We start from the raw sequence: 45,381 nt of genomic DNA, 5'->3' as shown, positions 1-45,381 counted from the left end.
GGCCTGCGCGGAGGAGATCCCGAACGCGGCACCGCCGAGGACGAGGGCGCCGGTCGTGGCGAGGGTGATGGAGGTCTTGAGGCTCTTACGCATCGTGATCAGTCCTTTGCTGTTGTCGCGCTCGGCGCGGCTGCTGTGTGCGCGCCGAACACACCCTTGGCGGGGTGGAGAACCAGCGATGTGCGGCTGGTGAGCGCTCCGGGCGTTTCCCGGTCGTTGCAGGTGATTCGGCGTCGTCCGCCAGTCGGATTGGAACGATTTCTCCGGGCCTGCCACCCCTAGGCTCGGGTCATGCGGGGAACGACGATCCGACCGACCACGGAGGACGACTGGGAGTCCGTTCGGGCGCTGCGGCTGGAGATGCTCCGGGACACCCCGAAGGCGTACGGGGAGCGGCTCGCCGACGCGGAGCGGCTGCAGGAGCGTGACTGGCGTCGACGCGGCCGCCGTGAGCACGACGTCGGCGGGACGACCCTCGCCGCGATCGGTGCCGACGGCCGGTGGCTCGGGACGATGGGGGTGTTCGTGCCCGGCCCCCGGGTCGGGCCGCTCCTTGTCGGCGTCTACGTCGCTCCGTCGCACCGGGGCCGTTCCGCCGGTGTCGCCGATGCGTTGCTCGACGAGATCGAGGTGTGGGCGGCGGCGCACGGATCGGCCCTTCGGCTGCACGTGCACGAGGGGAACACCCGCGCGCAGGCTTTCTACGCCCGACGTGGCTACGAGCCGACAGGTGCGAGCGAGGCGTACGTCCTCGATCCGAGCGAACTCGAGCTCGAGATGATCCGGCAGCTGCGGGGATCGCTGTGAGCGGCGGGACGGCCGAAGCTGCCGGGGCTGCCGGGCCCGTCGTGCGGTGGCTGCTGTCCGACGTGGGCGGCGTCCTCGAGCTCGTCGATGACGCCGCCTGGCCCGGACGCTTCCGGGCGCGGTGGGCCGAGCGTCTCGGGATGACGACGGACGACTTCTCCGCACGCCTCGTCGCAGCGGACCTGCCCGACGCCTCCCGTCAGACCGGCGTCGTCGACCGGTACTGGGGCGCGATCGGGACAGCGCTCGACCTCGGGGCCGACCAGCTCGCCGTCATGCGGGCCGACTTCTGGGATGCGTACTGCGGAACGCTGAACCAGCCGTTGTACGACTTCTTCGCCGGACTCCGCGGAACGATCGGCCTCGCGATCCTGTCGAACTCGGGCGATGGTGCTCGCGAGGAAGAGGAGCGGCGCTTCCGGTTCTCGGCGGTGTTCGACCCGATCTGCTACTCCCACGAGATCGGTGTGAACAAGCCCGACGCCGAGGCGTTCCGGATCACGCTCGAGCGCTTGGGGGCGGACCCGGACGAGGTGTTCTTCGTGGACGACGTGCCAGAGAACATCGAGGCCGCACGTGCGCTCGGCATCGGGGCGCACCTGCACGTCGACACCGACGAGACGATCCGGGTGCTCGATGCGGTCGTGCGGGGGAGCGGCCGGCAGTGACCGTCGGCATCGTGTTCTTCGACGTCGACGGCACCCTCGTCAGCCCCGGTTCCAGCAGCAGCTTCCTTGCCGCCCGGCTCGGGCACCAGGGCACGCTCGACGACGCAGAAGCCCGCTACGCCGACGGCGATCTCACCAACCAGCAGGTCAGTGAAGTCGACGCACTCGGGTGGCGTGACACATCCGTCGCGACGGTCGACCGGTGGCTCGACGACCTGCCGGTGTTGCCCGGAACCGAGACCGTCGTCGCGTGGTGCCGTGCCCACGACGTCGAACCCGTGCTCGCGTCGCTCGCGTGGCAACCCGTGACCCGTTCCCTCGCGCGGCGGTTCGGGTTCGTCCCGAACGGCGGGCCCCGAGTCGGCGAGCACGACGGCGTCCACGACGGCACCGTCGCCGAGCACTTCGACGAGTTCGACAAGCGGGACCGGGCGCTCGCGCTCGCTCGCGACCTCGGTGTGTCGATCGAACACTGCTGCGCCATCGGCGACAGCCGCTCGGACATCCCGCTCTTCCAGGCGCTCCCCAGTGCGTTGGCGCTCAACGCGGGTCCGGCGGCACGTGCGGCCGCGAGTGACGCGATCGACGCGGACGACCTCTCGCGCATCATTCCCTGGCTCGACCGCTGGCTCCGGGAACTCGCCTGATCGATCGGCTCTGAGACGGATGCGGCATGATCGGTCCGTGCCTGATGTGAACCCGACCGCCGCGTACCGTGCCGCCCGCGATCAGCTCCTCGCCGCGGAGTCTCCCGAAGCGGCACGCGCCGGGTTCCGCTGGCCGGACGTCGGTGACACGTTCAACTGGGCGACCGACTGGTTCGACGTCATCGCGACCGACAACAGCCGCACCGCGCTCTGGATCGTCGAGGAGGACGGCCGTGAGCAGCGGTTCAGCTACGCCGAGATGGCCGCACGGTCCGATCGGCTCGCCGCGCGCCTGCACGGCTTCGGCGTGCAGCAGGGCGACCACGTCCTCGTCATGCTCGGCAACCAGCTCGAGCTCTGGGAGACCATGCTCGCCGTGATCAAGCTCGGTGCGGTCATCCTGCCGACGTCGACCATGCTCGACACGGCCGACCTGCAGGACCGCGTCGACCGGGGCTCAGTGGCGCACGTCGTCACGAACCGGAGCGAGACGCACAAGTACGACGACGTCCGCGGGTCCTTCACACGCATCGTCATCGGCGGTCCCGCTGACGGGTGGACGGAGTACCCGAGCGACCTGGGTGAGCCCGCTCCCAGTGATGAGGTCCGCCCCCACGTCGTCACCCGCACGACCGACCCGTGCCTGGTCTACTTCACGTCCGGCACGACGTCGAAGCCGAAGATGGTCGTGCACACCCAGACGTCGTACCCGGTCGGTCACCTCAGCACGATGTACTGGCTCGGCGTCCGGCCCGGTGACGTGCACCTGACGATCAGCTCGCCCGGGTGGGGCAAGCACGCCTGGAGCTGCTTCTTCGCGCCGTGGATCGCGGAGGCCACCGTGTTCATCCACAACACTGCGCGCTTCGACCCCGCCGCACTCCTCGCGCAGCTCGAGCAGGCCGAGGTCAACACGTTCTGCGCGCCGCCGACCGCGTGGCGGATGATGCTGCAGTCCGACCTCGGCGTGAAGCCGCGCGCGCTCCGTGAGCTCATCTCGGCCGGCGAGCCGCTCAACCCCGAGGTCATCGGCCGGGTCGAGGCAGCGTGGGGGCTCACCATCCGCGACGGCTACGGGCAGACCGAGACCACGGCGATCATCGGCAATGCTCCGGGCGCCGCCGTGACGCCCGGCGCGATGGGCAAGCCGCTCCCCGGCGTGACCGTGACGCTGCTCGACCCCGTCACCGGCGAACCGGGCGACGAGGGCGAGGTCTGCCTCGACCTCACCGAGCGGCCCGTCAACCTGATGGCCGAGTACCTCGGCGACCCCGACCGCACCGCCTCGTCGATGCGCGACGGCTTCTTCCACACCGGCGACATCGCCGTCCGCGACGCCGACGGCGAGCTGACCTTCATCGGCCGCACCGACGACGTCTTCAAGTCCTCGGACTACAAGGTGTCGCCGTTCGAGGTGGAGAGCGCCCTGCTGCAGCACCCGGCCGTGGCCGAGAGCGCGGTCGTCCCGGCACCCGACGATGCCCGTCTCAACGTCGTCAAGGCGTACGTCGCGTTGGCCACCGGATGGGAGGCGTCGGCCGACACCGCCAGGCAGGTCCTGGAGTACGCACGCACGGCTCTCCCCGCGTATGCGCGCGTCCGCCGCGTCGAGTTCGCGGAGCTCCCGAAGACCATCTCGGGCAAGATCCGCCGCGTGGAGCTGCGGGAGCGCGAGGAGCAGTCGGTGACCAACGGCACGCGCGCCGAGGGCGAGTGGCGCGACGACGAGTTCCCCGGCCTCCGAGCACCCCGCCCGCAGGCGAGCTGACCCGCACGGGCACCGAGGGCTCGGCACGTGGAACTGATCAAGGACGTCTCGCGCGGCGACTGGTTGCTGGCCCGGGCCGGCGCGTTCGCCTCGTTCGGCGGCGTCGCGGGCACCGGGTTCGAGGCGTACGCCCGGATCCTGCACCCGCTCCGAGCGGATCGCGAAGACCGGACGACCGTGGACGAGCACGACGAGCACCCGGTCCTCGAATCGGCCGAGTGGCGCTGGGCCGACGTCGCCGAGCGCACCCGTCGGACGATCGACCCGCTCGTGTCGTGGCAGACGCTCAGCGGTCGGGACGACGAGTCGGACCTGCCCTTCGACGACGGCTGGGTCGTCCATCCACCCGAAACGGGCTGGTACGAGCCGAAGCAACTCGCCGCGCTGACCGGGCTCCTCGCCGGGGCGACGTCGACGCCGGACGACCTGGTCGGGGCGGTCTGGGACGGATGGGGCGACTTGAACGCGTCGACGTTGGGCTTCGGGTGGCAGGGGAGCGGCGAGCCGACGGCGGCCGAGCGCGTGGAGATGCAGGCGCACATGGCCCGGGCCCAGGCGCAGCACCGGCGGGAGCAGGCTGCGCTCCGAGAGTCGCTCGCGGGTCCGCGCTTCCTGTGGCCGGCCCGCGAGTGCTTCCTGCTCTCCATGTCCCTGCCGCAGCTCAGCGACCCGTCCTGGACGGACGACGCCCGCGTGGGCACGTACGTCGATGTCGGGCACACCCCGCAGATGCTCTGGCCCGAGGGGCACGAGTGGGTGCTCGCCACCGAGATCGACTGGGACTCGACGATCGTCGCAGGCTCACGGTCACTCGTCGACGCGGTCCTCGCCGACGCCCGGTTCGAGGCGTACGAGGTCGACGCGGACGCCTCCCCGGGCTGATCAAACCGGCAGGGCCACCTCGGTGGTCACGCGCCGGACACTCCGGGTGGACGCGGCGACCACGGTGGCGACGACGATGACGACGGCGCAACCGACCAGGGTCGCGGGCGTGCCGACCGCGTGCGCCAGCGGTCCCACCAGGGCCTCGCCGAGCGGGACGGCGACGAACGACCCGACCATGTCGTACGAGTAGACCCGCGACAGCACGGCCCGGGGCACGTTCGACTGCAGCGCGTGGTCCCAGGCGATCGCGAACAGCTCGATGGCAACCCCGCCCAGGGCGAACGCGACGAGCAGGGTCGGCAGGGCCGGTGCGCCGGCGAGCGCCAGGACGGGGAGCGCGGTCACGGCCATCAAGGCGACGCCGATGCCGAGGGCGTGCCGTGGCCGCCACCGCAGCGCGATCAGTGCTCCGAATGCCAGGCCGACGGTCTGCGCCGCGACGACGAGTCCCCAACCCGCCCTGCCGAACGAACCGTCCGCGACCACCGGACCCAGCACGGTCGTGGCACCGACGAAGGCTGCGTTGAGCACCGCGAACTGGGCGACCACCGTCCAGACCCAGCGCCGTCCCGAGAACTCGACCCATCCCTCCCGGATGTCCGCGATCACCGACGGGCGGTCGGCCGGCGCGACGGACGTGCGACGTGGCAGTCGGATCCGTGCGTACAGGGCTGCAGCGACGGCGAAGCCGGCCGCGTCCACCGCCAATCCCCACCCGGCGCCGACGAGCGCCACGATGCCGGCGCCGGCGGAGGCCCCGACGATCGTGCCGGCGTTGATGCTCAACCGGATCACGGCGTTCGCCGGACGGAGCAGTGCCTCGGGCACGGTCTCGGGGACCATGGCAGCGGTCGTCGGCAGGCTGACCGCGGCGACCGCACCGTTCAGGATGCTCAGAACGACGAGGAGCGGGACGGTCGCGGTGCCCGTCAGGACGAGCGCGGCGACGGCGCCCTGCGTCAGTGCGGCACCGAGCGACGTGCCGACGAGCACGACGTCACGGGGGAGACGGTCGGCGATGACCCCGCCGAACAGCAGGACGGCGACGTTCGCGACCGAGCGTGCGGCCACGACGAGGCCGAGGTCGACGGGCGAGCCGGTGAGGTCGAGGACGGCGAACGCCAACGCGATCGGGGCGACGGCGTTGCCGAGGATGCTCACCGTGCGGGCGGCGAGCAGCCAACGGAACGGCGCGTGCCGGAGGACGCCCGTGGTCGGCGTGCTCACGGTCGCCGCATCGGGAACATCGAGACGGTCATCGACACCGGAACGGTGCCCGGGGTGCGGGGGCGCTGCGCTGCGGCGTGGAGCAGGGCGGAGGCCTGGCCGACGTGATGCACCACGCGACGCCACGTCTCGGGGCCGACCCACAGTTCGGCGTCGGTGGAGACGCCGGGCCCCGTAGTCCGCTGTCGCACGCGTCGCCGGAGCTCCTCGACCTGCGCCTCGACGTAGACGAGCTGGTCCTCGACCGGGACGTCCTCGGCGCCGCTGTCGGATCGGGCGTCGGGGTCGAACGCCTGCGACGACGACTCGTGCCGGTACCGCTTCGCCTCGCCGCCCCGGAGCCGGACGACCTCGACGACGGCGACCAGCCCGGCCCGTTCGAGGACGCGCAGGTGGTAGCTCGCGGTCGCCTGCGAGAGCCCGAGTTCCCGTGCGGCCTCGGCCGCGCTCATCGCGGAGCTCGTCACCAGCGACAGCAGGCGGAGCCGTATCGGGTGGGCGGTCGCCCGGAGGGACTGGAGGCTGGACATGCGCCCATCCTTCGTCCCCACACCCGGCACCGTCAAATGGCCCTTTGGGGGTTGTTCGGACCGATCTGCGCGCCGGCCTTTCGCCTCCAGCGACACCTCACGGCCGGCAGCAAGCGTGAACTGTCGCCCCGCGCGAAAACCCGCGCGACGCCGGCCCCGCGGCCCACCCGCGCGAAAACCCGCGCCCCCCGCGCCGCCCCCGCGTCACCCTGTGGGAGCACACATCTCCCCCCAGCGGCGGACGCGGCGCCGACGGCCCCTCCCGTAGCGTCGAGGCCGTGATCGAAGTCAGCCATCTCACCAAACAGTACGGTCCGAAGACCGCCGTGGACGACGTCTCCTTCGTCGTGCGTCCCGGCAGTGTGACCGGCTTCCTCGGGCCCAACGGCGCCGGGAAGTCCACCACGATGCGCATGATCATGGGGCTCGACCGGCCCACGTCGGGCACAGCCACCGTGAACGGCCAGCCCTACACGAGCTTCCGCGACCCGCTCCGGCAGGTCGGCGCCCTGCTCGAGGCGAAGGCCGTGCACTCGGGGCGCAGCGCCTACAACCACCTGCTCTCGCTCGCGGCGACCCACGGCATCCCGAAGTCCCGCGTGCACGAGGTCATCGACATGACCGGCCTCGACTCCGTCGCGAAGAAGCGCGTCGGCGGGTTCTCGCTCGGCATGGGGCAGCGTCTGGGAATCGCTGCCGCACTGCTCGGCGACCCGAAGACCCTGATCCTCGACGAGCCCGTCAACGGCCTCGACCCCGACGGTGTCGTGTGGGTGCGTCAGCTCGCTCGCCGCATGGCCGCCGACGGCCGCACGGTGTTCCTCTCCAGCCACCTGATGAGCGAGATGGCGCAGACCGCCGACCGCGTGGTCGTGCTCGGCCGAGGCAAGGTCCTGGCCGACGCCCCGATCGCCGAGTTCGTCGCCGGTGGCGGCGCCGCTGCCGGCACCGATGCCGCCGTCAGCCGCGTCATCGTCCGCACGCCGGACCCGAACGGCCTGTTCACCGCCATCGGCCCGAACGCCGCGGTCACCCAGCGCGAGGACGGCTCGTTCCTCGTCGTCGGGCCCGACGCACCGACGGTCGGCAACATCGCCGCACAGGCCGGCGTCCCCCTGCACGAACTCACCCCGACCGGCGCGAGCCTGGAGGAGGCCTACATGGCCCTCACCCGCGACGACGTCGAGTACCGATCGGAGGGCACCCGATGAGCGCCACCACCTCGCCCACCACGCCGTCGACCCGGATGTCCGGCTCGACCCGCCTGTCGTTCCCGCACCTGGTGCGGAGCGAGTGGATCAAGCTGCGCAGCATCCGGTCCACGTTCTGGTGCTACGCGATCCTGGTCGTCCTCACGATCGGCATGGCCGCGCTGATCGGGGCGAACACGAACAGCGGCGGCCAGGAGCTGCCGACGGACGTCGCCAACGGCACCTTCGTGAACGCCAACGCCGTGGGTGTCCTGCTCTCGTCGCTCGTCGTCGGCGTGCTCGGCGTCCTCATCATCACCGGTGAGTACGGCACGGGCCAGGTCCGCTCGACCTTCACCGCAGACCCGCGGCGCACCGGCGTGATCCTGGCGAAGGCCACCGTCCTCGCCATCGCGACCTTCGTCGTCAGCGCCGTCGCCACCTGGATCGGCGTCCTCATCTCGCTCCCGCTGCTGGCCGGCAACGGTGTCGAGCCGGAGCTCGGGGACCCGTCGGTGTTCCTGCCGATCCTCGGTTCGTCGGTCTTCCTGACCCTGCTGGCGCTCCTCGCGTACGGCATCGGTCTGCTCGTCCGGTCGAGCGCCGGCGGCATCGCGATCACGCTCGGCCTCCTGCTGGTCGTTCCGGGGGTGCTCGCACTCATGAGCGGACTGATGAAGGTCGACTGGCCGATGGACATCGCGGCGTTCCTGCCCGACTCGGCCGGCGGCCAGCTCTACGCCTACTCGTACGACGGCGCGAGCACGGTCGACAACAGCGGGGTCGTGCTGAACGGCTGGGGCGGCTTCGGCGTCCTCGCCGCCGAGGTGCTCGTCGTGGGTGGCCTCGCCCTGACGCTCGCGCGCCGTCGCGACGTCTGACGCGACCACCCCACGGCCGGGAGGCGCGGTGCCAGCCGGCACCGCGCCTCCCGTCGTTCCGCGGTGCGGGTCCATCGCGTCACTAGGCTCACAGCGTGCGCTCCGTCCCCGCCCTGCTCCTGCCCGCGATCGCGAGTGTGCTCCTGTTGGCCGGCTGCGCCGGTCCGCCGCCCGTCGACGAGGCGGCGCTGTCCGCCTGGGAGAAGCGGCAGCGAGCAGTCGAGTCGAACACTGAGCTCGGCGCCCTGTTCGCCGCGGTGTCGCCCGGTGACGACGACAGTGACGCACCGGGCACGGGCGTCACCATCACGTTCCCGCACCCGGAGTCGGTCGACCACCTCGAGTTCTCGTGCTTCGGGGACGGGCACATGAGTGGCTCCTTCACCATCGGGTCGGCGGGCGCCTCGCAGACCCAACCGACAGAGCCGATGGCTTGCCGGGAAGGTTCACAGCGGATCGACCTTCCAGCGGAGCTGCGTCGCCGGGCGGACAGCGTTTCCTTCAACGGGTTCGACAGCGACCGCGACAGCGCCTGGTACGTCCGGATCATCGCCACCGAGCCCGTCGAGGACTGACCGACCGAGCGCTCAGGACCGCCGGACGTCGTACCGGTGCAGGGTGACGCCGTTGTCGTAGCGCTGCTGCTCGAATAGGTCGAGCTGCACGAGCGGGCGGTGCCCCGAGCGCGGCGGATCGAACAACGGGCGGCCGGCGCCGAGCACCGACGGGTGCGTGAAGAGCATGACCTCGTCGAGCAGCCCGGCATCGAGCAGCTGACTGGCGATGCTCGGTCCGCCCACGCCGATGTCGCCGTCGCCGGAGGCACGGATCGCGGCCAGCTCGGCGATTGCGTCGCCGTCGCCACCGATGACCCGGGTGTCGTGGTCGGCGACCGTCCGGGTGCGGGACACCAGGATCTTCGGCTGCGCGGTCCAGATCTCGCCGTACTCGCGCAGGTACTGCGGCATCGACTCGTCGTGCCGGGCATCCGGCCAGAACGGGTCCATCATGTCGCGCACCACCCGGCCCTCGACGGACAGGGTCATCGCGGCGGCGCGGGCGTTGAACTCGCGGTGCAGTGGCTCGTCGATCCGGATCCAGTCGGGTCCGTCCAGGCCGTCGTGCTCGCCGGGGGCCCGTTCGACGAACCCGTCGACGGAGACGTTGATCCAGTAGACGAACCTCGCGGGCATGGCATGACTCCTTCGTCGAGCCGAGCGTACGCTCGCGCACGTCGCCAGGCGACACCCGCAGTCCCTCAAGCAGCACCTTCCTCAACGACGAGAGCAGGTCCGGCATGCGCCGATCGTCCACCGCACTCCTCGCCGTCGTGACGTTCCTCGGCGTCGCGACCACGGGCCTCCAGGCCGCACCAGCGGACGCGTCCGCGGTGCCGGGCGGGACCACCCGGGCGACCACCTCCACGACCGCAGCGTCGAGTGCGGCCAGCCGGCACGGCCGCGCGGCGCCCAGCCACCAGAACCCGGTCGCGCTCAGCCTGCCGGACGGGCAGACGGCGGCGAGCTGCGCGGACCCGACCGTGATCCACGGAGCCGGACGCGACCGCAACTGGTACCTGTACTGCACCACCGACGCGCTCACCGCGACGGAGCAGAACCCGGACGGGTCCCTCGTGCAGCACGCGGTGCCCACGTACCGGTCGACCGACCTGACCCACTGGACGTACGTGAACGACGCGTTCCCGACGAAGCCCGCCTGGGTGGGTGACGCGAACGGGATCTGGGCGCCGGACGTCGTGTACCGCGCCGGAGACCGCGGCCGGGCCGGCACCTGGTACCTGTACTACGCGGCATCGGACACCCCGTCGGCGACGGGCCCGAGCGGCGGCGGCTCCGCGGTCGGGGTGGCGACGAGCTCGAGCCCGACGGGGCCGTGGAAGGACTCCGGCGGACCGGTCGTGGCACCGCAGACCGCACCGAACGGCGACGGAGCACGGTGGGCGTTCGACCCCGAGGTCATCACGGCCAAGGGCACGACCTACCTGTACTTCGGCAGCTACTTCGGCGGCGTGAACGTCCGACGCCTCAGCGCCGACGGACTGCGCTCCGACCCGTCGACCGAACGGCAGATCGCGATCGACAACCGCTACGAGGGCGCGTACCTGATGCGGCACGGCGGTTGGTGGTACTTCATGGGCTCCGCCACGAACTGCTGCAGCGGTGCTCTCACCGGCTACGGCGTCTTCGTCGCCCGGTCGCGCAGCCCGCTCGGACCGTTCACGGACCGCGACGGCGTGGCGATCACGAGCACCCGGGTCGGTGGCACGCCCCTGCTCGCGCAGAACGGCAATCGTTGGGTCGGGACCGGCCACAACACCGTGGTCACCGACTTCGCCGGGCAGGACTGGATCATCTACCACGCGGCCGATCGCAACGACCCGTACTACTCGGGGCAGCCGACCTACACGAAGCGGCCGGCGCTGATCGACCCGCTCGACTGGCAGGGCGGCTGGCCGGTCGTCCGCGGTGGTGCCGGGCCGTCCGACACGGTGCAGCCAGGGCCGGTCGCGCAGCCGGGGCAACGGCCGACGTACCGGGCGTCCACCGCTCCCGTCGATGTGCCGGGGCGGACGATCCGGGCACTGTCGACCTCGTTCGACGGTGCCGCGCTGCCGGGGGCGGAGCCCGGAGCGCTGCCCAGAGCGCTGCCTGCCCAGCTCGCCTGGACGCGTGAGCCCGACCCGTCCACCTGGACCGTCGCCGACGGCACGTTCCGCTGGCAGACGCAGGACGCCGACATCCACCCGCCGGCGACGCCGCTCGCATCGGTGTTGTCCGAACCGGCACCCCGTGGGGACTACGTGCTCCAGACCACGGTCGGGGTGGACACCCCGGCGACCGGCGACGGCCTGAACTACGTGCAGGGCGGCCTGATCGTCTGGGGTGACGACGGCAACTACGTCCGCCTCACCTCGAACTCGATCTTCAACACGCGCCAGACGGAGTTCGGCAAGCAGGTGTCCGGGCAACCGGCCGGGGCGCCGAGCTACGGCAACATGGTCGTCGGTCCGGTCGGGGACACCACCACGCTCCGGATCGTCCACCGCGAGGTCCGGGGTGAGGACCGGTACACGGCCTACACGAGCCTGGACGGGCGGCACTTCGTCCGGGGCGGGACCTGGACGGCGGACCTCGGCAGCGCACCCCGCGTCGGGCTCATCTCACTCGGGGGCCCCGGCTTCACCAGCACCTTCGAGGACCTCCGCGTGAGCACGGCCGCGACGCGTCGCTGACGGGGCGGTCGGGTGGCGCCGGGATCGCAAGACACCGGTGTTCGCACGTTGAACCGCAGTCTGCGCGTGTTCGACCCGCGAACACCGGTGTCTTGCAGGCCGGCCGGCCCCCGTTCAGCCGGAGAACGACGTCGGCGAACGAGATACCCGTCGGGATGCGAAGATGCATCGTTGGTGCCGGAGCCGAGAACGAGGGTTGGATGATCCCGACGGAAGACCACGACGCGAGCGCGCCGCTGCTCGACGGTCGGTACCGCGTGGAGCAAGCGATCGGCCAGGGCGGCATGTCCGTCGTCTACCGGGGTGTGGACGAGAGCCTGCACCGCCCGGTCGCGATCAAGCTCTTCCACGCGGGCATCGTCGACATCGCCCGCCAAGAGGCCGAACTCGGCGTGCTGGCGTCGCTCGAGCACCACAACCTCGTCAGCCTGCTCGACGCCGGAGTCGTCACCGGGCAGGACGGCACGCAGCAGCGCTACATCGTGATGTCGCTCGTCGTCGGACAGGACCTCGAGGAGCGCCTGGCCGTCGGCCCGCTCGCCTCGCGGCACATCGCCGAGATCGGCTACGACATGGCCGAGGCGCTCGACTACATCCACGCCCACGGCGTCGTGCACCGCGACATCAAGCCGTCGAACATCCTGCTCGTCGACTACGGCAACGGTTCCGACCGGGCCCGGGCGCGCCTGACCGACTTCGGCATCGCGCTCGCCGCCGGTGTCGAGCGCCTGACCGCCGACGGCGTCACCACCGGCACCGCGGCCTACCTCAGCCCCGAGCAGGCGCGCGGCGGCGAGGTCGGCCCGCCGAGCGACGTCTACTCGCTCGGCCTCGTGCTGCTGCAGTGCTTCACCCGCCGCCGGGAGTTCCCGGGCTCGCTCGTCGAGTCCGCCGTCGCCCGGCTGTCGCGCGACCCCGTGGTCCCCGAGCCCCTGCCCGAGCACTGGAAGCACCTGCTCCGTGCCATGACCGCGCAGGACCCCGCGGCCCGTCCGCTCGGCGCCGAGCTGGTCACGATGCTCCGCGACGTCGTGATCGCCGAGACCGCCACGGCCGACCACGTGGTCGAGCCGACTGACGAGACGGCCCCGGTACCGACGCGCCCCGAGACGGACCGCCCGGCAACCCTCGACACCCTGCCCGACGAGTCGCTGCAGCGCACCACGGCGATGGCGGCCCGGCTCTTCGACGCACCGATCGCCCTGGTCGAGGTCCTCGACGAGGACCGCGAGTGGTCCCAGTCGTACATCGCCGAGGGCGTCGACGAGGCAGCCCGCAGCATCAGCTTCCGCAACGGCTTCGCCCCGGTCCCCGTCCCCGTCGTGATCCCGGACGGCTCCGCACACCCCGAGATGCGGAACAGCCCCCTGGTCACCGGTCCGCTCGGCATCCGCTTCTACGTCAGCGTTCCGCTCGTCAAGCACGACGGCGCACCGATCGGCACCCTCGCCGTGCTCGACACCCGCCCGCGGCAGGCCACCGAGGACGACCTCGCGAACCTCCGCGACCTGGCGGCGCTCGCCGTCTCGCAGCTCGAGATCCGCCAGGAGTCCCTCCGCACGACCAGCGACTCGCTGCCGGTCCCACGGGTGGTCGGCGACCACACCGCCTGACGGGAGGCCCGGTGCCAGCCCGCACCGCGCCTCCCGACCGTGTGATGGTCGCGCCCACCGCCGCGCCGACGCCGTCCGCCGAGCGGTCACGCCCCGTCGGCTGACGCGCTCCCGCGCGACGGCCTGTGACCGCACGGCCACCTGCCAGCGGTGTGTCGTGACCACTCGCGGATCCGATGCCCGGCTGACCGACTCCCGCCGAGCGGGCGGAATGCCCGGGTGCCTCCGCGAGCCGACTCGGGTGTTCCGCCCGTTCGTGGTGGTGGGGGTTCGCTCGCGTCGGCTGGCGCTGCCGAGCGGGCGGAATGCCGGGGTGGTTCCGCGCGGCCACCGGGGTGTTCCGCCCGTTCGCGGTGGTGGGGGTTCGCGCGGGGCGGGTGACGCTGCCGAGCGGGCGGAATGCCGGGGTGCCTCCGCGCATGAACCCGGGTGTTTCGCCCGCTCGTGGGGGCGCGCTCAGCCGAGGCGGGTTGCGGCGAGGCCGCCGTCCACGTCGATGGTGGCGCCGTGCACGAAGGTCGCCTCGTCGGAGGCCAGCCAGCGCACGGCGAACGCGACGTCGACCGGCCGGACGGGTGCGCCGGCCGGGGTGCCCGCCGTCATCTGCGCGAGGACGTCGTGCGAGTCCGCGTTGCCCGGCGTCGCGGTGGCCCCGGGCGACACGGTCGACACCCGGACGCCGTGCGGTCCGAACTCGGCGGCCCACGCCCGGGTCAGCTGCTCGACGGCCGCCTTCGTCGCCGGGTACAGCGCCGTGAAGGGGACGCCGACGCGGGACATCCACGAGCCGATGTTCACGACGACGCCCGAACCGCGTTCGACCATCGCAGGCGCCAGCGCTCCGACCAGCACGTGGGGTGCGCGGACGTTCGTGGCCCAGAGGGCTTCGGCGTCGTCGTCGGCGAGCAGTGCGGTGGGGCCGACCGGGTAGACGCCGGCGTTGTTGACGAGGACGTCGACCCGGCCGCCGAGGGCCTCGGTGGCGCGGGCGGCGAGGTCGCGGACGGCATCGGGGTGGGTGTTCAGGTCGCCGATCACGGCCACGGCGGTTCCTCCGGACGCGGTGATGGCGTCCACCACTGCCTGCGTGCGCTCCGGGTCGCGGCCCGCGACCGCGACGGTGGCGCCGGAGGCGGCGAGGACACGGGCGACGGCTTCACCGATGCCGCTCGAGGCGCCGGTCACCAGCGCGGTCCGGCCGGCCAGTCGGTCGTCGGTGGTCAGGGAGTCGAGGAGTGCTTCGTTGGTCTGCATGCTCCGATGCTCGGTCCCGCGTGCCTCGTGGAGATTGCCCAGGACTCCGGAGTGCTTGCCGGATCCCGCACGGGCACCCCTCGCGTCGGATGCCTCGACAGAATGGGCACATGGACGACGTCACCTCGGACCGGCTGGACCGTGCGCTGCAGAGCGTCCTCGCCCACCTCGACGACACGGAGCGCGCCGGACGACTCGGCCTCCGCCTGGCCCAGGTGGACCGTCCGACCGACCTCGGGTACCAGCGCTACACGCCGTCGGTGTCGCTGGTGCTCGCGGGGCAGAAGCGGTCCATCGTCGGGGACGACGACCAACTCTGGGGCCGCGAGCGCTTCATCATCACGCCCGTCGACCTGCCCGTGATCGCCGGGGTGGTCGAGGTCGAACCACCCGCGGGGTTCGTCGCGGTCGTCTGGCAGCTCGACCCTGCGGTGGTCGCCGAGGTCGCGACGGCGATGTCCCGCCCCCACCAGGACGAGGCGCCGCCGGCACGACTCGGCAGCTGGACCCCAGCCCTGGCGGACGCGTTCGCCCGGCTCGTCGGACTGCTCGATGCTCCGGAGGACATGGCGGTCCTCGCCCCGCTCGTCACCCGCGAGGTCGTGCTCCGGCTGCTGCAGACCGACCAGGCACCGCGCATCCTGGCCGCGATCGGCAACCGCGACGGCGACGTCGTCGCAGCGGCCACCGCCCTGCTCACCGACCGGTTGGCGGACCCGTGGTCGGTGGCCGGCCTGGCCGCGGCGGTCCGGACGAGCGAGTCGACACTGTTCGCGCGCTTCCGGCAGGTCACCGGGATGAGCCCGGTGCAGTACCTGCGGCGGTTGCGGCTCGGAGAGGCCCGGCGGCGGATGATCGTGCTCGGTGACACCGCCGCACAGGCTGCGGTCGCGGTGGGGTACCGGAGCGCCTCGCACTTCTCGCGCGACTACCGCGCGCTGCACGGTCGGCCACCGGCTGCCGATGCCGGTCGGGCCCGCGAGCTGCTCGCGCGGGGCGAGGTCGCGATCGCCTGACCTGCCAGCGTGATCGTCAGACCGCCCCGCGCGGTCAGTCGGACGGATGACGCGGGCGAGTCCGGGCAGGCCCTACTGTCATCGATGCGGGCGACGACCGTCGCCGCGGAGAGGACCGCTCGTGTTGACGAACGTGTCGGGAGCACACGCCGTGGTGCTCCTCGTGCTGCTGGCGCTCGAGGCCGTGGCGCTGGTGCAGGTCTGGCGCGACCGTCGCCGGACGCAGGTGGTCAAGGTGCTGTGGACGGTGATCATCCTCGCGCTGCCCGTGATCGGCGTGCTGGGGTGGGCCGTGAACTGGCTGCTCGGCAAGGCTGCGGACGCGCTCCAGCGCCGGAACGCCTGACGCGCGTCAGTCCTCGGTGAGGGCCGCCGCGTAGGCCCGTACGGACCGGTGGTACCGGGGGAGCGTCGGCTCGACGGCTTCGATCGCGACGCGCAGGGCCTCGGCGGAGCGTCCCGCGCTGTGCAGGGCGAGCGCGAGGAACACCTTGGGTGCCGCTCCGGTGGCGGAGTGCTCCGGCGCGTCGCGGAGCATCGCGATGGCCTCGTCGATCCGACCGAGGTTGCGGAGCGTCGAGGCGTGCTGGACGACCATCCTGGCGGCGCGATCTGGGTCGACGGCGTCCAGGCCAGCCGTGGTCGCGGCGGCGTACTGCACGTCGGCCTCGGCCTCGTGGCCGCCCGAGTCGAAGGCGCCGCCGAGCTCGAACGCGCCGAGTGCGGGATGCGGAGCGTCGGCGGCGAGGTCGCGCATCCACTCGATCCGCTGCTGATCGTCGATCGTCTCGTCGTCCCACAGCGCCGCGACGCGTGACTCCCAGTCCCCGGTGCTCATCCGGCGAGCGTACCGCCGTCGGTGATCGTCGCGCGGAACGAGCGGACCAGCGGTGCGCCGGGCTGCACGACGGCGGGGGAGTCCCACGCCAGGGCCGAGCCGATCGCGGGGTACTCCTCGGCGCGGACGAACCAGGGATCGTGGTGGTCGAGGGCCTCGATGCGGATGGTCGCCGGACCGCCGTCGAACACCGCCGACCAGGCGATCCAGGGTGCGACCGAGCCGTGCACGGCGGCCTCGCCCTCGGCATCGGCGGTCCGGATGACCGCTCCCGTGCACTCGGGGAACCGCCAGAAGAAGCCGCCGTAGCCCGCTCCGGTCCGGCCGTTGCTGCCGGGGCCGCCGAGGTGCACGGGGGAGTCACCGGGGGCCCGGAACGACGACGACCAGGACAGTTCCCACCCGGCTCCGACCGAGCGCCAGCGCAGGGTGCGGTCCTCGTGCAGGACCACCGCGCGGTCCGGACCCCGCCAGACCAGCTCCTCCGTCGACCCGAGTCCGTGCTGCGCGGCGTGCACGACCTCGACCGACCCGTGGTCGTCGCGCCAGACGTAGCCGGGGCCGTGGACGTAGGTCCGTCCGCCCCAGCAGTTCACGCCGTCGACGTCGGGGATCGCGACGCCGACCCCGCAGTGCCAGTCGTGGTCGCCGGGGTGGTGCGCGCTGACGACGGTGCCACCGAGGGTCCGGACCAGGTGCAGGTACGGCCGAGGGGACGACGTGGCGATCGTGCCGGCCCCGTCGCGTTCGACGGCGACCGTGACGTCGTCCACGCGGAGCTCCTGCAGCGTCTCGTCGCGGGCCGTGTGCGCCCACGGTGCCCCGACTTCCGAGAACAGCGCGCGGGCGTCGGCGGTGCGCTCGATCGTGGCCTCGACGCCGCTCACCACGGGGCGCCGGGTCGGCCCCTCGCCCTCCCACGTCACCCAGGGGTGGTCGAGCTGCACGGGTTCGGTCGTGCGGACCGCCTCGAGCACCTCGACGAACGCTCCCGTCGAGACGAGCGGCACGAGCAGTTCGTCGCCGCGCAACCGGTGCGCCAGCAGGTTCTCGAGCAGGTCGGTGCGCTCCAGGTGCGTGGTCGCGCCGTCGATCGTGACGTCGTCCGTCGTGTAGTGCAGCACGCCGTCCCCCGTCGCGCCCCGCACCCGCACGGTCGGCGGGACCTCGGTCGTGGCGCAGAGCGTGAGCGCGGCAGCGGCTTCGAGGCCGGCGGTCGTGGTCACCCGGACGGCCGAGGTGTCGTCGCCCTCGATGGCGTTCGCGCGGTACAACTCGACCTCGACCCGCGCGACGTCGGCGGTCCGGCGGCACCCGACGAGCGCCAGGGCCGTCGCCACGGCGTGGGCGAGCGGGTTGGTGACGACGCCGTCGAGCACGTCCACGCCGCCGACCCGACGGCGCCCCGCCCAGGGGGAGCGGTCCCAGTACGCCCGGTCGCGGGTCCACGTGCCGACGGCGGCCGCAGACCGGACGGCACCGACGAGCGCCCCGTCACGGAACGCCGGCAGCGCGGCGGAACCGAGGCTCTGGAACCCCACCTGCACGACCCTGCCGGTCCGACGTTCGGCCTCGAGCAGCACGTCGAGGGCGTCGCGCGTGGTGACCGGGGGCTTCTCGAGCAGCACGTCGGCGCCGGCGTCGAGCGCATCGAGGGTGAGCGGCAGGTGCGCCGCGATCGGAGCCGCCACGACGACGACGTCCACCGGTCCGAGCCTGCGCGCCGCTGCCACGTCGGCCACAACGGGCACACCGGCGTCGGCGGTCGTGCCGAGCGCGGGGTCGACGACGGCGGTCACCGTGCAGACCCCTGCTGCCACGAGCCGGTCGATGTTCGCGCGGTGGTGCAGGCCGTAGCCGCGGGCTCCGACGAGCACCACGCCCGGCAGCGTCACCGGCCCGTCCCGATCACGATCCGTGTCGAGCCAGGGGCTCGCCCGGTGACGTGGACGTGCTCACCCTGCGGACGGTCGGTCCCGCCGAGGAACGCGTAGTCCTGTCCCGGGGCGTAGCGCGCCGGCTGGCCCGGACCGGCGCCGTTGCCCGGGCCGAACGTCACGACGTCGGCCCCGACGCGGTAGCTGCCGGTCCCCTCGGCCAGGACCCGCTCCCCGGTGACGGCGTCGGTCTCGACGCCCGTGAGGGTCCCCCCGGCGCGGAACGTCAGCTGCAGGGACCACGGCACCTCGGCCCCCTCGGTCACGACGTCGACGACGACGGCGTCCGGGGTCACCGCGACGTCGACGGTCGTGCTGAGGACCACCGTGTCGACGGACCGGGCGCCGAACGACATGGCGGCGGAGAACCGGCCTTCGTCGGCGAGCGGGTAGCAGCCGTCCGGCTGGCGAGCACTCGCGGGCAGTGGCTGGTGGTAGCCGGCGGACACGGTCTCGGTCAGCCGGAACCGTCCGTCGCCCAGGGACTCGAGTGCGGTCGGTCGGAACGGTCCGAGGCCGAAGAACTCCCGCGAGAGCCGCACGTCGGACAGCACGACCGACCCGACGACGACCCGCAGGAACGTCGGGCTGTTCGCCAGCCCCGACCGCACGTGGCCCTGTGCCGGGACGTCGGAACCGGCGAAGAGCACGACACTGCGGTCGGGCTCGCGGACGTGCACGAGCCGTGCGTCGGCGAAGCTGTGCACGGCCGGCGCCAGGGCGACGGGTTCCGGCAGCGGACGCTCGAGCAGTGGATCGGTCATCGACCGCGCGGCGACGGCGGCGGGCTGCCAGGTCTCGGCCACGGCGGCGCGGGCGGCGACCGCGGCCAGGTCGCCCCGGCCGTCGAGCACCGCGAAGTGCCAGAGCAGCGGCGCGAACGTCCCGATCCCGAAGGGCTGTGACTGGTCCTGCCGTCGGGACTGCACGGTCTCGACGGTGTCGTCCGGCAGCAGGAGCGCGAGCGTGGCGTCGAGCGAGCGGCGCACCGGGTCGAGCAGGGCGGGTCGGTCGAGCACGGCGGCGAGCACCAGGAACGACGGCCCGGACACGGCGGACGCGTAGTTCGGGCTCCGCTCCGACCACAGACCGTCGGCGTCGATGTCCGGCCCTTCGGCCAGCCACGCGTCGATGCGGTCCAGCAGTGCCGCCGCCGGGTGGAGTCGGTGCACCCGGGCGAGGGCGGCTGCGATCTCCCACCGGTGGTTCGGGGTGTGCACCCCACCGGTGAGCAGTGCGGGGGTCGCCCGGTGCACGATCGCGTCGAGGTCGTCGGCCAGCGCGGCCGCTGCCGGCACCGTCGCCCGGTGCGGTGCGAGCAGTTCGAGGGCGTCGCAGACGTCGTTGACGGTGAACGCGGAGTCCGGCGGGGAGAGCACGTTGTCGCCGCCGACGAACGTGCCGCCGGGCGACTGCCGGGTCGCGAGGTGCCGGACCCAGCCGTGCGCGGTGGCGAGGTCGTCGTCTGCGGGGTGAGCCGGGCCTCCAGGCCGTTGCCGGACCCACGCGCCGACCAACGCGAGCGCACGCGCCATCAGTTCCCGGTGCTGCAGCGTGGCCGGGTCGTCGTCGGCCAGCCGCAGGCGGGCGACCTCGGCGTCGGCAGCCGTGCCGGCCAGGTCGAGGAACCCCATCAGTCCTTCAGACCCGCGTTGAGGTCGGCGCCGTTCACGTACTTCTGGAACACCAGGTAGAGCAGCACGAGCGGGATGATCGAGATGACGGAGGCACCGAGCAGGACCGTCCAGTTCACGTTCTCGGCACCGACGATGCTCTGCAGGGCGATCTGGATCGTGAACTGCTTCGGGTCGTTGAGCACCAGGAGCGGCCAGATGTAGTCGTTCCACCGCCACTGGAACGAGAAGATCGCGAGCGTCAGCATGATCGGGCGGGAGATCGGCAGCATGATCCGCCAGAAGATCCCGAACTCGCTCGCACCGTCGATCCGGGCCGCTTCGACCAGGTCGTCCGGCACGGTGATGAAGAACTGCCGGAACATGAAGATGCCGGTGGCCGTGATCACCGACGGCACGATGATGCCGGCCAGCGAGTCGTACATGCCGAGGTCGCGGATGACGATGAACGTCGGAGCGAGGATCACCTCGGTGGGGAGCATCGTCGTGGCGAGGATGCAGACGAAGAACACCTTCAGCCACCGGTTGTCGTACTTCGCCAGCGCGTACCCGGTGGCCGCACTCGCCAGGACCGTCAGCACCGTGGTGACCAGGGCGACGATCACGGTGTTGCCGAAGTACTGGGCGAAGTCGTAGCTGGACCACGCCTCGGCGAAGCCCTCGACCGACCAGTTCTTCGGCAGCAGGGTGAGCGGGTACGAGAACAGCTCGCCGCCCGGCTTGAACGCGCTGAGCACGAACCACAGCACCGGGAACCCGAACGCGATGATGAACACCCAGAGCAGGGCCGTGGCGGCGATGGCCTGGGGACGCGGCGTGGTGTCCACCGCCTTCGAGCGGCCGGCCCGTCCGGCCCGACGGCCGCTTCCGGTCTTGTCGGTCTCGGTGGGGAGCGTGGCGGTCATCGACGTGACTCCGTCCGGCGGTTCACGGCCAGCTGGATCAGCGCGATGGCCATGAGGATGAGCATGAGGACCATCGACGCCGCGCTCGCGTAGCCGATGTGGGCGTTCTGGAACCCGTTCGTGTAGATGTACTGCACCAGCAGGTTGTTGTCGGTGCCGGGGCCGCCGCCGTTGAGCGCCTGCACGGTGGCGAACTCCTTGAACGCACTGAGTGACGACAGCAGGATCACGATGAACGACGTCGGCGCGATGCTCGGCAGGGTGATGTAGCGGAACTGGTGCCAGGCGCCGGCGCCGTCGAGCGACGCGGCCTCGTAGTACGACTGCGGGACGTTCCGGATCGCAGCGACGAACAGCAGCATGTTGAACGCCGCCCCTGCCCATGCGGTGGCGAAGACGACGACCAGCAGCGACAGGTCGGCGTTCGACTGCCACGGGACGGCCTTGCCGCCCAGGGACTCGATGACGAAGTTGGCCAACCCGAAGTTCTCGCCGAACATCCACCGCCAGATCACACCGGTGACGATGGGGGAGATGAGCCACGGGACGAAGAACACGATGCGGGCGACGCTCCGGCCCTTCGCCGCGGGGCTCGTGAGCATGAGCGCCATCGAGAGCGACAGGACGAAGCCGAGCGGCACGGCGACGATCGCGTACAGGAAGGTGCGACCGAGGGCGGCGTAGAAGGTGTCGTCGGCGAACAGTTCGAAGTAGTTCGCCAGGCCGACGAACTTCGGGTCGACGACGCCGTTGTAGTCGGTGAACGAGTAGCCGAGGCCGATCACGGCGGGCCACACGAAGAACACCACGAACAGGACGGCGTTCACGCTGACGAACAGGATCGGGGCGAGGACGGGCTTGCTGACGCCGGAGCGGCGGCGCTTCGTCGTCTTCGCGGCTCCGGGCCGGCGGGGCGGCACCGGGATGGGGACGGCGGTCTGCACGTCACCGGCTGCGGTGGGGATGCTCACGATGATCCTCTTCGTTCGTCGCTTGCGGGGGGAGCGGACAGGGCGCGGGGCGCGGGGCGCGGGGCGCGGGACGCGGGGCGCGGGACGCGGGGCTCGGGCCGGGCGCGTCCACGCCCGGCCCCGTTCCGTCACCCCACGTGCTCCTCGTAGTACTTCGTGATCGTGTCGAGCGTCTCCTTGGCCGACTGCTGCCCGTTGATGAGCTTGCCGACCTCGGCCGTGGTCGGGTCGGTGCCGATCTCCTTGCCCTCGACCGCCCACTCCGACGCTGCCTTGGCGTACGAGCTCGAGATCGGGTCGGCCGCCTCGATCTCCTTCTGGTACAGCGCGAAGGAGTCCTTGGCTGCCTGCGACTTGAACGGGTAGGTGATGTCCAGTCCGGACTCGACCGGCAGGAACCCGTTGGTGGTCACGAGCTTCGCGTAGTTCGTCGGGTCGTACATGTAGTCGATGAACTTCTTCGCGGCGGCGCCGCGGGTATCGGAGTTCTCGAACCCGACGATGTTGCCGCCGTAGTTGATCTCGGTGGCGTGGGTCGGGTCGGCCGGGGTGGCGGCGCTGGCCCAGTCGAAGTCGGTGATGTTCGACGCGAAGTCCGACGACTGCCAGACACCGGAGAAGTACGCCACGACCTGGCCGCTCTTGAACAGGGCGTTCGGGTCCTGGCCGCTCGTCCACACCGACTTCGGCATGACCGAGTCGTCGTTCATGTCGGCGAAGTCCTGCAGGGCGTCGACGGTCTTCGCGTCGGTGGGGAAGGAACCGTCCTTCTCCTGCTGCATGAAGTCGGTGCCCTTGGTGAACATGTAGGCCCGCAGGCGCGACGGCGACGAGTCGAACACCAGGTCGTACTTGGCGCCGGTGTCGGCCTTCACCTTGTCGGCGGCGTCGAGGAACTCGCTCCACGTCCACGCCTTCGCGGGGTCGGTCGGGTACGCGACGCCGGCCTTGTCGAACAGCGACTTGTTCACGAACAGTCCGGCCGCGGTGACATCGGACGGGATCGAGGTGACCTTGCCGTCCTCATCCTTCGCGATGAGGTCCTGGTCGATCCCGTTCGCTTTGTCACTGACGATCGAGGCGAGGTCGACGGTCTTGCCGCTCCAGATCGGGTCGATGCCCGCGGCCCGCACCACGTCGGGCAGCGAGTTCGCCTGCGCCGACTCGCGCAGCTTGGTCTGCAGGCCGTCGTACGGCAGGTTCACGATCTTCACCGCGACGCCGGTCTGCTTCTCGTAGGCGGTCGCGAGGTCCTGGTAGCCCTTCTCCTGCGCGGACGAGGTGGAGAGCCAGAAGGTCAGCTCGTCCACCTTGCCGCCGTCCCCGGACCCGCCGGAGGCGCAGCCGCTCAGGAGCGCGAGCGCGGCGATCCCGCCGGCGAGTGCGAGCATTCTCTTGGATGACTTCATCGTCACTGCTTTCGTTCGGGACCACGTGCATCTGCCGTGGGCGAGCGTTCGGGGTGTCTCGGCCGAGGACCCCAGGTCTACACGACCCCCGCTGTTCTGGCAAGCGCTTTCCTGAGCGTTGTTCTGACAACGTGACCTGCGGTCTCGACGGCGAGACCAGCCGCTCGGAACCCCGCCCTGGCCGGCGGGAAATCGCTATCCTCGCCACAGGCCGCGCACGGCGCGGACCCTGACTGGAGGCACGACATGCCCGAGCGAGGCACCGTCACCCTGGCCGACGTGGCCGAGCGGGCAGGGGTGTCGCTCGCGACCGCCTCGCGGGCGCTCAACGGCAGCACCCGCAAGGTCCGGCAGGAGTCGGTGGACCGGGTGCGCGCCGCCGCCCGGGCCCTGCGCTACACCGCCAACGTGCAGGCGCAGGCCGTCGCTCGGGGGTCGACCACGACCCTGGCGCTCGTCGTCGGCGACATCGCCGACCCGTACTTCGCCGCGATCGCCGCCGGTGCCATCCGCGCCGCCGACGACGCCGGGCTCGTCGTCACGATCACCTCCACCGGCGGCGACCCGTCGCGCGAAGTGGCGGTGCTCGACGTGGTCGCCGGACTCCGCCCGCGAGCCGTCGTGCTGGCGGTCAGCCGTCGGCTCGGGATCGGCTCCGGACCCGCGACGGGCTCCGGACCCTCCGAGGTCGCGGCGGCGGTCGGTGGCCTCGTCGCCGCGGGGGCGGGAGTGTCGGCGCTCGTGTCCGACCTGGACGGCGCCGCAGCGGGCGTCCCGGGCGTGCACGGCGTCGTGATCCGCAACCTCGGCGGGGCCGCGGCGCTCGCCGGGGCACTGGTCGATCAGGGGCACGACTCGTTCGCCGTGCTCGCCGGCGACCCGGACCTCGTCACCGCCCACGCCCGGGTCGAGGGGTTCGTCGCCGGCCTCGCGGCCCACGGTCTGCGCGTGCCCGACGACGACGTGGTGCCCTCCGAGTTCACGCGCGACGGGGGGTACCGGGCGATGGTGTCGCTGCTGGATCGTGCCGCCGAAGGTGGGGCCGCGGTGCCCCGGTGCGTCTTCGCGGTCACCGACCTGATGGCCGTCGGGGCGGTCGCGGCGATCCGCGAGCGCGGGCTCGTGCCCGGGGTGGACGTCGGCGTGGCTGGGTTCGACGACGTGCGGATGCTCGCCGACGTCGTGCCGGCGCTCAGCACGGTGCGGCTGCCGCTCGAGGAGATCGGCGAGCGGGCCGTCCGCCGCGCACTCGGGCTCGAGGCCGACGGTGCCGTCGACGGCGAGGTCGTCCTGCGCGCGAGCACCGCCCGCTGACCTCGTCACCGCGCACCCGACGCGCGCCGTGGTGTACGGTTCCGGCAAGCGCTTTCCACGACGACGGAGAGCGGGCCACAGCGAGCAAGGGAGCACGCGTTGACCACCACGCGCACCATCGGCATCATCATGAACGGCGTCACCGGGCGCATGGGCTACCGGCAGCACCTGGTTCGGTCGATCCTGGCGATCCGCGACGACGACGGCGGCCTGCTGCTGCCCGACGGCACGCGCGTGCAGCTCGAACCGATGCTCGTCGGTCGGAACGCAACCACGCTCCAGGAGATCGCGACCCGCCACGGCCTGCAGCACTGGACCACCGACCTCGACGCCGCCCTGGCGGATCCCCGCTGGCAGGTCTTCGCCGACTTCGCCGTGACGAGTGCCCGTGCCGACGCGCTGCGCCGCGCGATCGCCGCAGGCAAGGCCGTCTACACCGAGAAGCCGACGGCCGAGACCTCCGCCGAGGCCCTCGAACTCGCCCGGCTCGCGGCCGAGGCCGGCGTCCCGAACGGCGTCGTGCACGACAAGCTCTACCTGCCCGGGCTGCGGAAGCTCCGTCGCCTGCTCGACTCCGGGTTCTTCGGCCGGGTGCTGAGCGTCCGCGGCGAGTTCGGGTACTGGGTGTTCGAGGGGGACTGGCAGTCGGCGCAGCGCCCGAGCTGGAACTACCGCCGGCAGGACGGTGGCGGCATCGTCGTCGACATGTTTCCGCACTGGAACTACGTGCTCGAGCAGCTGTTCGGCCGCGTCGAGTCCGTCTACGCCCGCGCCGTCACGCACATCGAGCAGCGCACCGACGAGCAGGGCGTGCCCTACCCGGCGACCGCCGACGACGCCGCGTACGGCGTGTTCGACCTGGCCGGCGGCGTCACGGCGCAGATCAACTCGAGCTGGGCCGTCCGGGTGGACCGCGACGAGCTCGTCGAGTTCCAGGTCGACGGCACCGACGGCAGCGCGGTGGTGGGGTTGTTCGGCTGCCGGATCCAGCCCCGCACGGCGACGCCGAAGCCCGTCTGGAACCCCGATCTGCGCGACGATGCCGACTACCGCAGCCAGTGGCTCGAGGTCCCCGCCAACGAGGTCTACGGCAACGGGTTCCGCGCCCAGTGGGAGGACTTCCTGCAGGACCTCGTCGCCGGGCGCCCGCACCCCTACGACCTGCTGTCCGGTGCCCGCGGCGTGGCGCTGGCGGAAGCCGGTCTGCGTTCCAGCGCCGAGGGCCGGCGTGTGGACCTGCCGGAGCTGACCCTGCCCGCCGGGGCCGAGCCGCGCCTCCCGGTCGAGACGCCGGAGGTCGCCCAGCGCACCGAGACCGTCGGGGCGTCCGCATGACGGACCTGACCCTGCTGGCGCCCGACGGCACCACGAGCCGGACGCCGCTGGGCGCACCGGCCGTCGACGCCACTGCCGTGCCCGCGGCACCGCTCACCGAGCGCATCGTCTACGCGGCCGCCCACGTCGTCCCACGGGTCGCGGCCGACAACACCCCTGGTGCTCCGGCCGACCTCGACTGGGACGCCACCCTGGCGTTCCGGCACCACCTGTGGTCGTGGGGGCTGGGTGTGGCGGACGCGATGGACACCGCGCAGCGGAACATGGGACTGGACCCGGCGGCGACCCGCGAGCTCGTGACGCGCTCCGCCCGCGAGGCGCAGTCGGTCGGCGGCCGCATCGTCGTCGGCGTGAACACCGACGACCTGCCCGACGAACCCGTCACCGAGCAGCAGGTCGTCGACGCCTACGCCCGGCAGCTCCACCACGCCGAGGACGCCGGGGCGGGCGTGGTCCTGATGGCCAGCCGCCACCTGGCACGACTCGCGCTGGACGATCCGGACACCTACCGCCGCGTCTACCGTCGGGTCGTCGAGCGGGCCAGCGCCCCCGTCGTCCTGCACTGGCTGGGGGAGGCGTTCGACCCCGCCCTCGCCGGGTACTTCGGCGGGCACCTGGGCCCCGACACGGTGCTCGACATCATGCTCGACGCCGGGCCGGGGATATCCGGCATCAAGATGAGCCTGCTCGACGCGACGGCCGAGGTGGCACTCCGCGCCCGGCTGCCCGAGACCGCCCGGATGTTCACGGGCGACGACTTCCACTACGTCGACCTGATCGCGGACCGCGACGGCGTGCACTCCGACGCCCTGCTCGGGGCCTTCGCCGCGATCGCACCGCTCGCCTCGGCCGCCGTGCGCGCCCTGCCCGACGAAGCCGCCTACCGCGCGCTGCTCGGGCCGACCGAGGCCCTGTCCCGACACCTCTTCAGCGCCCCCACCTGGCACTACAAGACCGGCATCGCGTTCCTCGCCTGGCTGAACGGGCACCAGCCGGCCTTCGCCATGGTCGGTGGCCAGCACGCCGGCCGCTCGCTGTCGCACCTGTCCGAGACGGTCCGGCTCGCGAACGCCTGCGGCGCCCTGCAGGCCCCGGACCTCGCCGCCGCGCGCTGGCACGCCCTGCTCGCGGTCAACGGGGTGGAGACGACCGCCGGGAGGCCCGCCCCACCCGCCGTCGACCGCACCGCCGCCGGGGTGGTCGCGTGAGCACGCCGGTCGGCGCGGCTGGGCAGGCCGGGGTGGTCGCGCCGGCGGCGCCGGGCTCACCCGCACCGCACCCGCGGCTGTCCGTCAACCAGGCGACGATCAAGTACGCGACCCTGCCCGAGGCGCTCGACACGGTCCGCCGTGCCGGGGTCGGGGCGATCGGCACCTGGCGCGAACCCGTCGCCGAGCTCGGGCTCGCCGAGGCCGTGCGGCGGGTCGCCGACTCCGGGCTCCGGGTGTCGTCGCACTGCCGTGGCGGGTTCTTCACCCTGCCCGAGGGGGCCGCACGGCAGCGGGCACTCGACGACAACCGCCGGGCGATCGACGAGACCGCCGCCCTGGCCGCCGCGGGTGCTCCGGGGTCGGCGCCCGTCCTCGTGCTCGTCGCAGGCGGCCTGCCAGCGGGCTCGCGCGACCTCGGCGGTGCGCGTGCGCGGGTGGCGGACGCCCTCGCCGCCCTCGTGCCGCACGCACTCGACACCGGCGTGCAGCTCGCCGTCGAACCCCTGCACCCGATGTACGCCGCCGACCGCGCCGTGGTGTCGACGCTCGCACAGGCCCTCGACCTGGCGGCCCCGTTCCCGGCAGCGGCCGTCGGCGTCGTCGTCGACACCTTCCACGTCTGGTGGGACCCGGCGCTCGCGGCCTCGATCGCCCGGGCCGGTGCCGCCCGCCGGATCGCGTCGTACCAGGTGTGCGACTGGACCACCCCGATCGCGGCCGACCCGCTGCTCTCACGCGGCTACCCGGGCGACGGGCACGTCGACTTCGGGCCGGTGACCGATGCGGTGATGGGCGCCGGCTACTCCGGCGACGTCGAGGTCGAGCTCTTCAACCAGGCGATCTGGGACACCCCGCCCGCCGAGGTCGTCGCCCGCGTCGTGGCGTCCTTCGCTGAAGCGGTCCCGCTCCCGCGCTGAGGCGGGCGCTGCTCTCGCACGGTGCGGGGCGGGCGCGACCCGGGCCTCCCGTCCGACCCGATCGTGAGCAGAAGATGTCGGGTCGGCTCGACGGACCCGACCATTCCTGCTCACGAAGCGCGCGCCCCCTACTCGTCGGCGGGCAGCGGCTCGGCGTGCTCGATGCGGGCGCTCGCCGTGGCCATGTGCGCGTCCATCGCGCGCTGCACGGCGGACACGTCGCGGACGCGCAAGGCCTCGAAGACCGCGCGGTGCTCGTGGAACGCGGCCTCGGTCGCCTGCCGGGTCTGCACGCGCCGCGCGACCCAGACGCTCAGCATCGAGCGCAGGCTCTGCAGCAGGTCGGCGAGCACGTCGTTGCCCGACGCACGCGCCAGCAGGACGTGGAACCGGACGTCGGCGTCGATGAAGGCCTGCGGGTCGTCGAGCGTCGCCTCCTGCCGGACCAGGTACTCACCGAGCTCGGTGATCTGCTCGTCGGTGGCGCGCTGCGCGGCGAGGATCGCGGCCGTGCGCTCCAGCGAGGACCGGATCTCGAGCAGTTCGCGGGTGCGGTTCGAGGCGAGCATCAGACCCCACGACAGGGTCGTCGGGAGCAGGTCCGAGGTGCCTCCGCGCAGGTAGGTGCCCGAGCCGGGGCGGATCTGCACGATGCCCAGGATCTCGAGGGCGGCGAGGGCCTCGCGGACGGCAGAGCGTCCGACCCCGAGCCGCTCGGACAGGACCCGCTCCGAGGGCAGCCGTGAGCCGGGGGCCAGCTCGCCGGCGGTGAGCAGCGAGACGAGCTGTCGGGCGACCACCGAGGCGGGGGACCCGACGGGCACGGACTCGAGTTCGAGTCGGATGTTGAGGGGGTCGTCCGGGCTGAACGCGGGCATGCAGTGAGCGTACCGGTCGGTCAACCGGTTGCGGCGAGAGCAGCGCCGAGGCGCCGAGCGCGCGGAATGGTCAACCGGTTGACAAGTCGGCCGAGCGCGACGCACACTGGATCAGGCGCACCGATGCGCCCGCTCCCGATCCGCGCAGCAGCACGGACCATCCCGGCGCAGCCGCCAGGACGGGAGTCGTACCACCCCCACCGAGCAGGAGTCATCGTGGACATCCCCGCCACGCGAGGCATCCCCACCTCGGTCGTCGAGAAGACGGCCATCCGCAAGATCGCGATCCGCATCGTGCCGTTCGTGGCACTGATGTTCTTCATCAACTTCCTCGACCGCACCGCGATCTCCTTCGCCGCCCCCAACGGCATGGAGGCCGACCTCGGCCTGACCGCCGCCCAGTTCGGCTTCGCGTCCGGTGTGTTCTTCATCGGCTACCTCGTGCTCGAGGTGCCGTCCAACCTGGCGCTGCACAAGTTCGGCGCCCGGATCTGGCTCGCCCGCATCATGATCACGTGGGGCATCGTGTCCCTGCTCTTCACGTGGGTGCAGAACTACCCGCAGCTCGTCGGCCTGCGCTTCCTGCTCGGCATCGCCGAGGCCGGCTTCTTCCCCGGTGCGATCCTGTTCCTGTCGACGTGGGTCCCGGCCCGGCACCGCGGCAAGATGCTCGCGCTCTTCTACCTGGCGCAGCCGCTCACGAGCGTCATCGGTTCCCCGCTCGCCGGCTGGCTGATGACCCACGAGGGGATCCTCGGCGGCCTGGCCGGATGGCGCTTCATGTTCCTCTGCGTCTCGATCCCGGCGATCATCGTCGGCGTCCTGTGCCTCTTCGTCCTCAAGGACAAGCCGTCCCAGGCGAAGTGGCTCGACGAGGACGAGAAGGTCTGGCTGGAGACGACGCTCGCTGCCGAGAGCGCCGCGAAGGGCGGCGGCGACGGCCACGGCAAGGGCGGCCTGCGTGCGGCCTTCGGCTCCGGCCGCGTCTGGATGCTCGCCGCGGTGTACTTCGGCTTCATCTACGGCCTCTACGCACTCAGCTTCTTCCTGCCGACGATCATCGACGGCTTCCAGGAGCAGTTCGGCACCACGTTCGACCTGTTCCAGAAGGGCCTCATCACGGCCATCCCGTACGTGCCGGCCGCGGTCGTCCTGTACTTCTGGTCGCGTGACGCCTTCCGTCGTGGCGTCCGGGTCTGGCACATCGCCGTCCCGGCCCTGGTCGGTGGCCTGAGCATCCCCGTCGCGCTCTACATGAACAGCCCGGCCGCCACCGTCGCGGTCATCGCGATCACCGCGTGTGCGATCTTCGCGGCCCTGCCGAACTTCTGGACGGTCCCGACGCAGTTCCTGACCGGTGCTGCCGCAGCCGCGGGGGTCGCCCTCATCAACACCGTCGGCAACCTCGGTGGGTTCGCCGCCCCGTACATCACGGGTGCCGTCAGCGAGTGGACCGGCGGGTACCAGGTGCCGATGTTCATCGTCGGCTTCTTCATGGTGCTGTCGAGCGTGCTGATGTTCGTGCTCGGCCGGAACACGAAGCGCAACGAAGCAGCTGCCGCGGCGTCCGAAGCCGACACCGCGGTCGCCGCCACGGACGGACCGACCGCCATCGCGAAGGAGGCCGGCGCATGACCCGCCTGTTCAACGACCCGGCGGACTTCGCCGACGAGATGGTGGACGGCTTCGTCGCCGCCAACCGCGCCCGGGTGCGCAGGGTGCACGGCGGGGTCGCCCGCTCCACCACCAGCCCCGAGGGCACCGTCGCGCTCGTCGTCGGCGGTGGCTCCGGCCACTACCCGGCCTTCGGCGGCCTCGTCGGGCACGGCCTGGCGGCCGGTGCCGCGATGGGCAACCTGTTCGCCAGCCCGAGCGCCCAGCAGGTCACCGCGGTCGCGAAGGCGTCCGAGCACGGTGGGGGCGTGCTGCTGAGCTACGGCAACTACGCCGGTGACGTCCTCAACTTCGACGCGGCGGCACGGGCACTCGAGGCACAGGGAATCGACGTCCGCACGGTCCGCGTGACCGACGACGTCGCGTCCGCGCCCGCCGACCAGGCACACAAGCGCCGCGGCATCGCAGGGGACCTCTGCGTGTTCAAGGTGGCAGGCGCGGCCGCGGAACGCGGCGACGACCTCGACGCAGTCACCGCGATCGCGACCCGCGCCAACGACCGCACCCGCAGCTTCGGGGTCGCGTTCTCGGGCTGCTCCCTGCCCGGCGCCGACGAGCCGCTCTTCACCGTCCCCGAGGGGCGAATGGCCATCGGCATGGGCATCCACGGCGAACGCGGCATCGCCGAGGCCGACGTCCCCACCGCGGACGGCCTGGCCGACCTGCTCGTCGACAAACTCCTCACCGAGCGACCCGACGGGACCGGCACCGGCACCGCACCAGACGGCACGACAGCACGCCCCGGCCCCCGCGTCGTCCCCATCCTCAACGGCCTCGGCTCCGTCAAGTACGAGGAACTCTTCGTCGTCTTCGGCGCCGTCCAGCGGAAGCTCACCGACGCCGGCATCGTCGTCGTCGAGCCCGAGGTCGGCGAACTCGTCACGAGCTTCGACATGGCGGGCGTCTCGCTCACCCTGTTCTGGCTCGACGACGAACTCGAGCAGCTCTGGGCAGCACCGGCCGATGCCCCCGCCTACCGCAAGGGCGGCGCCGTCCCGCAGCAGCCGGTGCCGGTCGAGGTCCTCGAAGCCGGCGTGGTCGTGCCCGTGACGCCCGGCACCGAGGAGTCCCAGGCTGCAGCAGTCCGCGTCGCGAGCGCGATCGCAGCGATCCGCGCCACGATCGACGACCACGCCGACGAGCTCGGCCGCATCGACGCCGTCGCCGGGGACGGCGACCACGGCATCGGCATGCAGCGCGGCTCCACCGCCGCCGACCGTGCGGCACAGGACGCCGCCGCCCGTGGCGCCGGTGCCGGTTCGGTCCTCGCGATCGCCGGAGACGCCTGGTCCGACAAGGCCGGTGGGACGTCCGGTGCGATCTGGGGTGCCGCCCTGGAGGCACTGGGTCGCGTCCTCGGCGACGACGAACGCCCGTCGCCGGCCATCGTCCAGAGCGCGGTGCACGCCGCCACCGAAGCCGTCCTGGCATTCGGGGCCGTCCCCGGCGACAAGACGATGGTCGACGCGCTCGTGCCGTTCGACCAGGTCTTCTCCGCCCGGGTCGACGCCGGTGACGAACTCGTCGACGCCTGGTCGGCCGCCTCGGCTGCAGCACAGACCGCGGCGGACGCCACGGCCGACCTGTTGCCCCGGATGGGCCGCGCCCGCACCCACGGCGAGGACGCCGTCGGCACACCGGACGCCGGCGCGATCTCCTTCGCGCTCATCACCGCCGCGGTCCTGGCGACCATCGCCGTCCCCGCCTGACCCCCACCACGAAAGGCACACCCGCATGAGTGAGCAGCAGTTCCGCATCGTCGTCGGTTCGGACGACGCCGGCTTCGACTACAAGGAAGTCATCAAGGCCGACCTCGCGAAGGACCCCCGCGTGGCCTCCGTCGTCGACGTGGGCGTGGACGCCGACGGCCACACCGCCTACCCGCACGTCGCCGTCGACGCCGCCCGTCTGGTGGCGAACGGCGAGGCCGACCGCGCGATCCTGATCTGCGGCACCGGCCTCGGCGTCGCGATCGCGGCGAACAAGGTCCCCGGCATCCGCGCCGTGACCGCGCACGACTCGTTCTCGGTCGAGCGCTCGATCCTGTCGAACGACGCCCAGGTCCTCTGCATGGGGCAGCGCGTCGTCGGGGTCGAGGTCGCGCGCCGGATGGCGAAGGAGTGGCTCGGCTACACCTTCGACCAGACGAGCGCGAGCGCCGAGAAGGTCAACGCGATCTGCGCCTACGACGGCTCCGCCCCGGTCGGGACCGACGCCTGATGCCTGCGACCACGGCGGCCGCCCCGGTGACGATCGGGGTGTCGCTCAAGATGTACTTCAGCCACGCCCGGACGCTCGCGTGGGCGGCCGCCGTGGCCGACATCGCCCGCAGCCACCCGGCGGTGCGGTCCGGCGCGGTCGAGCTCTTCGTGGTGCCGACGTTCCCGTCGCTCGTCCCGGTGCGTGCGGTGATCGGGGACGCCCCCGTGACGCTCGGCGCGCAGGACCTGGCGTGGGCGGACAGCGGCGCGTTCACCGGCGAGGTCTCCGGCGCGGAGCTCCGTGAGATCGGGGTCGACCTCGTCGAGATCGCACACGCCGAGCGACGCGAACTGTTCCACGAGACGGACGACGAGATCGCCGGGAAGGTGCACGCGGCGTACCGCAACCACCTGCGGCCCCTGATCTGCATCGGCGAGACCGAGCGCGCCGCCGACGGCGACCCCGTGGCCGCGATCGCCGAGGTCACCGCGCAGCTCGACCGGTTCCTGGCGACCGCGACCGCCGACGACCTGGCCGGACCGCTCATCGCCGCGTACGAACCGGTGTGGGCGATCGGCGCCCCGCAGCCCGCGCCCGACGAGCACATCGTCGCGGTCCTGGCCGGCATCGAGCAGCACCTGGCGACCCGGCCGGAGCTCGCCGGGTCCGTCGCGATCTACGGCGGCAGCGCCGGTCCGGGCCTGCTGACCCGCGGTGCCGGACGCATCGGCGGCCTGTTCCTCGGCCGCTTCGCCCACGACCCCGAGGCGATCCGCACGATCCTCGACGAAGCCGAGGCGCTGGCCGCGACGCAGGACGGAGCACCGGCATGACGTCCCTGCTCGGCCTCTCCACCTACGCCTACTTCTGGCGCATGTCCGACCGCGTCCCGTCGCCGATGTCCCTCGACGACGCCCTGCGCGACGCCGCCTCGCACGACGGCGTCGACCTGTTCCAGATCTGCGACCACCTGCCGCTCGACACCGCGACCGACGAGCGCCTGGCCGCGATCCGGTCCTTGGCAGCCGACCTCGGTCTCTCGCTCGAGGTCGGCACCCGCGGCACCCGGCCGGAGCACCTCGCCCGGTACCTGCACGTCGCGCAGCAGCTCGGCGCCACGCTCGTGCGGAGCATGTGGACGAGCGGCGACGACCAGCCCGACGCGGCCGAGACCGAACGACGCCTGCGGCAGGCGCTCCCCGCCTACGAGCGCGCGGGCGTGACCCTCGCGCTGGAGACCTACGAGGTCGTCGCCACCGCCGACCTCGTCGCGGTCGTCGAGGCGATCGGCTCCGACCACCTCGGCATCTGCCTCGACCCGGCGAACACCGTCGCCCGACTCGAACACCCGGCCGACGTCGTCGCGATGACCGCCCCGTACGTCGTCAACTGGCACGTCAAGGACTCCGCCTTCACCCGCTCACCGGGCTGGGTCGGGTTCCAGTACACCGGCGTCCCGATCGGCACCGGGGTCCTCGACCACGACGCCGTCCGCGCCGCGATCGAGCCCGACGCCCGGGGGATCAACCGCGTCATCGAGTTCTGGCTGCCGTGGCAGGACGAGCACGCCGGCGCCGAACCGCTGCCGGGGGAGACCCCCGCACAGACCACCACCCGCATCGAAGCGGCGTGGACCGAACACACCATCGAGTACATCAGGAGCAAGGAATCATGACCGACACCGTCACCACCACCCACACCGTCGCTGCCGGATCCGGCACGGCCGACGTCACCGTCGCCGTGATCGGTGCCGGCGGCAAGATGGGCACCCGCGTCTCGAACAACTTCGCAAAGAGCGAGTACACCACCCTGTACAGCGAGGCGTCGCCCGCCGGCCAGGAGCGCATCCAGGCCCTCGGCCGCGAGATCACCGACAGCGTCGACGCCGCGAAGGCCGCCGACGTCGTCATCCTCGCCGTCCCGGACGTCCTGCTCGGCACCATCTCGGAGCAGCTCGTCCCCGTCATGAAGCCCGGCGCGTCGATCCTGACGCTCGACCCGGCCGCCGCTTACGCGGGCCTCCTCGCCAAGCGCGAGGACATCCACTACGCCGTGGCGCACCCGTGCCACCCGTCGGTGTTCCTCGAGCGCACCACCAAGGCCGAGTGGGACGACACCTTCGGTGGCATCGCCGCCCCGCAGGAGGTCATCGCGGCCTTCGACGCCTCGGAGTCGCTCGGCGACGAGGGCGACCGCGCCAAGGCCGTCGCCGAGGCCGTCATCACCACGATGTACGCCCCGGTCATCCAGGTGCACTGGGTCACGGTGAAGCAGCTGGCCGTGCTCGAGCCGACCCTGGTCGAGACGATCGCCTGCATGATCGGCGACTTCCTCAACGACGCCCTCGAGGAGACCGTCACCGGTGTCGGCGTGCCCCGCGAGGCCGCCCGCGCCATGCTCTACGGCCACACGTGGATCGCGCTGACCAACGGCCTGCGCGGCTCGAACCCGTTCTCCGACGCCTGCCACATCGCGATGGGCTACGGCCGCGAGAAGCTCATCAAGGAGGACTGGAAGCAGGTCTTCGACGACAGCGAGCTCGACTCGGTCATCGCGAAGATGCTCAAGATCGACGCCGTCCGGCGCTGAGCCGGACCGCCACCGACCACCGCGCCGACCCGTCAGCGCGCCCGGACCGGAACGCCCCGCCGACCCCCTTCCGGCGGGGCGTTCCCCGTGCCGTCGGCGGCCACGAACCCCCGCGGCCCCCACGCCTCGGCCAGCGTGATCGAGGCCACGTCCGGCACCGTCAGCGCCCGCACCGCGTCGGCGAACCACCGCGCGGCGGCCGGCGTGTGCTGCGCCGGGTCCGTCGCGTCCGGAACGGTCTCCGGCCCGTAGCCGTGCTCCACGGTCGCGTCCGTCACGACCCGGGTCGGCGCCGTCGCCACCGCGTTCCACCGTGGCCGCAGCGTCACCGGTCCGACGTGCAGCGCCCTGCCGGCGGCCAGCCTGGAGGCGCTGGTCACCACCCAGCGCTGCATCCGGATCGACTCGGTCACCTGTTCGGGCGACCGGTCGTGCATCTGCGGCGTCACGCTGCAGGTCAGGGGGCCGTCCCAGCCCGAGAACACCGCGATCGAGCGGTTCAGCTCGGTGAAGTGGGCCCGGGTACCGGCGACGACCTCCAGCGCGCCGACCGCTGCCACCGCTTCGCGCAGTGCCCGCTGCAGCGCCGGCGTCGTCACATGCGACACCGGGTCGAACGCCCCGACACGCGCCACCGGCCCGCCCGCGAGCACCGCGTCGATCGCCGCGCGCAGCAGCACCGGGTCGTCGGTGACGAACCGGACGTCCAGGGGAGCGCCACCCGCGTCCCGCCGGGCCGAGGCGAGCACCGCCTCGACGTTCGGTGCCCCGAGGACCGGTTCGACCAGGATCGGGAACCCGCGGAGCAGGTCGGCGTCGTCCGGGCGCGCAGCGACCGGTGCCGAACCCGCGAGCAGCTGGAGCGTCGGCGACGGCGTGACCACGGCACCGGGACCCGGCCCGTCGAGCGCCGCGAGGTCCGGGGTGGGGGAGGCCGCGCCTCCCGACCGGGTGCCCGGACCACCTGCCGGACCGACCGCCGTCGCACGCAGGGTGAGTCCCTGCCGGACCGTCGTCCCCGGCGTGATCGCGACCGGGAACGGCTCGGCGAGCGGCGTCGAGTACGTCTTGAACGAGGCGTCGGTCCAGTTGCGCTGGTCCTCGGTCTCGAACACGTCGCCGGCCAGGTCGAGCGACAGCGCGGTCGCGCCCACCGACCAGTCGAGCCCGGCGACGTCGACGGCCGGCTGGTGCGGCGCGATCCAGTACGGGAACGCCGTCGCGGTGCTGCCACCGGACGGATGCCGCACCGTGAGCGGCTGCCCGGCCAGGGTCGGCGGGTGCAGGACGACGAGCCCGATGCGGTTACGGCGGAAGGTCTTCGTGACGGTCCCGACCGCGGCGACCCGCAGGGTGTCGTCGTCGAGCGTGACCTCGAGGACGGTGCGCACGACCTCGATGCCGTCGTACCGTGCGCTGGTCTCGAGGCGGATGCGGCCCTCGTCGCCGTCCACCGTCCGCGTGCGCGCGGTGTCATCAGCGGTGCGCCAGTCGTGGTCGCGGACGACGAACCGGACGGCACGCAGGACGAGCACGCCCCGGAACGCGACGTCGGCGAGTTCGGCTCCGCGCAGTGCCAGACGCCAGGGCCCGACGGACACGATCTCGTCGTTCGACGTCGCAGTCATGGTGCATGCCTAGCACCGGTCAACCGGTTGGGCAATGATGGGGGTGACGGAGCAGTGCTGCTCCGAGGACGGAGTCCCACATGACCGCACGACTCGACGGCCGGACCGCACTCGTCACGGGAGCGGGGTCCGGCATCGGCCGCGCGATCGCCGACCGCTTCGTGGCCGAGGGGGCGACCGTCGTCTACGCCGACCGCGACGCCGGCGCAGCCGCCGGTGCAGCTTCCGCAGCCGGCCCGACCGCGATCGGCCTGACGATGGACATCGCCGACGAGGCGAGCGTGGCCGCAGGGTTCGCCGACCTGGCCGAGCGTGGTGCGACCCCCGACGTGGTGGTCGCGAACGCCGGTGTGCAGCTGTTCGGACACGACGCGAAGATCGCCGACCTGTCGCTCGAGACCTGGGACCGCACGGTCGCGGTCAACCTCACCGGGACGTTCCTGACGATCAAGCACGCCGTCCGGGCGATGCTCGCGAACGGAACCGGCGGGTCGGTCATCGCCACCGGGTCGCCCACCGGCCTGAACGGCGAGGGCGCCGACTTCGCGGCGTACTCCTCGACCAAGGGTGGCATCCACGCACTCGTCCGGGCGACCGCGATGGCCTACGCGCGGGACGGCATCCGGGTGAACACGGTCGTGCCGGGCTACACCGAGACCGGCCTCGTGTCGGCGATCTCCGGTGACCCCGAGGCCCGAGCCGCGATCGTCGCCCGCACCCCGCTCGGTCGCCCGGGCACCCCCGACGACGTCACCGGGATCATGGTCTACCTGGCCAGCCCAGAGTCGTCCTACGCCACCGGGGCTGAGTTCCGCGTCGACGGCGGCATGACGAGCCTCTGACCCGCCGCACGGCCCGTCCGTCCTGCGAAAGCGACAGTGTTCCACCGAACGTTCGCGGCACACTGTCGCCCTGACGGGAGAGTCGCTGCAGCGATGGCGAGGTCTGTCGCTTCCGCGGACAGGTCCCGCCCGCCGCCGAACTCGCCACACCGCCCTGGAGGCCCGTTGCGGCTCCGTCAGGCCGTCTCGCGCCCGGCGAGCAGCGCGCCCAGGGCCGCGGCACCGCCCGCAGCGTCGGGCACGGTCACCATCCGCGCCTGCCCGCCGCGGAGCCGCGCGACCAGCCCCGGCCCGGACCGCACGACGTAGGCGACGCCGCGGCCCGAGATCCGGTACCCCCAGCCGCCCCACTGGCCCGGGGACACCTGCTCCCACCCGCACGACTCGATGCGCTCCAGCGGGACGCGCATGAGGGGGATCCTCGTCCAGGTGGACGTGAGCCGCAGGCCCCGACGGTCGACGGTGAGCTCCACCCGCGCCAGCACCAGCACAGCGAGTCCCGCGAGCACCATCGCCAGTCCGGAGACGACCGCCGTCGTCAGCCCGGCCGATGCTGTCCAGACGGCGGTGCCGACGCCGAGCAGCACGACGAGCGCCCCGAGCACCGCGAACCACCGGCTGCCGACGCGTGCGCGCCAGGCGACGCGGGTGTCGGGTCCGACCGTCAGAGGAGCGACCTCGTGGGCCGGCACGGGTGCAGCGACCCGGAACAGTGCGAGCACGGGGACGGCGGCGACCACCACGGCGACGAGCAGGAACGGAACCGTCCACCAGGGGGACAAGGTGCCGTCGCCGGCCGTGTTCGTCCACGCGAGCACGACCCAGGCCGAGCCGAGGGTCCCGGCCAGCAGGTTCGTGACGAGCAGCACCGTGGCTGCCGTCCGCCTGTCGCGCCAGTGCAGCGCGGAGAACGCGAGTACGACGGCCACCAGTGCCACCGCCAGGGTGACCCAGAAGGCCGTCCACGGTGACCCCCAACCGTCCGCGGTGCCGTCCGTCCGGAAGTGGATCGCGATCCGTGCGGGCATGGTGGGTGCCGCCAGGACCGCGGTGAGCACCAGTCCCACCGCGACCAGGAGCCCTGGTGTCGTCACGGCCAGCCGTGTGCCCGTGGTCACCGGTCGAGTCGTCATCGTGCCCCCTTGATCATCGTGAACAGGTCGTCGAGCGAGACGCCCAGGGTGTCCGCCTGATTGCGCAGCTCGTCGACGAGCGTGCGCAACCGGTCGAACGAGGCGTTGCCCGATCGCAGGACGGTCGCACCGCGGCCGCGCCGCAACTCGATCAGTCCGTCGTCCTGCAGCAACGCGTAGGCACGCAGGACGGTGTGCATGTTGACGTCGACCGAGGCGGCGAGGTCCCGCGCAGCGGGCAGTCGCTCGCCGTTCCGCAGCTCGCCGCGAGCGATCGCGTGCCGGATCTGGGTGGCGACCTGTTCCGCCAGGGTCGCTCGCGCCTGCGGGTCGACGGTGATCAACATGTTCGCATTCTATGCGAACAATCCAGCATCACGTAAGGCCTGATCCACCCGTTCGGGCCCCGTTTGGCCACGGAACGCAGCACGTGGTTCCGCGGCTCCCGGCACGCGTACCGTCCGTCGCGATGACCGAATCACCCACCGCCACCGCCCCGTCGAACTACGAGTCCGCCGACGGTGTGGACCCCCTGCACGTCACCACCTACCGACAGGTCCGCAAGGCCGCCCGCCGCGGACACGCGCTGCCCGGTGACGCCGGAGAACCCTCGCTCGCCGACCTCGTGAACGCCCGGAAGAACGGCACCGCCGACTCCCGCTGACGCAAGCTCACGATCCGGTCTCGGCGAGGTCTCGATCGGGACACGACGACGCGAGCGGCACCACGGCGCTGCCACGATGTCGTCCATGGTCTCCTTCCGGTCCGCACTGCCCCTCGTCGTCGTGAGCGCGGTCCTCGTGTCCGGCTCGCTCGCCGGTTGCTCGGCCGGCGCCGACGCAGCGGCGCGGCCGACGTCGACTCCGAAGGCGACCTCGGAGACCTCGGACGCCCAGCCCGCGGGCGGCGCGACGGACCCGATGGAGGAGGACCGGAGTGCTGCGGCGATCTGCGGCCAGATCAGTGCGCTGACGACCATCTCGCTGAACGCGACGGTCGGGCGGAGCCAGGGCGATCTCTCCGAGGCGCAGTACCAGGCACTGATCGCGGCGGAACGCTTCGGCTACGAGCACCTGTCGAGCAGCGACGAGGAGCTCGACGACGCGATCGACTACGCCCACGAGTACCTCGACGCGCACCCCGCACCGAAGTCCGGGCCGGCGCTCGAGATGACCCCCGAGTGGGAACTCGTCGGCCGCACCCTGAACACCGCGTGCCAGCGGGCCGGGTCGAACGTCGTGGGCACCGCCCAGTACGGCGGCTGACGACCCTGATCAGGCTCCCGTGACCGCCGTCACCAGGGCGTCGAGCGCCCGGTCGAGCTCCGGCATCGTCACCGCGCCGTAGCCGAACACGATGCCCGGCGGCGTGCTGCCGGGAGCGAGCCCGTACTCCTCGAGCGACGCGACGAGCACCCCGGCGTCCGCCAGCCGACGCGCGATCTCCGCCCCGGTGGTCGGACCCGACCACGTGACCACCGCGTGCAGCCCGCCGTTCAGGGCACGGGCCTCCAGGCCGGCGACGTCGCCGAGCCGAGTCGCGATCCGGGCCCGGCGGTGCGTGTAGTCCCGCCGGACCCGACCCAGGTGTCGCCGCAGCGCACCCGTCCGCAGCAGGTGCACGAGCGCGGCCTGCACCAGTTCGGCGACGACCGCGCCACGAGCCCGACGAGCGGCGAGCACCGCCTCCGTCACAGGGGAGCCCGTCGCTGCGACCGTCGGCAGCACGACGTACGCGCAGCGCAGCCGGGGGTCGAGCGTCTTCGAGAAGCCGCCGACGTGCAGCACCACGCCCTCGGCGTCGAGTGCGGCCAGCGCGGGCACGGGCGCGCCGCGGTGCCGGAACTCGGAGTCGTAGTCGTCCTCGACCACCACGGTGCCGGTGGTGGCGGCCCAGGTGAGCAGCCGCCGGCGCCGGGCGACGGGCATCACCGACCCGAGTGGGTACTGGTGCGTCGGGCTGACCAGGACGGCGTCGATCGGTCCGGCGGCCTCGAGCGCGTCGAGGTCGAGGCCGTCCTCGCCGACCGGGACGCCCACCAGGGATCCACCAGCGCTCGTGATCGCACGGTGTCCGGTGCGGTAGCCGGGGTCCTCGACGGCGACGACGGGAGCGCGACCCAGCAGCCCCCGCAGCGCCTCGGTGACGAGCGACAGCGCCTCCGAGGTCCCCGCGGTCACGAGCACCCGGTCGACCGACGTCGTGAACCCGCGGGTCAGGCCGAGCTGGGCGACGACCTGTGCCCGCAGGTCGGGGGAGCCGAGCGGGTCCGCGATCGCGTTCCGGAGCGGGGCCGACGCCGCTGCGTGCCAGGCTGCCCGCCAGTCCCGCTGCGGGATGGCGGTGACGGCGGGGATGCCGGGACGGCAGTCGATGAGCGAGGACGTCAGGGCCGGAGCGTCCGGATCGGGGGAGCGGGCGCCGACCGAAGCCGGCGTCATGTCCGCGTCCACCGTCACACTCGCCGCGACCCGCGCGAGGGCACCGTGCCGCGTCCGCAGGTACCCCTCGCCGTCGAGCTGCTCGTACGCCGCGACGACGGTGCCCCGGGCCACCCCGAGCTCCGCCGCCAGCGCCCGCGTCGACGGCAGCGGATCGCCCTCGCGCAGGGTGCCGTCGTGCACCATCCTGCGCACCCGTGCCACCACACCGGACACCTTGCTCGACTGGTCCACCGTGATCGCCCCGATCTGGTCCAGGCACCGGACCACTGGTGACCCTAGCGTGACGACATGCCCACCTCGAGCCCCGAACCAGAACCGACCACCGACGACCCCTCCCTCCGTGTGCGCCGCCTGCGCGACCGCCAGTCCGACGACCCCGCCGTCCTGCACGCGATCCTCGCCGAGGCCCACCTCGCCCACGTCGGCGTCGTCCGCGGCGGCCACCCCGTCGTCCTGCCGTTCCTCTGCGCCGTCGGGGACCTCGGCGACGGCCCGGTCCTGCTGCTGCACGGCTCGACCGGCGGCGGTCTGTTCCTCGACGCCGGGGCCGAGGGTGTCCCGGTCGCCGCCACCGTCACCCACCTGGACGGCCTCGTCTTCGCACGCTCGACCAACGACAGCTCGGCGAACTACCGCAGCGCGATGATCGCCGGGCGCGCGACCGTGGTGCCGACCGCCCTCCGTGCCGAAGCCCTCTGGCAGGTGGCCGACCACCTCATGCCGGGCCGCCGAGCCGAGGTGCGCGAGATGACCGCGAAGGAGGTCCGCGCCACCCAGGTCCTCCAGCTGCCCCTCGACCGCGCGAGCGTCAAGGTCCGCGCCCACGGTGTCGGCGAGGACCCGGCCGACGGCGAGGACCACACCGTCTGGGCGGGCGTCCTGCCACTCGCGGTGCGCGCCGGTGTCCCGATCCCGGGGGACATCTCGGGGGACAGCCCGGTGGACGCGTCCGTCGTCGCGCTGTCGGCTCGCCTCGACCGCCTGGCGGCCGACCGGGAGGCCCGGATCGCCGCCGCCATGCGGGTCACGCCGGTCTGAGCCCGGGTCCACCGCCGCGGCCCGGCTCCGGAACGCCCGTGCGCGTCGTCGGAGTGGCCTGCGAGCGGTGCTCGTTCCTGTGACCAGCTGCAGGAACACTCCGGCGCTGCCCAGCCGCGGGCACCGTCGTGACCAATACGTTACTTTCCGGACCGCCGAGTGGTCCCGACCCGGAAGGACCCATGGGACGCCACACCCTGCCTGCAGCAGCCGACGACCGTCAGCCCGCGCGAACGCACACGCACCCCGCGGTCGACCCCGCGCCGCTGACGCCGGACACGCAGCAGTCCCGTCCCCGTGGTCGCCGCTCGGCCCTCGGCCCCGCGGCCGCCCGCTCCACCTTCGTCGAGCACCCGAAGCCGGCCCGGACCGTGCGGATGCAGCCGCGTCCCGCCCCCGTCGCGTCGTCGGCCGGCAGTGCGGTGCTGAGCCGGACCGCCACCCTGCGTGCCGAGCGCGCCGTCGACCCGCGGCACATCCGTCGCTCCGCCAACGCGAAGCGTGCCGCGATCCTGCTCGCCCCCGCGATCGCGGTGACCTCGAGCCTGACGCTCGCCCTGCCCGCGAACGCCGACACCCTGCCCGCGGACACCCGCTCGGGCACGACCACGGCGCAGGCCGCCCAGACCTTCACGGTGGCGCACGACGTCCAGGTCCCCGTGGTCTCCACCGACGGCATGACCACCACGACGACGATCGTGTCGTACCCGACGCTCGACCTCCGCTTCGGGGTGACGACCGCGCAGGCACAGTCCGCGTTGTCCGCCGCACTCTCGGCCGGCGGCGACCGGGCCACGATCGTGCAGACCGCCCTGCAGTACATGGGGGACCCGTACGTCGAGGGCGGCGCGAGCCACGCGGGCATCGACTGCTCCGGGCTCACGATGGTCGCGTACCAGGCGGTGGGGATCCAGCTCGTGCACTACGTGCCGACGCAGGACGCCGTCGCCACCACGATCCCCGAGTCCGAGGCACTGCCTGGCGACCTCGTCGTGTACGACGACGAGGACCACGTCGGTCTGTACCTCGGCCAGGGACTCGTCCTGCAGGCACCGCACCCGGGCGAGGTCGTCGACATCGTCCCGATGTACTCGGCGGCGCACCACTTCGCGCGCGTCCTGCCCGCCGGCAGCTGACCCGACCAGCCGTGGTGCGGCCCTGGTGGTGACCACCAGGACCACCCGGACGGGGCGTCCCCACCGATCACGGGCCTCCCGTATCCTGGAGTGATGGCTTCCGACACCCGCACCCCGTTCGAACAGCAGCAGTCTGCTCGTCCGCAGGTGCGCCCGCGCACCGAGGGCTGGAAGCAGGCCACCGACACCGACGGTCGCCCGCTGCTGCAGTTCGCGTCCCCGAAGCGTGGCAAGCCGCCCGTGCACCTGGCCGACCTGACGGCCGAGGAACGCGAGGCCCGCGTGAAGGAACTCGGCCTGCCCGGGTTCCGCGCCAAGCAGCTCGCGACCCACTACTTCCAGCACTACACGTCCGACCCGGCCAAGATGACCGACCTGCCCGCCGCCCAGCGGGAGCAGCTCGTTGCCGGGATGCTGCCGCCGCTCCTCACCGAGACCCGGCGGCTGGCGACGGACAACGGCGACACGATCAAGTTCCTCTGGAAGCTGCACGACGGCGCCCTGGTCGAGTCGGTCCTCATGCGCTACCCGGGCCGCATCACCCTGTGCGTCTCGTCCCAGGCCGGGTGCGGCATGAACTGCCCGTTCTGCGCCACCGGCCAGGCGGGGCTGACCCGCAACATGTCGACCGCCGAGATCATCGAGCAGATCGTCCGGGCCAACGCCGCGATCGCCGCCGGTGAGCTCGGGGGTGATCCCCGCAAGGGCGGAAACGACCGCGTCGACGCCGAGCGCGTGACGAACATCGTGTTCATGGGCATGGGGGAGCCGCTCGCGAACTACAAGCGGGTGATGGACGCCGTGCGGTTGATGGTCGCACCGCAGCCGAACGGTCTCGGCATGAGTGCCCGCGGCATCACGGTGTCGACCGTCGGACTCGTGCCGGCGATGATCAAGCTCGCGGACGAAGGGATCCCGCTCACCTTCGCGTTGTCCCTGCACGCCCCCGACGACGAGCTCCGCGACGAGCTCATTCCGGTGAACTCGCGTTGGAAGGCCGACGAGGCGATCGACGCCGCCCACAACTACTACGTGAAGACGGGCCGTCGTGTCTCGATCGAGTACGCGCTCATCAAGGACATGAACGACCACGCCTGGCGAGCCGACCTGCTCGCCGAGAAGCTCAACAAGCGCGGCAAGGGGTGGGTGCACGTCAACCCGATCCCGCTCAACCCGACGCCGGGCTCCGTGTGGACCTCGTCCGAGGTGCACGTGCAGGACGAGTTCGTCCGCCGACTCAACGCCGCCGGCATCCCGACGACCCTGCGCGACACCCGCGGCAAGGAGATCGACGGGGCGTGCGGGCAGTTGGCCGCGGCCGAGTAGGTCGGTCCTGTTCGTTCGGGAGGCACGGTGCGGGTTCGCACCGTGCCTCCCGTCGTTCCAGGGGTCGCGCTCACCCCCGTCGATCCCCGGAAACCCGGGGGACACGTGCCGTTCACCCAGCTGCGACACGCCCGGGAGGGACGACGGTTGGCAGGGCCCCCGGGGCGTGTGTAAAGTAATCACTCGTTGCCGCTGAGGCGGAGAACGGAACGGCCGAGACGGTCACAGGGTGCAAGCCCTGGATGCGCAGTCCGGACGGGGTCCCGCTCAGGCAACCAACT

At 72.4% G+C, this 45,381-nt stretch carries 43 protein-coding genes; 28 read left to right on the top strand and 15 right to left on the bottom strand.

The features are described from left to right. Positions 1–291: 291 nt before the first annotated feature. The 5 genes from DEJ09_RS16775 to DEJ09_RS16755 are packed head-to-tail and all read left to right on the top strand — an operon-like array spanning position 292 to position 4,772. Positions 292–807, top strand: a complete 516-nt coding sequence (locus DEJ09_RS16775; protein WP_111089318.1) for an N-acetyltransferase — start codon at positions 292–294, stop codon at positions 805–807. Beyond that, entirely contained in the window at positions 804–1,475 is a 672-nt protein-coding gene (locus tag DEJ09_RS16770) for an HAD-IA family hydrolase (RefSeq protein WP_111089317.1), read from the top strand. Before DEJ09_RS16775 ends, DEJ09_RS16770 begins: the two co-directional genes overlap by 4 nt. After that, positions 1,472–2,122 carry an HAD family phosphatase gene (locus tag DEJ09_RS16765; RefSeq protein WP_111089316.1) on the top strand — a complete coding sequence of 217 codons (651 nt, stop codon included), beginning with the start codon at positions 1,472–1,474 and terminating at the stop codon, positions 2,120–2,122. The genes DEJ09_RS16770 and DEJ09_RS16765 overlap by 4 nt, the downstream gene beginning before the upstream one ends. Before the next feature lie 19 nt (positions 2,123–2,141). Next, the gene (locus DEJ09_RS16760) at positions 2,142–3,890 is read left to right on the top strand and encodes an AMP-binding protein (RefSeq protein ID WP_111089315.1); all 1,749 of its coding nucleotides are present in this window, start codon (positions 2,142–2,144) and stop codon (positions 3,888–3,890) included. A gap of 27 nt (positions 3,891–3,917) precedes the next feature. Continuing rightward, positions 3,918–4,772, top strand: a complete 855-nt coding sequence (locus DEJ09_RS16755) for a hypothetical protein (RefSeq protein WP_111089314.1) — start codon at positions 3,918–3,920, stop codon at positions 4,770–4,772. Here the strand turns inward: DEJ09_RS16755 and DEJ09_RS16750 are convergent, their stop codons facing one another. Next, positions 4,773–6,002: an MFS transporter gene (locus DEJ09_RS16750; RefSeq protein WP_111089313.1), complete on the bottom strand. Its 1,230-nt coding sequence runs from the start codon at positions 6,000–6,002 to the stop codon at positions 4,773–4,775. Next, entirely contained in the window at positions 5,999–6,532 is a 534-nt protein-coding gene (locus DEJ09_RS16745) for a helix-turn-helix domain-containing protein (protein ID WP_111089312.1), read from the bottom strand. Before DEJ09_RS16745 ends, DEJ09_RS16750 begins: the two co-directional genes overlap by 4 nt. A 278-nt stretch (positions 6,533–6,810) precedes the next feature. On the opposite strand from DEJ09_RS16745, the gene DEJ09_RS16740 reads away from it, so the two are divergent. From DEJ09_RS16740 to DEJ09_RS16730, 3 genes are all read left to right on the top strand, one after another. Continuing rightward, a complete protein-coding gene (locus DEJ09_RS16740) occupies positions 6,811–7,743 on the top strand; it encodes an ABC transporter ATP-binding protein (RefSeq protein ID WP_111033997.1) in 933 nt (310 codons plus the stop codon). Beyond that, on the top strand, positions 7,740–8,603 hold the full coding sequence (locus tag DEJ09_RS16735) for an ABC transporter permease (protein ID WP_111089311.1): 864 nt from the start codon (positions 7,740–7,742) through the stop codon (positions 8,601–8,603). Before DEJ09_RS16740 ends, DEJ09_RS16735 begins: the two co-directional genes overlap by 4 nt. Positions 8,604–8,698: 95 nt before the next feature. Then, positions 8,699–9,178 carry a hypothetical protein gene (locus DEJ09_RS16730; protein ID WP_111089310.1) on the top strand — a complete coding sequence of 160 codons (480 nt, stop codon included), beginning with the start codon at positions 8,699–8,701 and terminating at the stop codon, positions 9,176–9,178. Between the two features lie 12 nt (positions 9,179–9,190). Here the strand turns inward: DEJ09_RS16730 and DEJ09_RS16725 are convergent, their stop codons facing one another. Beyond that, positions 9,191–9,796, bottom strand: coding sequence for a dihydrofolate reductase family protein (locus tag DEJ09_RS16725; protein WP_111089309.1), 606 nt, complete (start codon positions 9,794–9,796; stop codon positions 9,191–9,193). Positions 9,797–9,900: 104 nt separating this feature from the next. On the opposite strand from DEJ09_RS16725, the gene DEJ09_RS16720 reads away from it, so the two are divergent. Beyond that, positions 9,901–11,856, top strand: a complete 1,956-nt coding sequence (locus DEJ09_RS16720; RefSeq protein WP_111089308.1) for a family 43 glycosylhydrolase — start codon at positions 9,901–9,903, stop codon at positions 11,854–11,856. Between the two features lie 200 nt (positions 11,857–12,056). After that, positions 12,057–13,469 carry a GAF domain-containing serine/threonine-protein kinase gene (locus DEJ09_RS16715; RefSeq protein WP_111024859.1) on the top strand — a complete coding sequence of 471 codons (1,413 nt, stop codon included), beginning with the start codon at positions 12,057–12,059 and terminating at the stop codon, positions 13,467–13,469. Positions 13,470–13,925: 456 nt separating this feature from the next. Here DEJ09_RS16715 and DEJ09_RS16710 read toward each other — a convergent pair whose 3' ends face one another. After that, positions 13,926–14,723 (bottom strand): SDR family NAD(P)-dependent oxidoreductase, encoded by a 798-nt coding sequence (locus tag DEJ09_RS16710; RefSeq protein ID WP_111089307.1) that lies wholly within the window; start codon positions 14,721–14,723, stop codon positions 13,926–13,928. A 110-nt stretch (positions 14,724–14,833) separates the two neighbouring features. On the opposite strand from DEJ09_RS16710, the gene DEJ09_RS16705 reads away from it, so the two are divergent. Together DEJ09_RS16705 and DEJ09_RS16700 are read left to right on the top strand one after the other, a co-directional pair. Continuing rightward, entirely contained in the window at positions 14,834–15,739 is a 906-nt protein-coding gene (locus DEJ09_RS16705; RefSeq protein ID WP_111089306.1) for an AraC family transcriptional regulator, read from the top strand. Positions 15,740–15,872: 133 nt separating this feature from the next. Next, entirely contained in the window at positions 15,873–16,085 is a 213-nt protein-coding gene (locus tag DEJ09_RS16700) for a PLDc N-terminal domain-containing protein (protein WP_258373938.1), read from the top strand. Between the two features lie 6 nt (positions 16,086–16,091). Here DEJ09_RS16700 and DEJ09_RS16695 read toward each other — a convergent pair whose 3' ends face one another. From DEJ09_RS16695 to DEJ09_RS16670, 6 genes are all read right to left on the bottom strand, one after another. Next, positions 16,092–16,577, bottom strand: coding sequence for a tetratricopeptide repeat protein (locus DEJ09_RS16695; protein ID WP_111040129.1), 486 nt, complete (start codon positions 16,575–16,577; stop codon positions 16,092–16,094). Then, a complete protein-coding gene (locus DEJ09_RS16690) occupies positions 16,574–18,457 on the bottom strand; it encodes a DUF6807 family protein (protein WP_258373937.1) in 1,884 nt (627 codons plus the stop codon). Before DEJ09_RS16690 ends, DEJ09_RS16695 begins: the two co-directional genes overlap by 4 nt. Positions 18,458–18,468: 11 nt before the next feature. Then, entirely contained in the window at positions 18,469–20,148 is a 1,680-nt protein-coding gene (locus DEJ09_RS16685) for a hypothetical protein (RefSeq protein WP_111089303.1), read from the bottom strand. Then, positions 20,148–21,053 carry a carbohydrate ABC transporter permease gene (locus DEJ09_RS16680; RefSeq protein ID WP_258373936.1) on the bottom strand — a complete coding sequence of 302 codons (906 nt, stop codon included), beginning with the start codon at positions 21,051–21,053 and terminating at the stop codon, positions 20,148–20,150. The genes DEJ09_RS16685 and DEJ09_RS16680 overlap by 1 nt, the downstream gene beginning before the upstream one ends. Further along, complete coding sequence (locus DEJ09_RS16675) at positions 21,050–22,024, bottom strand: carbohydrate ABC transporter permease (RefSeq protein WP_220034952.1); 975 nt, start codon at positions 22,022–22,024, stop codon at positions 21,050–21,052. Before DEJ09_RS16675 ends, DEJ09_RS16680 begins: the two co-directional genes overlap by 4 nt. A gap of 128 nt (positions 22,025–22,152) precedes the next feature. After that, complete coding sequence (locus tag DEJ09_RS16670; protein WP_258371408.1) at positions 22,153–23,433, bottom strand: extracellular solute-binding protein; 1,281 nt, start codon at positions 23,431–23,433, stop codon at positions 22,153–22,155. Positions 23,434–23,679: 246 nt separating this feature from the next. Here DEJ09_RS16670 and DEJ09_RS16665 point away from each other — a divergent pair, with 246 nt between their 5' ends. The 4 genes from DEJ09_RS16665 (at position 23,680) to DEJ09_RS16650 (ending at position 28,210) form a co-directional block, all read left to right on the top strand. Further along, entirely contained in the window at positions 23,680–24,747 is a 1,068-nt protein-coding gene (locus DEJ09_RS16665) for a LacI family DNA-binding transcriptional regulator (RefSeq protein WP_111089302.1), read from the top strand. 129 nt (positions 24,748–24,876) lie between these two features. Continuing rightward, positions 24,877–26,082, top strand: a complete 1,206-nt coding sequence (locus DEJ09_RS16660; RefSeq protein WP_111089320.1) for a Gfo/Idh/MocA family protein — start codon at positions 24,877–24,879, stop codon at positions 26,080–26,082. Then, positions 26,079–27,290 carry a DUF993 family protein gene (locus DEJ09_RS16655; RefSeq protein ID WP_111047761.1) on the top strand — a complete coding sequence of 404 codons (1,212 nt, stop codon included), beginning with the start codon at positions 26,079–26,081 and terminating at the stop codon, positions 27,288–27,290. Before DEJ09_RS16660 ends, DEJ09_RS16655 begins: the two co-directional genes overlap by 4 nt. Positions 27,291–27,322: 32 nt before the next feature. After that, positions 27,323–28,210, top strand: coding sequence for a sugar phosphate isomerase/epimerase (locus tag DEJ09_RS16650; protein ID WP_111089319.1), 888 nt, complete (start codon positions 27,323–27,325; stop codon positions 28,208–28,210). A 128-nt stretch (positions 28,211–28,338) separates the two neighbouring features. Here the strand turns inward: DEJ09_RS16650 and DEJ09_RS16645 are convergent, their stop codons facing one another. Then, positions 28,339–29,088 (bottom strand): FadR/GntR family transcriptional regulator, encoded by a 750-nt coding sequence (locus DEJ09_RS16645; RefSeq protein WP_111089301.1) that lies wholly within the window; start codon positions 29,086–29,088, stop codon positions 28,339–28,341. A gap of 216 nt (positions 29,089–29,304) precedes the next feature. Here DEJ09_RS16645 and DEJ09_RS16640 point away from each other — a divergent pair, with 216 nt between their 5' ends. From DEJ09_RS16640 to DEJ09_RS16615, 6 genes are read left to right on the top strand one after another with little or no spacing between them, the layout of a single operon-like run. After that, entirely contained in the window at positions 29,305–30,723 is a 1,419-nt protein-coding gene (locus DEJ09_RS16640) for an MFS transporter (protein WP_110865572.1), read from the top strand. Then, positions 30,720–32,471, top strand: a complete 1,752-nt coding sequence (locus tag DEJ09_RS16635) for a dihydroxyacetone kinase family protein (RefSeq protein WP_111089300.1) — start codon at positions 30,720–30,722, stop codon at positions 32,469–32,471. Before DEJ09_RS16640 ends, DEJ09_RS16635 begins: the two co-directional genes overlap by 4 nt. 25 nt (positions 32,472–32,496) lie before the next feature. Continuing rightward, positions 32,497–32,982, top strand: coding sequence for a ribose-5-phosphate isomerase (locus tag DEJ09_RS16630; RefSeq protein ID WP_071406070.1), 486 nt, complete (start codon positions 32,497–32,499; stop codon positions 32,980–32,982). Continuing rightward, positions 32,982–33,797 (top strand): triose-phosphate isomerase family protein, encoded by an 816-nt coding sequence (locus DEJ09_RS16625; protein ID WP_111089299.1) that lies wholly within the window; start codon positions 32,982–32,984, stop codon positions 33,795–33,797. Before DEJ09_RS16630 ends, DEJ09_RS16625 begins: the two co-directional genes overlap by 1 nt. Continuing rightward, positions 33,794–34,639 (top strand): sugar phosphate isomerase/epimerase, encoded by an 846-nt coding sequence (locus DEJ09_RS16620; protein ID WP_111089298.1) that lies wholly within the window; start codon positions 33,794–33,796, stop codon positions 34,637–34,639. The genes DEJ09_RS16625 and DEJ09_RS16620 overlap by 4 nt, the downstream gene beginning before the upstream one ends. After that, positions 34,636–35,553, top strand: a complete 918-nt coding sequence (locus DEJ09_RS16615) for a phosphogluconate dehydrogenase C-terminal domain-containing protein (protein WP_111047755.1) — start codon at positions 34,636–34,638, stop codon at positions 35,551–35,553. Before DEJ09_RS16620 ends, DEJ09_RS16615 begins: the two co-directional genes overlap by 4 nt. Before the next feature lie 32 nt (positions 35,554–35,585). Here DEJ09_RS16615 and DEJ09_RS16610 read toward each other — a convergent pair whose 3' ends face one another. Then, positions 35,586–37,181 (bottom strand): hypothetical protein, encoded by a 1,596-nt coding sequence (locus DEJ09_RS16610; RefSeq protein WP_111089297.1) that lies wholly within the window; start codon positions 37,179–37,181, stop codon positions 35,586–35,588. 80 nt (positions 37,182–37,261) lie between these two features. Here DEJ09_RS16610 and DEJ09_RS16605 point away from each other — a divergent pair, with 80 nt between their 5' ends. After that, on the top strand, positions 37,262–38,023 hold the full coding sequence (locus tag DEJ09_RS16605) for an SDR family NAD(P)-dependent oxidoreductase (RefSeq protein WP_111089296.1): 762 nt from the start codon (positions 37,262–37,264) through the stop codon (positions 38,021–38,023). A gap of 176 nt (positions 38,024–38,199) precedes the next feature. Here DEJ09_RS16605 and DEJ09_RS16600 read toward each other — a convergent pair whose 3' ends face one another. Continuing rightward, positions 38,200–39,156 (bottom strand): DUF1648 domain-containing protein, encoded by a 957-nt coding sequence (locus DEJ09_RS16600; protein ID WP_181433397.1) that lies wholly within the window; start codon positions 39,154–39,156, stop codon positions 38,200–38,202. Then, on the bottom strand, positions 39,153–39,503 hold the full coding sequence (locus DEJ09_RS16595; RefSeq protein WP_111089294.1) for a GntR family transcriptional regulator: 351 nt from the start codon (positions 39,501–39,503) through the stop codon (positions 39,153–39,155). Before DEJ09_RS16595 ends, DEJ09_RS16600 begins: the two co-directional genes overlap by 4 nt. Before the next feature lie 122 nt (positions 39,504–39,625). Here DEJ09_RS16595 and DEJ09_RS16590 point away from each other — a divergent pair, with 122 nt between their 5' ends. Continuing rightward, the gene (locus DEJ09_RS16590) at positions 39,626–39,820 is read left to right on the top strand and encodes a hypothetical protein (protein ID WP_111047752.1); all 195 of its coding nucleotides are present in this window, start codon (positions 39,626–39,628) and stop codon (positions 39,818–39,820) included. Between the two features lie 85 nt (positions 39,821–39,905). Further along, a complete protein-coding gene (locus DEJ09_RS16585) occupies positions 39,906–40,421 on the top strand; it encodes a hypothetical protein (RefSeq protein ID WP_111089293.1) in 516 nt (171 codons plus the stop codon). 9 nt (positions 40,422–40,430) lie between these two features. Here DEJ09_RS16585 and DEJ09_RS16580 read toward each other — a convergent pair whose 3' ends face one another. Next, positions 40,431–41,867, bottom strand: coding sequence for a PLP-dependent aminotransferase family protein (locus DEJ09_RS16580; protein ID WP_111089292.1), 1,437 nt, complete (start codon positions 41,865–41,867; stop codon positions 40,431–40,433). A gap of 21 nt (positions 41,868–41,888) precedes the next feature. Between DEJ09_RS16580 and DEJ09_RS16575 the strand changes: the two genes are divergently transcribed. The 3 genes from DEJ09_RS16575 (at position 41,889) to rlmN (ending at position 45,100) form a co-directional block, all read left to right on the top strand. Continuing rightward, positions 41,889–42,638: a pyridoxamine 5'-phosphate oxidase family protein gene (locus DEJ09_RS16575; protein WP_111089291.1), complete on the top strand. Its 750-nt coding sequence runs from the start codon at positions 41,889–41,891 to the stop codon at positions 42,636–42,638. Between the two features lie 182 nt (positions 42,639–42,820). Continuing rightward, on the top strand, positions 42,821–43,774 hold the full coding sequence (locus tag DEJ09_RS16570; RefSeq protein WP_084741318.1) for a C40 family peptidase: 954 nt from the start codon (positions 42,821–42,823) through the stop codon (positions 43,772–43,774). Positions 43,775–43,867: 93 nt separating this feature from the next. Further along, a complete protein-coding gene (gene rlmN, locus DEJ09_RS16565; protein WP_017885785.1) occupies positions 43,868–45,100 on the top strand; it encodes a 23S rRNA (adenine(2503)-C(2))-methyltransferase RlmN in 1,233 nt (410 codons plus the stop codon). Positions 45,101–45,381: the final 281 nt, after the last annotated feature.

The organism is Curtobacterium sp. MCLR17_055 (genome assembly GCF_003234305.1).
GTDB lineage: Bacteria > Actinomycetota > Actinomycetes > Actinomycetales > Microbacteriaceae > Curtobacterium > Curtobacterium flaccumfaciens.
This window is presented reverse-complemented; position numbering and strand designations above follow the sequence as displayed.

What these genes read in the sequence shown, in the direction of transcription:
- DEJ09_RS16775 (WP_111089318.1), top strand. Translation starts at nt 292, where the DNA reads ATGCGGGGAACGACGATCCGACCGACCACGGAGGACGACTGGGAGTCC.
- DEJ09_RS16760 (WP_111089315.1), top strand. Translation starts at nt 2,142, where the DNA reads ATGCGGCATGATCGGTCCGTGCCTGATGTGAACCCGACCGCCGCGTAC.
- DEJ09_RS16745 (WP_111089312.1), bottom strand. Translation starts at nt 6,532, where the DNA reads ATGTCCAGCCTCCAGTCCCTCCGGGCGACCGCCCACCCGATACGGCTC.
- DEJ09_RS16735 (WP_111089311.1), top strand. Translation starts at nt 7,740, where the DNA reads ATGAGCGCCACCACCTCGCCCACCACGCCGTCGACCCGGATGTCCGGC.
- DEJ09_RS16725 (WP_111089309.1), bottom strand. Translation starts at nt 9,796, where the DNA reads ATGCCCGCGAGGTTCGTCTACTGGATCAACGTCTCCGTCGACGGGTTC.
- DEJ09_RS16720 (WP_111089308.1), top strand. Translation starts at nt 9,901, where the DNA reads ATGCGCCGATCGTCCACCGCACTCCTCGCCGTCGTGACGTTCCTCGGC.
- DEJ09_RS16715 (WP_111024859.1), top strand. Translation starts at nt 12,057, where the DNA reads ATGATCCCGACGGAAGACCACGACGCGAGCGCGCCGCTGCTCGACGGT.
- DEJ09_RS16710 (WP_111089307.1), bottom strand. Translation starts at nt 14,723, where the DNA reads ATGCAGACCAACGAAGCACTCCTCGACTCCCTGACCACCGACGACCGA.
- DEJ09_RS16705 (WP_111089306.1), top strand. Translation starts at nt 14,834, where the DNA reads ATGGACGACGTCACCTCGGACCGGCTGGACCGTGCGCTGCAGAGCGTC.
- DEJ09_RS16695 (WP_111040129.1), bottom strand. Translation starts at nt 16,577, where the DNA reads ATGAGCACCGGGGACTGGGAGTCACGCGTCGCGGCGCTGTGGGACGAC.
- DEJ09_RS16685 (WP_111089303.1), bottom strand. Translation starts at nt 20,148, where the DNA reads ATGGGGTTCCTCGACCTGGCCGGCACGGCTGCCGACGCCGAGGTCGCC.
- DEJ09_RS16680 (WP_258373936.1), bottom strand. Translation starts at nt 21,053, where the DNA reads ATGACCGCCACGCTCCCCACCGAGACCGACAAGACCGGAAGCGGCCGT.
- DEJ09_RS16670 (WP_258371408.1), bottom strand. Translation starts at nt 23,433, where the DNA reads ATGAAGTCATCCAAGAGAATGCTCGCACTCGCCGGCGGGATCGCCGCG.
- DEJ09_RS16665 (WP_111089302.1), top strand. Translation starts at nt 23,680, where the DNA reads ATGCCCGAGCGAGGCACCGTCACCCTGGCCGACGTGGCCGAGCGGGCA.
- DEJ09_RS16660 (WP_111089320.1), top strand. Translation starts at nt 24,877, where the DNA reads ATGAACGGCGTCACCGGGCGCATGGGCTACCGGCAGCACCTGGTTCGG.
- DEJ09_RS16655 (WP_111047761.1), top strand. Translation starts at nt 26,079, where the DNA reads ATGACGGACCTGACCCTGCTGGCGCCCGACGGCACCACGAGCCGGACG.
- DEJ09_RS16645 (WP_111089301.1), bottom strand. Translation starts at nt 29,088, where the DNA reads ATGCCCGCGTTCAGCCCGGACGACCCCCTCAACATCCGACTCGAACTC.
- DEJ09_RS16635 (WP_111089300.1), top strand. Translation starts at nt 30,720, where the DNA reads ATGACCCGCCTGTTCAACGACCCGGCGGACTTCGCCGACGAGATGGTG.
- DEJ09_RS16630 (WP_071406070.1), top strand. Translation starts at nt 32,497, where the DNA reads ATGAGTGAGCAGCAGTTCCGCATCGTCGTCGGTTCGGACGACGCCGGC.
- DEJ09_RS16625 (WP_111089299.1), top strand. Translation starts at nt 32,982, where the DNA reads ATGCCTGCGACCACGGCGGCCGCCCCGGTGACGATCGGGGTGTCGCTC.
- DEJ09_RS16620 (WP_111089298.1), top strand. Translation starts at nt 33,794, where the DNA reads ATGACGTCCCTGCTCGGCCTCTCCACCTACGCCTACTTCTGGCGCATG.
- DEJ09_RS16615 (WP_111047755.1), top strand. Translation starts at nt 34,636, where the DNA reads ATGACCGACACCGTCACCACCACCCACACCGTCGCTGCCGGATCCGGC.
- DEJ09_RS16610 (WP_111089297.1), bottom strand. Translation starts at nt 37,181, where the DNA reads ATGACTGCGACGTCGAACGACGAGATCGTGTCCGTCGGGCCCTGGCGT.
- DEJ09_RS16605 (WP_111089296.1), top strand. Translation starts at nt 37,262, where the DNA reads ATGACCGCACGACTCGACGGCCGGACCGCACTCGTCACGGGAGCGGGG.
- DEJ09_RS16600 (WP_181433397.1), bottom strand. Translation starts at nt 39,156, where the DNA reads ATGACGACTCGACCGGTGACCACGGGCACACGGCTGGCCGTGACGACA.
- DEJ09_RS16595 (WP_111089294.1), bottom strand. Translation starts at nt 39,503, where the DNA reads ATGTTGATCACCGTCGACCCGCAGGCGCGAGCGACCCTGGCGGAACAG.
- DEJ09_RS16590 (WP_111047752.1), top strand. Translation starts at nt 39,626, where the DNA reads ATGACCGAATCACCCACCGCCACCGCCCCGTCGAACTACGAGTCCGCC.
- DEJ09_RS16585 (WP_111089293.1), top strand. Translation starts at nt 39,906, where the DNA reads ATGGTCTCCTTCCGGTCCGCACTGCCCCTCGTCGTCGTGAGCGCGGTC.
- DEJ09_RS16575 (WP_111089291.1), top strand. Translation starts at nt 41,889, where the DNA reads ATGCCCACCTCGAGCCCCGAACCAGAACCGACCACCGACGACCCCTCC.
- DEJ09_RS16570 (WP_084741318.1), top strand. Translation starts at nt 42,821, where the DNA reads ATGGGACGCCACACCCTGCCTGCAGCAGCCGACGACCGTCAGCCCGCG.
- rlmN (WP_017885785.1), top strand. Translation starts at nt 43,868, where the DNA reads ATGGCTTCCGACACCCGCACCCCGTTCGAACAGCAGCAGTCTGCTCGT.